At 54.6% G+C, this 55,162-nt stretch carries 55 protein-coding genes, 1 tRNA gene and 2 pseudogenes (1 of these 58 running past the window's edge); 24 read left to right on the top strand and 34 right to left on the bottom strand.

The features are described from left to right. Nucleotides 1-151: 151 nt before the first annotated feature. The 5 genes and pseudogenes from PFER_RS06810 (at nt 152) to PFER_RS06795 (ending at nt 5,830) form a co-directional block, all read left to right on the top strand. Nucleotides 152-1,021, top strand: coding sequence for a sulfide/dihydroorotate dehydrogenase-like FAD/NAD-binding protein (locus PFER_RS06810; RefSeq protein ID WP_048150222.1), 870 nt, complete (start codon nt 152-154; stop codon nt 1,019-1,021). After that, nucleotides 1,021-2,451: an NADPH-dependent glutamate synthase gene (gene gltA / locus PFER_RS06805; RefSeq protein ID WP_048150219.1), complete on the top strand. Its 1,431-nt coding sequence runs from the start codon at nt 1,021-1,023 to the stop codon at nt 2,449-2,451. Before PFER_RS06810 ends, gltA begins: the two co-directional genes overlap by 1 nt. A 133-nt stretch (nt 2,452-2,584) precedes the next feature. Beyond that, nucleotides 2,585-3,077 (top strand): annotated as a pseudogene (locus PFER_RS12005) (IS982 family transposase); the annotation flags it as partial. A gap of 161 nt (nt 3,078-3,238) precedes the next feature. Next, a complete protein-coding gene (locus tag PFER_RS06800) occupies nt 3,239-4,132 on the top strand; it encodes a hypothetical protein (protein ID WP_048150217.1) in 894 nt (297 codons plus the stop codon). Between the two features lie 9 nt (nt 4,133-4,141). After that, nucleotides 4,142-5,830: a prenyltransferase/squalene oxidase repeat-containing protein gene (locus tag PFER_RS06795; RefSeq protein WP_048150214.1), complete on the top strand. Its 1,689-nt coding sequence runs from the start codon at nt 4,142-4,144 to the stop codon at nt 5,828-5,830. A 34-nt stretch (nt 5,831-5,864) separates the two neighbouring features. Here PFER_RS06795 and gor read toward each other — a convergent pair whose 3' ends face one another. Beyond that, complete coding sequence (gene gor, locus PFER_RS06790; RefSeq protein ID WP_048150210.1) at nt 5,865-7,829, bottom strand: glyceraldehyde-3-phosphate:ferredoxin oxidoreductase; 1,965 nt, start codon at nt 7,827-7,829, stop codon at nt 5,865-5,867. 152 nt (nt 7,830-7,981) lie between these two features. Between gor and PFER_RS06785 the strand changes: the two genes are divergently transcribed. Both PFER_RS06785 and PFER_RS06780 read left to right on the top strand, forming a co-directional pair. Continuing rightward, nucleotides 7,982-8,956 (top strand): bifunctional N(6)-L-threonylcarbamoyladenine synthase/serine/threonine protein kinase, encoded by a 975-nt coding sequence (locus tag PFER_RS06785; RefSeq protein WP_048150207.1) that lies wholly within the window; start codon nt 7,982-7,984, stop codon nt 8,954-8,956. Then, nucleotides 8,956-9,714, top strand: coding sequence for a DUF835 domain-containing protein (locus tag PFER_RS06780; protein WP_048150204.1), 759 nt, complete (start codon nt 8,956-8,958; stop codon nt 9,712-9,714). The genes PFER_RS06785 and PFER_RS06780 overlap by 1 nt, the downstream gene beginning before the upstream one ends. Here the strand turns inward: PFER_RS06780 and PFER_RS06775 are convergent. From PFER_RS06775 to PFER_RS06760, 4 genes are read right to left on the bottom strand one after another with little or no spacing between them, the layout of a single operon-like run. Continuing rightward, nucleotides 9,711-10,544 (bottom strand): NAD(+) kinase, encoded by an 834-nt coding sequence (locus PFER_RS06775; protein WP_048150202.1) that lies wholly within the window; start codon nt 10,542-10,544, stop codon nt 9,711-9,713. The two genes, PFER_RS06780 and PFER_RS06775, sit on opposite strands and share 4 nt — an antisense overlap. Then, the gene (locus PFER_RS06770; RefSeq protein WP_048150200.1) at nt 10,513-11,547 is read right to left on the bottom strand and encodes a flippase-like domain-containing protein; all 1,035 of its coding nucleotides are present in this window, start codon (nt 11,545-11,547) and stop codon (nt 10,513-10,515) included. Before PFER_RS06770 ends, PFER_RS06775 begins: the two co-directional genes overlap by 32 nt. After that, on the bottom strand, nt 11,544-12,701 hold the full coding sequence (locus PFER_RS06765) for an RsmB/NOP family class I SAM-dependent RNA methyltransferase (RefSeq protein ID WP_048150199.1): 1,158 nt from the start codon (nt 12,699-12,701) through the stop codon (nt 11,544-11,546). Before PFER_RS06765 ends, PFER_RS06770 begins: the two co-directional genes overlap by 4 nt. A 9-nt stretch (nt 12,702-12,710) precedes the next feature. Beyond that, a complete protein-coding gene (locus tag PFER_RS06760; RefSeq protein WP_048150326.1) occupies nt 12,711-13,193 on the bottom strand; it encodes a DUF3201 domain-containing protein in 483 nt (160 codons plus the stop codon). Between the two features lie 210 nt (nt 13,194-13,403). Here PFER_RS06760 and arcC point away from each other — a divergent pair, with 210 nt between their 5' ends. From arcC to PFER_RS06735, 6 genes are all read left to right on the top strand, one after another. Beyond that, nucleotides 13,404-14,360 (top strand): carbamate kinase, encoded by a 957-nt coding sequence (arcC, locus tag PFER_RS06755; RefSeq protein WP_048150196.1) that lies wholly within the window; start codon nt 13,404-13,406, stop codon nt 14,358-14,360. A gap of 154 nt (nt 14,361-14,514) precedes the next feature. Next, on the top strand, nt 14,515-16,194 hold the full coding sequence (locus tag PFER_RS12345) for a hypothetical protein (RefSeq protein WP_157255134.1): 1,680 nt from the start codon (nt 14,515-14,517) through the stop codon (nt 16,192-16,194). Nucleotides 16,195-16,278: 84 nt separating this feature from the next. Continuing rightward, nucleotides 16,279-16,953, top strand: a complete 675-nt coding sequence (locus PFER_RS11845) for a hypothetical protein (protein ID WP_052696195.1) — start codon at nt 16,279-16,281, stop codon at nt 16,951-16,953. Beyond that, nucleotides 16,880-17,338, top strand: coding sequence for a hypothetical protein (locus PFER_RS06745; protein ID WP_157255132.1), 459 nt, complete (start codon nt 16,880-16,882; stop codon nt 17,336-17,338). Before PFER_RS11845 ends, PFER_RS06745 begins: the two co-directional genes overlap by 74 nt. After that, nucleotides 17,328-17,699, top strand: a complete 372-nt coding sequence (locus PFER_RS06740; RefSeq protein WP_048150193.1) for a PadR family transcriptional regulator — start codon at nt 17,328-17,330, stop codon at nt 17,697-17,699. The genes PFER_RS06745 and PFER_RS06740 overlap by 11 nt, the downstream gene beginning before the upstream one ends. Further along, nucleotides 17,686-18,501, top strand: a complete 816-nt coding sequence (locus PFER_RS06735; protein WP_048150191.1) for an SdpI family protein — start codon at nt 17,686-17,688, stop codon at nt 18,499-18,501. Before PFER_RS06740 ends, PFER_RS06735 begins: the two co-directional genes overlap by 14 nt. Here the strand turns inward: PFER_RS06735 and PFER_RS06730 are convergent. From PFER_RS06730 to PFER_RS06720, 3 genes are read right to left on the bottom strand one after another with little or no spacing between them, the layout of a single operon-like run. Continuing rightward, nucleotides 18,498-18,890: an RNA polymerase sigma factor sigma-70 region 4 domain-containing protein gene (locus PFER_RS06730; RefSeq protein ID WP_048150189.1), complete on the bottom strand. Its 393-nt coding sequence runs from the start codon at nt 18,888-18,890 to the stop codon at nt 18,498-18,500. The genes PFER_RS06735 and PFER_RS06730 overlap by 4 nt on opposite strands. Beyond that, nucleotides 18,874-19,575 carry a hypothetical protein gene (locus PFER_RS06725; RefSeq protein WP_048150187.1) on the bottom strand — a complete coding sequence of 234 codons (702 nt, stop codon included), beginning with the start codon at nt 19,573-19,575 and terminating at the stop codon, nt 18,874-18,876. Before PFER_RS06725 ends, PFER_RS06730 begins: the two co-directional genes overlap by 17 nt. After that, nucleotides 19,565-20,266 carry a hypothetical protein gene (locus PFER_RS06720; RefSeq protein ID WP_048150184.1) on the bottom strand — a complete coding sequence of 234 codons (702 nt, stop codon included), beginning with the start codon at nt 20,264-20,266 and terminating at the stop codon, nt 19,565-19,567. The genes PFER_RS06725 and PFER_RS06720 overlap by 11 nt, the downstream gene beginning before the upstream one ends. Nucleotides 20,267-20,522: 256 nt before the next feature. Here PFER_RS06720 and PFER_RS06715 point away from each other — a divergent pair, with 256 nt between their 5' ends. Then, nucleotides 20,523-21,332 (top strand): class I SAM-dependent methyltransferase, encoded by an 810-nt coding sequence (locus PFER_RS06715; RefSeq protein WP_048150181.1) that lies wholly within the window; start codon nt 20,523-20,525, stop codon nt 21,330-21,332. On the opposite strand, the gene PFER_RS06710 is transcribed toward PFER_RS06715, so the two are convergent. After that, complete coding sequence (locus PFER_RS06710) at nt 21,298-22,092, bottom strand: nitrilase (RefSeq protein ID WP_048150177.1); 795 nt, start codon at nt 22,090-22,092, stop codon at nt 21,298-21,300. The two genes, PFER_RS06715 and PFER_RS06710, sit on opposite strands and share 35 nt — an antisense overlap. A gap of 516 nt (nt 22,093-22,608) precedes the next feature. Here PFER_RS06710 and PFER_RS06700 point away from each other — a divergent pair. Beyond that, nucleotides 22,609-23,244 (top strand): metallophosphoesterase, encoded by a 636-nt coding sequence (locus PFER_RS06700; protein ID WP_048150174.1) that lies wholly within the window; start codon nt 22,609-22,611, stop codon nt 23,242-23,244. 82 nt (nt 23,245-23,326) lie between these two features. Further along, nucleotides 23,327-23,650: a helix-turn-helix domain-containing protein gene (locus PFER_RS06695; protein WP_084593924.1), complete on the top strand. Its 324-nt coding sequence runs from the start codon at nt 23,327-23,329 to the stop codon at nt 23,648-23,650. Here PFER_RS06695 and PFER_RS06690 read toward each other — a convergent pair whose 3' ends face one another. The 5 genes and pseudogenes from PFER_RS06690 to PFER_RS06670 all read right to left on the bottom strand — a co-directional run bounded on the left by PFER_RS06690 (nt 23,651) and on the right by PFER_RS06670 (nt 29,444). Then, nucleotides 23,651-25,321, bottom strand: a complete 1,671-nt coding sequence (locus PFER_RS06690) for a DUF4910 domain-containing protein (RefSeq protein ID WP_048150169.1) — start codon at nt 25,319-25,321, stop codon at nt 23,651-23,653. It abuts the gene before it with no gap. A gap of 39 nt (nt 25,322-25,360) precedes the next feature. Beyond that, nucleotides 25,361-27,160 (bottom strand): glycoside hydrolase, encoded by a 1,800-nt coding sequence (locus PFER_RS06685; RefSeq protein WP_048150166.1) that lies wholly within the window; start codon nt 27,158-27,160, stop codon nt 25,361-25,363. Beyond that, nucleotides 27,157-27,618: a hypothetical protein gene (locus tag PFER_RS06680; RefSeq protein ID WP_048150165.1), complete on the bottom strand. Its 462-nt coding sequence runs from the start codon at nt 27,616-27,618 to the stop codon at nt 27,157-27,159. The genes PFER_RS06685 and PFER_RS06680 overlap by 4 nt, the downstream gene beginning before the upstream one ends. A 10-nt stretch (nt 27,619-27,628) precedes the next feature. Beyond that, on the bottom strand, nt 27,629-28,342 hold the full coding sequence (locus PFER_RS06675) for an RAD55 family ATPase (RefSeq protein WP_048150162.1): 714 nt from the start codon (nt 28,340-28,342) through the stop codon (nt 27,629-27,631). Nucleotides 28,343-28,384: 42 nt separating this feature from the next. After that, nucleotides 28,385-29,444: pseudogene (locus PFER_RS06670) on the bottom strand (glycosyltransferase). Nucleotides 29,445-29,510: 66 nt separating this feature from the next. Here PFER_RS06670 and PFER_RS06665 point away from each other — a divergent pair. Beyond that, nucleotides 29,511-29,588 (top strand) — tRNA-Pro (locus PFER_RS06665). Nucleotides 29,589-29,690: 102 nt separating this feature from the next. On the opposite strand, the gene PFER_RS06660 is transcribed toward PFER_RS06665, so the two are convergent. Genes PFER_RS06660 through PFER_RS06650 form a run of 3 tightly spaced genes read right to left on the bottom strand, consistent with a single transcriptional unit; the run spans nt 29,691 to nt 31,276 of the window. Continuing rightward, complete coding sequence (locus PFER_RS06660) at nt 29,691-30,143, bottom strand: Lrp/AsnC family transcriptional regulator (RefSeq protein ID WP_048150160.1); 453 nt, start codon at nt 30,141-30,143, stop codon at nt 29,691-29,693. 58 nt (nt 30,144-30,201) lie between these two features. Beyond that, entirely contained in the window at nt 30,202-30,762 is a 561-nt protein-coding gene (locus PFER_RS06655; protein WP_048150157.1) for an XTP/dITP diphosphatase, read from the bottom strand. A gap of 25 nt (nt 30,763-30,787) precedes the next feature. Beyond that, nucleotides 30,788-31,276 (bottom strand): adenosine-specific kinase, encoded by a 489-nt coding sequence (locus tag PFER_RS06650; RefSeq protein ID WP_048150155.1) that lies wholly within the window; start codon nt 31,274-31,276, stop codon nt 30,788-30,790. Between the two features lie 59 nt (nt 31,277-31,335). Between PFER_RS06650 and PFER_RS06645 the strand changes: the two genes are divergently transcribed. Next, on the top strand, nt 31,336-32,259 hold the full coding sequence (locus PFER_RS06645) for an Lrp/AsnC family transcriptional regulator (RefSeq protein ID WP_048150153.1): 924 nt from the start codon (nt 31,336-31,338) through the stop codon (nt 32,257-32,259). Here the strand turns inward: PFER_RS06645 and PFER_RS06640 are convergent. From PFER_RS06640 to PFER_RS06600, 9 genes are all read right to left on the bottom strand, one after another. After that, complete coding sequence (locus tag PFER_RS06640) at nt 32,256-33,176, bottom strand: SPASM domain-containing protein (RefSeq protein WP_048150151.1); 921 nt, start codon at nt 33,174-33,176, stop codon at nt 32,256-32,258. The two genes, PFER_RS06645 and PFER_RS06640, sit on opposite strands and share 4 nt — an antisense overlap. A gap of 136 nt (nt 33,177-33,312) precedes the next feature. Continuing rightward, on the bottom strand, nt 33,313-34,155 hold the full coding sequence (locus PFER_RS06635; RefSeq protein WP_048150150.1) for a DMT family transporter: 843 nt from the start codon (nt 34,153-34,155) through the stop codon (nt 33,313-33,315). A gap of 9 nt (nt 34,156-34,164) precedes the next feature. Next, a complete protein-coding gene (locus tag PFER_RS06630; protein ID WP_048150148.1) occupies nt 34,165-34,920 on the bottom strand; it encodes an NAD+ synthase in 756 nt (251 codons plus the stop codon). Beyond that, the gene (locus PFER_RS06625) at nt 34,917-35,378 is read right to left on the bottom strand and encodes a hypothetical protein (protein ID WP_048150146.1); all 462 of its coding nucleotides are present in this window, start codon (nt 35,376-35,378) and stop codon (nt 34,917-34,919) included. The genes PFER_RS06630 and PFER_RS06625 overlap by 4 nt, the downstream gene beginning before the upstream one ends. Nucleotides 35,379-35,432: 54 nt before the next feature. Then, nucleotides 35,433-36,440 (bottom strand): ABC transporter ATP-binding protein, encoded by a 1,008-nt coding sequence (locus tag PFER_RS06620; RefSeq protein WP_048150144.1) that lies wholly within the window; start codon nt 36,438-36,440, stop codon nt 35,433-35,435. 10 nt (nt 36,441-36,450) lie between these two features. After that, nucleotides 36,451-37,410: an ABC transporter ATP-binding protein gene (locus PFER_RS06615; protein WP_048150142.1), complete on the bottom strand. Its 960-nt coding sequence runs from the start codon at nt 37,408-37,410 to the stop codon at nt 36,451-36,453. Between the two features lie 9 nt (nt 37,411-37,419). Beyond that, nucleotides 37,420-38,886, bottom strand: a complete 1,467-nt coding sequence (locus tag PFER_RS06610) for an ABC transporter permease (RefSeq protein ID WP_048150139.1) — start codon at nt 38,884-38,886, stop codon at nt 37,420-37,422. An 11-nt stretch (nt 38,887-38,897) separates the two neighbouring features. Further along, on the bottom strand, nt 38,898-39,953 hold the full coding sequence (locus PFER_RS06605; RefSeq protein WP_048150138.1) for an ABC transporter permease: 1,056 nt from the start codon (nt 39,951-39,953) through the stop codon (nt 38,898-38,900). Between the two features lie 201 nt (nt 39,954-40,154). Beyond that, nucleotides 40,155-42,596 (bottom strand): ABC transporter substrate-binding protein, encoded by a 2,442-nt coding sequence (locus PFER_RS06600; RefSeq protein WP_048150324.1) that lies wholly within the window; start codon nt 42,594-42,596, stop codon nt 40,155-40,157. A 383-nt stretch (nt 42,597-42,979) separates the two neighbouring features. Here PFER_RS06600 and PFER_RS06595 point away from each other — a divergent pair, with 383 nt between their 5' ends. The 5 genes from PFER_RS06595 to PFER_RS06575 all read left to right on the top strand — a co-directional run bounded on the left by PFER_RS06595 (nt 42,980) and on the right by PFER_RS06575 (nt 47,434). After that, nucleotides 42,980-44,209: a dihydroorotase gene (locus tag PFER_RS06595; protein WP_048150136.1), complete on the top strand. Its 1,230-nt coding sequence runs from the start codon at nt 42,980-42,982 to the stop codon at nt 44,207-44,209. After that, nucleotides 44,193-44,894, top strand: coding sequence for a dihydroorotate dehydrogenase electron transfer subunit (locus PFER_RS06590; protein WP_048150134.1), 702 nt, complete (start codon nt 44,193-44,195; stop codon nt 44,892-44,894). Before PFER_RS06595 ends, PFER_RS06590 begins: the two co-directional genes overlap by 17 nt. 58 nt (nt 44,895-44,952) lie before the next feature. Then, on the top strand, nt 44,953-45,852 hold the full coding sequence (locus PFER_RS06585) for a radical SAM protein (RefSeq protein ID WP_048150322.1): 900 nt from the start codon (nt 44,953-44,955) through the stop codon (nt 45,850-45,852). 101 nt (nt 45,853-45,953) lie between these two features. Further along, complete coding sequence (locus tag PFER_RS06580) at nt 45,954-46,652, top strand: hypothetical protein (RefSeq protein WP_052696193.1); 699 nt, start codon at nt 45,954-45,956, stop codon at nt 46,650-46,652. Then, nucleotides 46,604-47,434, top strand: a complete 831-nt coding sequence (locus PFER_RS06575) for an ATP-binding protein (protein WP_048150132.1) — start codon at nt 46,604-46,606, stop codon at nt 47,432-47,434. The genes PFER_RS06580 and PFER_RS06575 overlap by 49 nt, the downstream gene beginning before the upstream one ends. Before the next feature lies 1 nt (nt 47,435). Here the strand turns inward: PFER_RS06575 and PFER_RS06570 are convergent, their stop codons facing one another. The 8 genes from PFER_RS06570 to PFER_RS06535 all read right to left on the bottom strand — a co-directional run bounded on the left by PFER_RS06570 (nt 47,436) and on the right by PFER_RS06535 (nt 54,889). Further along, nucleotides 47,436-48,695 carry an ABC transporter permease subunit gene (locus PFER_RS06570; RefSeq protein ID WP_245612473.1) on the bottom strand — a complete coding sequence of 420 codons (1,260 nt, stop codon included), beginning with the start codon at nt 48,693-48,695 and terminating at the stop codon, nt 47,436-47,438. 2 nt (nt 48,696-48,697) lie between these two features. Continuing rightward, nucleotides 48,698-49,489, bottom strand: a complete 792-nt coding sequence (locus PFER_RS06565; protein ID WP_052696192.1) for an ABC transporter permease subunit — start codon at nt 49,487-49,489, stop codon at nt 48,698-48,700. Further along, nucleotides 49,486-49,758: a hypothetical protein gene (locus tag PFER_RS06560; protein WP_048150129.1), complete on the bottom strand. Its 273-nt coding sequence runs from the start codon at nt 49,756-49,758 to the stop codon at nt 49,486-49,488. Before PFER_RS06560 ends, PFER_RS06565 begins: the two co-directional genes overlap by 4 nt. A gap of 175 nt (nt 49,759-49,933) precedes the next feature. Continuing rightward, complete coding sequence (locus tag PFER_RS06555; protein ID WP_048150128.1) at nt 49,934-51,160, bottom strand: alanyl-tRNA editing protein; 1,227 nt, start codon at nt 51,158-51,160, stop codon at nt 49,934-49,936. A 50-nt stretch (nt 51,161-51,210) separates the two neighbouring features. Continuing rightward, on the bottom strand, nt 51,211-51,963 hold the full coding sequence (locus PFER_RS06550; protein WP_048150125.1) for a methyl-accepting chemotaxis protein: 753 nt from the start codon (nt 51,961-51,963) through the stop codon (nt 51,211-51,213). 5 nt (nt 51,964-51,968) lie between these two features. After that, entirely contained in the window at nt 51,969-52,751 is a 783-nt protein-coding gene (locus PFER_RS06545) for an oxygen-binding di-iron domain-containing protein (RefSeq protein WP_048150123.1), read from the bottom strand. Between the two features lie 229 nt (nt 52,752-52,980). Then, complete coding sequence (locus PFER_RS06540) at nt 52,981-53,652, bottom strand: TIGR00153 family protein (protein WP_048150121.1); 672 nt, start codon at nt 53,650-53,652, stop codon at nt 52,981-52,983. 4 nt (nt 53,653-53,656) lie between these two features. After that, nucleotides 53,657-54,889 carry an inorganic phosphate transporter gene (locus tag PFER_RS06535; RefSeq protein WP_245612483.1) on the bottom strand — a complete coding sequence of 411 codons (1,233 nt, stop codon included), beginning with the start codon at nt 54,887-54,889 and terminating at the stop codon, nt 53,657-53,659. A gap of 138 nt (nt 54,890-55,027) precedes the next feature. On the opposite strand from PFER_RS06535, the gene PFER_RS06530 reads away from it, so the two are divergent. After that, a protein-coding gene (locus PFER_RS06530; protein WP_245612471.1) for a hypothetical protein crosses the window boundary here: on the top strand, nt 55,028-55,162 show its beginning. It continues 204 nt past the right edge of the window; only the first 135 of its 339 coding nucleotides appear in the window; its start codon is at nt 55,028-55,030; its stop codon lies off the right edge, out of view.

The raw sequence follows: 55,162 nt of genomic DNA, 5'->3' as shown, positions 1-55,162 counted from the left end.
GTATCCTTTTTGGAAATTTTTTCGGTTGATGCCCTTTTTAGGCGGAGGCTTTTCGCCCTTCTGAACCAAAGGTTAACAACAGATTTATAAGTACTCTAGGTTTGAAACCTTTAGATGTCCATGTTTGGACCCCTGTACGGAGGTGTACATCATGCCTTACAAGATACTCGATAAAAAGGAGCTCGCCATGAACGAGGTATGGTATAAGGTGCACGCCCCTCACGTTGCCAAAAAGGTCCAGCCGGGCCAGTTCGTCATAGTCAGGGCATTCCCCAACGGCGAGAGGATTCCCCTCACCCCAATCACGTGGGACAGGGAGGAGGGATGGATAACCCTCGTCACCTTCATCCGCGGGAAGACCACCATGAGGATGGCCAACGAACTCAAACCCGGTGACGAACTTCTAAACGTCGCCGGTCCGCTCGGAAACCCCGCCCCAATGAAGAAGTACGGCAAAATCCTCGCCATAGGAATGATAACGGGAATAGTCGAGGTCTTTCCCATAGCCAAAGCCTGGCAGGATTTTGGAAACGACGTTACAACCCTCCACGTCTCCCCCAACCCGATGGTTCTCCTCAAGAAGGAGTTCGAGGAGGCCGTTTCGAGGCACATCGTTGAAGGCTTCGACCTTCAGCCCGGCTGGGGAATGCAGGAGATCGCCCAGGAACTCGTCAGGAGGGCCGTTGCGAAGGTCAAAGAGCTCCTTGAGAACGAGCACTTCGACATGGTACTAACCGTCGGCCCTGCCGGCGGCCAGAAGGCCATATTCAACGTCGTTAAGAAGTTTGGAATTCCCATGCACGCCGACCTTCACCCGATCATGGTTGACGCCACGGGAATGTGCGGGGCGTGCCGCGTCATGATCGGCGGTGAGGTCAAGTTCGCCTGTATAGACGGGCCGGGCTTCGACGCCTACAAAGTTGACTGGGATGAGCTGATACACAGGAGCGGCTTCTACGCCCCCATGGAAAGGCTCGCCCTCGAGCACTATATGAAGGCCCTTCAGGGAGGTGAGCAGTAATGCCGAGGAGGCAGCTTATCAAGGAGCGCGTTCCCACCCCGGAGAGGCCGGCGGAGGAGCGCGTTAAGGACTTCTTTGAGGTCAATCTCGGTTACACGTTTGAGCTGGCCGTCAAGGAGGCGGAAAGATGCCTTCAGTGCCCCTACAACTACGCGCCGTGTATCAAGGGCTGTCCCGTTCACATAAACATCCCCGGCTTCATAAGCAAGCTCGTGGAGTACCGCGACAACCCGGACAAGGCCGTCAAGGAGGCTCTCAACGTCATATGGGCCTGCAACTCACTCCCAGCAACAACCGGCCGTGTCTGCCCGCAGGAGGACCAGTGTGAGATGAACTGTGTCATGGGCAAGGTCGGCGACAAGATAAACATAGGCAAGCTGGAGAGGTTTGTGGCCGACTACGCGCGCGAGAGGGGCATAGACGAGGAGCTCCTCTCCGAGATAATGCCAAAGATCGAGAAGAAGGGAAAGCGCGTTGCAATCATTGGAGCGGGCCCGGCCGGTCTCACAGCTGCGGGAGAGCTCGCAAGGCTCGGCTACGACGTCACCATCTTCGAAGCCCTCCACGAGGCCGGTGGAGTCCTCATGTATGGCATTCCTGAGTTCAGGCTGCCGAAGAGCATTGTCGAGAAGGAGATTGATAAGCTCAGGAAGCTCGGCGTTAAAATACTCACCGACCACATCGTCGGGAGAACCGTGACCATAGAGGAACTCCTTGAGGAGTACGATGCGGTCTTCATTGGTTCCGGTGCCGGAACCCCGAGGCTCGTCAACGCCCCGGGAATCAACCTCAACGGAATCTACACCGCCAACGAGTTCCTCACCAGGGTCAACCTCATGAAGGCCTACCTCTTCCCAGAGTACGACACTCCCGTCTACGTCGGAAAGAAGGTGGTTGTAATCGGTGCCGGTAACACGGCCATGGACGCCGCGAGGAGCGCGAGGCGCTTTGGCGCCGAGGTTACCATAGCCTACCGCCGCGGCCCGGAGGACGTGAGCGCGAGGGTCGAGGAGGTTCACCACGCCAAGGAGGAGGGCATAAAGTTCGAGTACTTCATCAACCCGGTTGAGTTCATCGGCGACGAGAACGGCAAGGTCAAGGCCGTGAAGTTCGAGAAGATGAGGGCCCTCGAGGAGACCGACGGCAACGGCAAGAGGAGGATCGTCGGAACCGGTGAGTACGTTACGCTCGAAGCGGACACGGTCGTCATAGCCATCGGAAAGCACCCGAACAGGCTCATCGTCAACACCCCCGGCCTCAAGGTCGAGCGCGGAAGGATAGTCGTTGACGAGAACCTCATGACGAGCATCCCGGGGGTTTTTGCGGGTGGAGACGCCATAAGGGGAGAGGCGACGGTTATCCTCGCCATGGGAGACGGAAGGAAGGCCGCCAAGGCCATCCACGAGTACCTCACGAAGAAGAGGGAATAGCAGAACTCATGATTTCCACTTCTTTTTCCGTTTTTGTGGAGAATAAATTCATAACTAGCTCCCATCAGATACTGTCAAGATAACGGGGCATTACCTTCTGAAACCATTCGGTAATATTGCCCGGAGGACTACCAAACACACTTACAAGATTTTAATCGAGGAAATGAAACTGTTCCCCAAACTCAGGTACAACAAACTAACAGAACGCTTGAACCGGCACGAAAAACTCCGGTTACTTGGTTTGCTGTCTTTTGATCCGGCGGATAAGCATGATGTAGAGGTTGTCAGGGGAAAGTTCGGAGTGATTGTTGTAGAGTTTGATGGTTGTTTTCGGTTTATTGTATAAGGGGATGTTAGTAGGGATCTTGAGAGGAATCCCTGAAGTTTGCTGTTTTGTTTACACGCTGGTGAAGCGAGAGAATCAGATTAATAATCTGGGGAAAGGAGGTTTTACAGGCACTTGTATGATTTCCGGAGGAAGATTGAGACCATGTTTTTGAAGTTTTCTGAGTTTCTTCTGAGGCGAGCAGGAGTGTTAGTTTGAAGGGTTTGGCTGTTAAGATTTTGGGAACGATTCTGGCCGTGAACTAGATAGATTATACAATTTCACAGGTGGTGGAAACTAGAGTGAGTATATTTCCATTTATATAATTCTTGTTTCTAGTTTTATTAATAATGATTGTAAGCACTAAATTTAAAAACTTTATCATTATTTGTACTCTAAACCTTAATTATACCAAAAAAACTTATAAAATAATATTGTATAACTTAGTCACGAGGTGATACTATGGGGGATAGTGCAATAAAAAAGATAGTGGGTTGTTGTATCTTAAAGGGGAATATTATTAGTAAGCTTCTTTTGGTGTTTTTGCTCTTAAGTACTGTCTCGACTTTGACTACTGCAAGTGCATTCAACCAGTTTGATTCGCCGAAGAATTCCTCGATACAAACTGTAACTATTAAGGGAGCCACGGTTCCTATTTTGAGGTTAAAAAACGGAGAGATATTAATTGGGCGGACTCCATCCGTTGGAAGAGGAGAAATCTTAGAAGAGTTTAATAATTTGATGGTTAGACGTGTTTTGAATAAATATTCTTATGGTCTTGAAGTTAGTGATTATGAGTATAAGACATTTAGAAAATCCGACTATGATACAGCAACTACATACTTTAGAATTACTAGTGATAAGAAAGTAAAACTAGCTACTGGAGCAGCAATGTCTGCTGTTTTTAGTATAGGGTATTATGATCCCGTTGAGCGTATAACTGTTGATGCATACCACTATGCATATAGTACTCTTGTTTATATGTATCCTCCATACACTACTTACCAGTATAATTGCAGAAGCATTAAATTGTTAAATACTATCATATTCTCTGGAGAGCAGTATACAAGTGGCTGGAGCTTGGGGGGCACTATTTCTCTTGTTCCGGCAATTAATCTTGGAGTTTCGGGAGGGAGTACGTACATAACATTAAGTGGATCTTTTGGTGAGGATGTTGTTTATAATTATGATACTATCTCGGATGAGTACATTGGCACCTTAACAATATATGACTACAATAAAGTGAAGATATTTCATGTGGGTTCTACGGCTCTGGCAAAATTTGAAATTAAAAAGGGCACCATAATCTCTCCAAGTGCAAGTACATCTGTAGGCATAAGTTCCACTGTATTTTGAGGTGATTCCATGGAGGGGAAGGGATGGCTCTCGCTTCTCGTGGTTTTTATTATTTTGGCGGCGGCAATATGGGCCACCTCAAGGTCCGGACAGAACTTTCGTGAATCCATAATTGACGAAGGATGGGAAGAACAGACCGCCAAACGACTTACAATGGCACAGGACCCCGAAACGGGGGGATGGGGGGATGTTTCATTCACGCTGGTGCCAACCATCTACGCCACCTACCATGGAATTGCCGCCCTTAAAGCCATGGGAATGGAGCCGGATCAGAAGACAATAACGTTCGTAAGGAAATATGAGGAGGATATTCTAAGGAGCGGGAGAAGGGATTACGAGGCCTTCAACGGTGTTTATTACCTTCTTAAAATATTCAGGGAGCTCAACATAAGCCCCGTGGACAGAGGGACGTTTCGGGCCATAGTGGGGGCCGAGGTAAAACGCTCCAATGCCAGCTTTGAAAGCGTGGAGGCACTTGCAATGCTTGAGCCTTCCTCTGCCAGGGAGTACGCCCTTCGGTTGTGGTCTTCCCTCGGTGCCGAATCGGGGGATGAATTTCTGTGGGATTTCATGGTGTACCGTGAACTTCTTCGGGAGAGTGGTTTAAGGCTCTCAGAGATTCCTAATTACCAGGAAATGCACCGTCGGGCGATGGCCACTTTCTATGACCTTTCCCGTAGCCCCGATGAGCGCTGGTTCTATGGACTCATGACACTTTCAAGGTTCATTCACGAGGAGGGGATTGAGGGTCCCGCTTTAAGGGCGGAGCTGCTAAATGAGATTTCAGAGTACAAAATGGAGGATGGCTCCTATTCCGATGGCTCTGGGAGGAGGGAAAGGCTTTCAACGACGCATTGGGCGGTGGATATGGTGGTCTGGCTCGGTGGTAATGTGGGGAACGATACCGCCAGATACGTCCTCTCATTGGAGAGCCCAATTGGTGGTTTCCTCCACATCCATGACTTCATTGGGCCTGATCCTTTAACCACAGCTTTTTCAGTTAAGACATTGAAAATGATGAACTGGAGCGTTCCAAACGAGGAAAAGGTTAGGGAATACCTCCTTGGTTCGCTGTATAAGGAGACTTCACCGCCCGTGGTTTGGGCAGAGTACACTGCACTCCTCGATACAAGCTATCCACGGGATGAAGTACGGAAAATAGTTGAGCCAAAGGTGCTGGATTTTGTGGAGGGTTTTAACTTCTCCAGAATTTACACGAACCCCTACCTCCTCAAGGATACGTACTATGTCCTTTTGACAGCGAAGGATCTTGGAATTCCGCTCAATGAGAGCTGGAAAGGGGAACTTCTCCACCGGGTTCTTCCTCTTGAGGACGATGATGGGGGGTTCGGAGGGAGCATCACCAACGTTTCAATCCTGAGGTTTGAAGTGACCCTTTACGCGGTTCTTACGCTTCAGGAGCTCGGGTATGATAACATAGACGACAGAACCTGGGAGTTCATAGAGTCCTATAGGGGAAGCGATGGCATGTGGCCTTTCTTCCCCCTGACGAGGTACGCTTTGATTGCCCTGAAGAACTCGGGAAGGGACGTCAAGAAGGACAGGATACTGAGGGCCCTTGAGCTAAGAAAATGTCCCTACGGCTTCTTCTCCTACGCTCCCTGCGAACTTCCGGAGCAAGGGGACCCTATAGCGACTTACCTGGCTCTGGACATGCTTGCTCTGCTGGAGAAATAAGCTCCCTCTTCTTTTTAATGATAAAATGGAAGAATCAGAGGGTCCAGTCAACCCCGAGGGCGGAGCTGTACTCGTTGAGAACCCTCTTGAGGTACTCCTTGGCGGTGCCGACCTTGTCCCTCTTGAACCTCTCAGCCCAGTTTTCGTTCCCGAACTCCTCACTTCCCCTGGCCAGAAGGTCAATGACGCGCATGCTGTCCCAGAAAACGGGCATGTATCCGGCCTTCTTTGCGTAGTTTATGAGCTTCCTCAGCTGTTTCTTGGAGTGCTCCTCCATGTCGAAGCTCTCCCCGTAGGCCTCCATGAAGAGGGCCTTGAGGACCGGCTTCATCCAGCCGCGGTGGAAGCGGCACCACCCGATGTTGTCGTACCAGAACTCCCAGATGGCGCTTCCAAGGCTCTTCTGGGCGAGCTCCTCCGGCTCGAGGAACACCCCAAACTGGTAGAACGTCCAGTACCTTCCCTGAATCGGGTAGGGGATGTAGTTCCCGATGGCCCAGTACATCGTCGGCGTTATCTCACCGTCGTCACCTAGCGGCGTGAAGACACCGTAGTCCTTGAAGCTCTCCCCATAATTTAAGCGGTCTTTGAACTTCTCGTCCAGTATTTCGCTCGCCTTCCTCTTTCCGAGGCCGATGATCTTCGCTATCTCGCTCTCCCCGAAGGCAACCCTGTGGGCCAGCTCGGCGACGAGCTTCGCGTTCTTCTCGCTGGCCTCAACTGGCTTCTCAAGGAGGGCATCCTTCGTAAAGTCGGGCTTATCGCTTAATCCGACTTCCTCGGGCTTGAGTATTCCGCGGTGAACGAGCTCAAGAACCCACGCCGCGGTTCCGCCGAACTCTATGGCGTCGAAGCCCATCGCGTCAACGGCCGGGACGCTTATGTCGCTTGCGCGGAGGGTTATAACGCCGCTGAGCGGGCCGTTGGCTTCCCTCGGCTCGTACTCGATGTGGTGGCCGTTGGCGTACTTCTTACACACGACGGGGCACGGCTCACCGCAGTTCGTCCAGTTCTTGGTCTCTATCGCTTCCTTGTTGAAGGGCTCCCAGTAAAGCTTCATTATGTTCTCGTGGATTTTGATCCTCTCTTCCTTCTCGATGTAGGGCATTCCCCAGTTGAGGATCGGAACAAAATCGCCCTCGGCCGGGTAGTTTCCGCCGAAGGTTCCTCCGGTCTTGAGCTTGGGGTTGTACTTGTACTTGACGGTCTTCTCGGCTATGACGTCGTTGTAGGGCTTCTTGTGGATGCCTTCCACTATTCCCTTGGCGGTTCTGAAGGATGAGATGTCCTCGCCCGGGAAGGCCCTCTTCTTCGGCTTTCCTCCAAACATTATCCCCACGACGTTGTGGGCCCTGAGGAGGACGCTTCCGGAGCCGCCGCGGGCGGCCCAGTCCTCGCTTCCCTCAACGCGCTTGCCCTTCCTCAGCGTCTGGGAGAAGATGGCGCCGTAGTTGCTGTTAAGGGCGGCTGGACCAACCACGGCAATCCTGTACTCCATTCCCTTGAACTTGCTCCCGAGATGGTCTATCAGGTACTGGGTGAGTGCATAGACGCCTTCCTCGCCCTTGTAACCCCTCCATATTTCGATTACCCTTTCGAGCTCTATCTCGTGGAGTTCAACGCTCAGGTTCTCGCCGTCGTTGCGGAGTATTAGCACAACGGGCCTCTCCGCCTTCCCTTCGATGGTAACGAAGTCCACTCCCACGTTCTGGAACTGGTAGGCGGCACCACCCATCGCCGAAGGGAAAACACCTCCCCAGAGGGGGGAGCGGAAGACGAACATCAGTCTGTGCGCCCCGGGAAGAATTGAGCCTGCAAAGGGCCCCTTTCCGAACACGGTGACGTTCTTCGGGTCGTAGGGATCAAGCTCGTAAGTTCTGTGAACCTCATCGTGGAGGTAGAGGGCGTAGTCAATTATGCCGTATATCCCCTCTTTTGAGAATTCCTCGCTCTCCACACGCCCCTCGTCAAGGTTAATCTTGAGTGTTGTGAACTTCATACTTCTCCCTCCACATATCACTGCGAGTGTTATTGGGGCAAGGGATATTTAAGAATTGCCCTCTATACATTACGTTCCCGGAATATTTTAACCTTCTGGAGCTTCATCCCAGCGCCACTAACGTTTTAAACCGTGGGGTGGAGGGGTTTATCATGATAGCGCTGGGAATCGAAGGAACCGCGCACACGCTTGGCATCGGCGTTGTTACCGAAGAGAAGGTTCTCGCCAACGTATTCGATACCCTAACTACTGAGAAGGGTGGAATTCACCCGAAGGAGGCCGCAGAGCATCACGCTAAACTCTTAAAACCTCTCCTGAAAAAGGCCCTTGAGATCGCCGGGGTGAGCATGGAGGACGTTGATGTTATAGCCTTCTCCCAGGGGCCGGGGCTCGGGCCCGCCCTCAGGGTTGTTGCCACTGCTGCGAGGGCCCTCGCCATAAAACACAACAAGCCAATAGTGGGTGTGAACCACTGCATAGCCCACGTTGAGATAACGAAGATGTTCGGCGTTAAAGACCCCGTGGGATTGTACGTTAGCGGAGGAAACACGCAGGTTCTGGCTCTGGAAGGGGGCAGATACCGCGTCTTCGGCGAGACCCTTGACATAGGAATAGGGAACGCCATAGACACCTTCGCGAGGGAGCTCGGCATAGGCTTTCCGGGAGGCCCAAAGATAGAGAAGCTCGCCCTGAATGGTGAGCGGTACATAGAGCTTCCCTACGCTGTCAAGGGGATGGACCTTAGCTTCTCCGGTCTGCTCACCGAAGCGGTCAGGAAGTATCGCACGGGTAAATACAGAATTGAGGATGTGGCGTACTCCTTCCAGGAGACTGCCTTCGCCGCTCTGGTGGAGGTCACGGAAAGGGCCGTCGCCCACACCGGAAAGGATGAGGTGGTTCTCGTTGGAGGGGTTGCTGCCAACAACCGCCTCCGCGAGATGCTCAAAATCATGACGGAGGATCGCGGCGTGACTTTCTTCGTGCCCCCGTACGATCTGTGCCGGGACAACGGTGCGATGATAGCCTACACAGGACTTAGGATGTACCGTGGCGGCGTAAGGTTTAAAGTTGAGGACACAGTAGTGAAACAGAAGTTCCGCACCGACGAGATGGAGGTAACCTGGTGATGGAGCCACCCTACGCACCCATCTATGACACGATTCTTCTCGTGGCCGTGGGATACATATGGTGGTTCTTCCTCAAGCGGTGGAACCGTTACACCGCAGAGTTGAGGCCATTCATACAGCGGGCTTCAATCTTCCTATCTTTCGCGTTCATGGGCCGTCTTCTTGACCTGATATCCGATTTCTATCAGTTCCCATATACTAGGGAGACAATAACACTGCTCTACGGTGTTTCAATCGTTGGAATAGTATACACCATGATAGCCTACGTACAGGCCCTAGAGAAGTCCTACGTCCCTGTACCTAAACCTACCTCCCCTCAGATCAAGCATGAAATGGCGGGAGCCTATATCGTCTCCGGCTCAAAGGAGAAACTTACGGAGATAATGGCACTTCTCAAGGAGAGGAATTCCCCCTCGCTGATATTCACGCGTTCACCCACCTTCTACAGCGGCGCGGGCGAGTTCGCCACCACCATCTGGATTACACAGGCCACGGACGCGGGAATTCCCCCAACGAAGCTTCATGTAATACAGGAGAAGGCAATACAGTTCGCGAAGGAGTTTGACGGCTCTGTTATCGTGATAGACTGCATAGAGTACCTACTCATGTACAACGAGTTCCCGAGCGTCTTCAAGTTCCTGGTCAACCTCAAGGATCACCTTCTTATGCTCAACGCCTCCCTCATAGTGGCCGTTGACGAGAAGGCCATAGGGTCGAGGAACTACCGCCTTCTCCTCAACGAATTCGAGCCCCTCTAAAACTTCTTCTTTATTCTCAGCGTGTACTTGGGGTATATCTCCCGGGAGAAGCGTATGAACTTAGTTTTTCTGGGGGACTTTTTGACCACGACCTCCACATCCGGCTCAAGGGACTTGTAGAACTGCCCGTCTATGGAGAGAATGAATGGTCTGTCCTGGGTGAGCACCCTCACGTCAACCCTCGAGGTTCCGGGGACGACAAGGGGGCGCGCGTTCAGGGCTATGGGGGCAAGGGGGGCTATGATAACCGCGTCGAGCCTCGGGTCCAGAAAAGGTCCTCCAGCTGACATGGAATAACCAGTGGAGCCCGTTGGTGTTGATATTATCAAACCATCGGCCCTTATCTCGTCGGCCAGTCCGCTGTCCACGTAGTACTTGATGTGCACTATCTTCCCGGGGATTCCCGTGAGGAGGGCGACCTCGTTGAGGGCGTCTGGGAACCTCTCCCCCTCCACGTGGATGCGGAGCTTCATGCGCTCGTCTATATGGTAGTCCCCCTCGAGGACTTTGTTTATTGCAAAGAACGTCTCGCTCGGCTCCACCTCGGAGAGGAACCCGAGGGTGCCCATGTTTATCCCGAGGATCGGTATGTCCCGGGGGGTCATGTGCTCGACCCTTAGTATCGTCCCGTCACCGCCGATGGCCACGATTACGTCAACATCGAACTGGGACGGTGGAAAAACGTCCTCCTCCCCGAAGTGGGGGAAGTGTCTGTGGGTCTCCTCGTCAACTATGACCTCGTACCCGCTGACCTTGAGAAAGTCGTAAACGCGGTAGGCCAGCTTCAGGGCCTCCTCCCTATCGCGCCTCGCTATCACTCCGAACCTCATCACTACCATCCCTTGCGCTTAGGTAAAGGCTTATACCCCCGCCTACTATTGATGGGAGCCAGAAGGATATAAACCTATCCACGACGGTGGCGGTCACCGCGATGCTCTTCTCTATTGAGAGGCTCAGATAGAGGGCCGAGTTTATCCCCTCTGTTATGCCGAGGCCTCCGGGGATGACGCTTATCATGCCCATCGCTATGCCCGCCATCTGCACCATAACTATGCTTGAGAGCGGGAGGGGGTGGGAGATGCTCTCAAAGACGAAGTACGTCCTCAGAACCATAAATCCCCATAGGGCAAAGGAGTAGAAGAGCGTCTTGAAGAAAACCGCCGGGTCCTTGGATAGGTCAACGAGAGTCTCCCTGAACTCCATGACCGTGTTCCTTATCTTCTCCTCTATGTCCTCCTCGACCCTTGAGAACCTGCCGGGAAAGAGCCGCCTTATGAGGCCCAGGATTCTCTTCACGAGCCCTAGGGCGAGGCGTTCGTTGTAGGAAAAGAGGATCGTAAGGAGGAGCACCACCGCCAGGGCGAGGGTTGAGATTCCAAGGACAAGGAGGAGAAGTCTGTTTCCTCCGTCCAGCGCGTACTTAAATGCAATGAAGGTGAATGCCATGACGGGAATTACATCGAGTATCCTATCCGCCATGACCGTGGCAAAAACGGCCCCGTACCCGCTGTTGGTCCTTTTACCTATGAAGTATGTTCTCGCCGGCTCGCCGCCCGCCCTCGCCCCCGGGGTTATGTTGTTGACGAAGACCCCTATCATGACCGCCATCAGGAGGTCCTTCGTCCCCGGCCTTATACCCGCTTTGTTGAGGAACACGCGCCACCGAAGGGCCCATGCGAACGTGGCCAGAACCTGCGTGAGTATTGCTAGGACAAGGGGTCGGGGGGAAGCGCCCATGACGATTTTGAGGGTCTCTTCCACTCCAGCCCACACTATGAGCGCTATTATGAGTGCAACTCCCAGCGCCATCAGCAGGTACTTCCTCCCCCTCATGCCTGCACCTTCCTGAACCTCGCTATGAAAAAGCCCTGGGTTAGGTGCCTGTTGGGGTAGAACCTCTGGACGTCCTCAACCCCGATACCGTGGGAGCCTATAAAAACGCTCTGCTCTTCAAGCTTGAGGCCCTTTTCGAGGATGTACCTCACGTTGGCCTCGTTCTCTTCATAACTCAGCGTGCAGGTTGAGTAAACGAGAACGCCGCCCTTCCTGAGGGATTTTATGGCGGCGTTTATGAAGTGCCTCTGGTAGCGCGCGGTCGCCTCTATATCCTTCGGCGTCCTGCTCTCCCAGAGCTTGGGCCGTATTCCCAGGGCCGTGCAGGGTGCGTCGAGGAGTATTTTATCTGCCTCGATTCCGAGCTCCGGGAGCTTCCGTGAGTCCATGCGAATCAGCTTGACGTTCTTCACGCCGAGCCTCTCAAGCTCCTCCTCCATCTTCCTGAGCCTGTTCCTCGACTTGTCCATCGCTATTATCTCGCCCCTGTTCCCCATGAGCTGGGCGATGTGCGATGTCTTCCCGCCGGGAGCGGCAGCCATGTCAACGATAAGATCCTCCTCGCTCGGCTCTAGGACTCTCGAGGCTACCATCGAGGGCAAACTTTGAGCGTAGAAGAGGCCCTTCTTAAAGCTCTCCAGCTCGCTCAAACTCGGCAGCCTGAACTTTGGCAGGGTCACCTCTACGGCCAGCCCCCTCGTCGAGAGTATCATCTCCTTGGCGCTCATTCTCGCTATTCCGATTCCGACCAGAAGTCCCCGCGGGTCTTTTATTTCAACCTTGTCGCCGGGCTTTATCCTCTTGTCGGCCTGGAGCACTCCGGGCGCGTAGAGCATGGCCCCCTGGTAGACGCTCTCGCTCGCGAACTTGTTGGCTCTCACAACGGGCAGGCCGGGCTCGTAATCGTCGTCGAAGTTCGGGCCCTCCCTCTCGAAGTAGATTCCCTCCTTGAGGTAGGGGCTCCTCTTGGGCTTGAGACCCTCCTTCCTCAGGATATCCATCAGCTTTGAGCGGCTCGTCTTGAGGGTGTTCACCCTTATGTAGTACTTCTCCACCGGCGTTCTCAGCGAGGCCATTATCTCCTCCGCCTCTCTCCCGAAGAGTTTCGCGTAGTACTCCCGAAGTTCCGGTGGAAAGGCTTCCTCGTAGCCCATGGAGACACCTCAGATGTCGAAGATTTCAAAGCGCTTTCCGAGCTCTATGAGTTTGAATATCCCCTCGCGAAGTCCATCCGCGCTCCCGAAGTTGGCCTCGAACTGAAAGACCTTCTCCCCGCTCTCATTGATCTTCTCCAGGATCTCCGTAGGGGAGACCCTCTCGTCCCGCCTCCAGTTGTAAACATCGCTCAGGAAGTTCTCGCTCCCGTAGATGAAGCTCCTCGGGAAGAGCTCCAGGAACGCGGAAACGAACCCCTCGCTCACCTTCTCTCCGGGAACCGCGATAACGAAGTAGTAGCCATCCGGGGTCGCGCCAACCTCAATCCCGGGCTTTATCTCGAAGGCCGGGTGAGGGTAGAGCATCTGCTCCCAGCTCCCCTCTACGAATATGTAAGCTCCGAAAACCCCCTCAACATCCTCGACCTTGAAGCCCTCTTCCGGGAGCAGGGACTTCAGTTCCTCGTTGAGCCTGAAGATTTCGCCCCACATCTCGTTTAAAAACCGATGAATCTCTCTCGCGTTGTTCCCCACGCTTCTCACCCCCCTAAACTAAGCACCGTGGTTTTAAAACTTAACTCCCCGTCCCTTTACCTTCATAAACCGGTTCATTCAAAAACCCGAAATTTTTGCTGTGTAAATCATTTTACCGCTAAGAAAGCCTTTTATGCATCGAAGTTCAACTATGGACACTAGGGGGTGATGAGGGTGAAGAAACGGGTTGTGATAGCTCTTGGCGGGAACGCTATACTTCAGAGGGGCCAGAGGGGGACCTATGAGGAGCAGATGGAGAACGTGAGGAAGACCGCGAAGCAGATCGTTGACATAATCCTCGATAACGATTACGATGTCGTCATAACTCACGGCAACGGCCCGCAGGTTGGTGCCCTTCTCCTCCACATGGACGCCGGGCAGAGCGTCCACGGCATCCCGGCCCAGCCCATGGACGTCGCTGGAGCCATGACCCAGGGGCAGATCGGCTACATGATAGGGCAGGCCATCATAAACGAGCTGAGGAGGAGGGGAGTTGAGAGGCCCGTTGCAACCATTGTTACCCAGACTATCGTTGATAAGAACGATTCGGCCTTCCAGAACCCGAGCAAGCCCGTTGGCCCCTTCTACGACGAAGAGACGGCAAAGAAGCTCGCGAAGGAGAAGGGCTGGACTGTTATAGAGGACGCCGGAAGGGGATGGAGAAGGGTTGTTCCGAGTCCCGACCCGAAGGGCCACGTGGAGGCCCCGGTGATAGTTGACCTCGTGGAGAAGGACTTCATAGTCATAGCGAGTGGCGGTGGCGGCGTCCCCGTCATCGAGGAGAACGGAGAGCTTAAGGGTGTTGAGGCCGTTATAGACAAGGACCTTGCCGGAGAGAGGCTCGCGGAGGAAGTTAAGGCGGACATCTTCATGATACTGACGGACGTGAACGGAGCGGCAATAAACTACGGCAAACCCGATGAGAGGTGGCTCGGTAAGGTAACCGTCGAGGAGCTGAGGCGCTATTACGAAGAGGGGCACTTCAAGAAGGGAAGCATGGGGCCGAAGGTTCTGGCAGTGATAAGGTTCGTCGAGTGGGGCGGCGAGAGGGCGGTAATAGCGTCTCTGGATAAAGCCGTGGAAGCCCTCGAAGGGAAAACCGGAACGCAGGTTGTAAGGGAGTGAGGTTTTTCTGTCCTTTTCTAATCTTGTTCTTGGTATGTGGGATTCCACGCTCCAAATTTTGTTAACTGCTTGATTGTATGGTTTGACATTTATTTAAGGATTTTTTACTAAATTATTGGAAAACTTTTTATTTCGATATCCCTATTGATTATTGGTGGTGGTAATGAAGCGAAAGATCAAAGTCGTAGTGTTTATCCTCGCGCTTGGCGTTATTGCCCGGATGGGCTGGGCCATACTGCCGCCCCTCGATGAAAGGGAGTACCTTGGAACTGAGGTGGAGTACCAGTATAAATTCCCTCTTCTCGACCCCTCCATTGATATTAAGCCCCCTGAGAAGGGTTATGTTAGTGTTACCGTGTCGCTGCTCCTCCCTGGAGGGACTGTTGAACATCTGGGAACGTTCAATGGAAAGAATATGGTTAGAATAAATTATGGGCGGATACAAAGTGGAATGAAGTTGTGGGAGCAACATCTCAGGAAAGAAGGTGTGAAGCCAGATGCTGTTAATCCCGGGGTAATTCTCGTTGGCACCCTTAGAGACGAGGGTGGTAACGTCAAGTATTTTATGAAGGTGGTACCACTTAACGTGGGTAGAATACTGGAAAACAGAAACGTGAGAATAACGTTCTCCCCTCAATCTCTCGAAGTCCTTCATCGCGCTGAGGAGCTGTCGGAACTCAGAAGAAAGCGTGTAAACGACAATACTGCCCCTCCCACTTTTACTGAGCTCCCTACACCCTCTCCTGATCCGCCATCGTACTGCAATCAGCCCGGCATGATATGCCCTAAACCCAGTGAATACTTTGAGTGGCGTCCGGAGGAAGTCATAAGCGCAAGAAACAGGGCTTTCATACCCATGGTCATGGCGTACATTCACGGGGACATTGGAGAGGTTCAGGATGTGTTTATGAGGAGCCAGTATAAGTACAGGGACGCTGAGTCTCTGGAGATAGGCTTTTCGGCAGTTGGTGCACTTAAAAAGGGTGGAATGGACGGTTCAATAGATTCAATGGTTCTGGGTTTTTCCCACACCATCAAGAGTAGCAGTCTGGAGTTTTCAGGATATCCGGTTCGCTTTAGGGGAGAGGAGATAAAGGGCCCCTCCGTACTTGGGGTTGGCGTCAAGGGAAGCGTGCTGCTTGTCAAATACAGGAAGTATCACTGCGATGCGCTTAGCTCGATTCTTGGCTGTCAGAAAGGTGACACGGTCGCGTACGTGCTTGTGGCCCAGCCTTCTGATGATTCACTCAGACTTGAGAAGCGTCTTGAACCGGGCCCTCCCGCGGAGTCCTCAAAATATACGGGAGTCTTAAGGGGAACGATGTGGTACGTCCAGAGGTATTGGGAACCCTTTGAAACGAGGGCATCAAAGGATTTTATTGATGCCACGGACTTTGATATAGGGCGGTCCGCAGGCACTATTCCCCTCTTCAGTGCTTCGGCCGCGCTTCTTCCACAGCTGGCCGCTCCCCTTGGGGTAGAACTGACACCGGTTCTTCTGGGGGTTGGCATTGGGTTCAACACTGAGGAGTGGAACTATCACCTTGTTGAGCTACTTGTTGCGCTTGAACATAAGGACAGGACAGCGAGGGCGGTGTTCTATAAAAATCCCGTGAAGTTCAGGTACAACGGGAGATACTACGATTTAACAGCGCTCTACGCGGATGTGGAGGTTCATGCTCCCGACACACCCACCCCTGAGCCGTCCCCTATTCCCGGACCATCCCCTTCGCCCGATCCGGAGCCCACCCCATCGCCCACACCTGATCCGGAACCGGGCCCAGCGCCGTTCCCGCCATGCAACCCGCGGACGGGGATATGCCCCATGTCCTGACGATTCTCTTTTTCTTTCCCCTGCGTTAGCTTTTTATACTTTCACCGCGACAATACCTCGAAGTCCGAGGTATAGGTGAGTAATATGAAGGGAGTCATACCCCTCCTCGTGATTCTGCTCCTCCTGCCCTACGCGGTCTGCGAAGATCTCGGTGAGGTTCTCTTCGAGGCACTCTCGAGCGGAAACTACTCCGTGCTCAAGCCCCATCTCGACCCGACCATGGAGAAGGCCTTTGACGAGCGCTCCTTCAAATCCTTCCGCGATAAGCTGGCGGTTTACGGGGAGCTTAAAGGGTACCGGTTTGAAAGGGAAGGCTCCGCCGGAGGCTACACCTTGAAGTACTACGTTTTCGAGTTCGAGAAAGCGGAGGTAACCCTCCGCCTCGTGGTGGACTCCGAGGGGAGGTTATCAGGGATATGGATTGACGCCGTTGAGTCAAACGCCCCAAAAAGCTCGCTCTTCCTTGCTTTCCTCCTTCCCGCTCTGGGCGGAATCGCCGTGCTCCTCCTATTCAGGCTCGCCGGGTTTAAACCCCTCTGGGCCGAGCTCCTGCTGGGTGCCTTCCTCGTGCTCGTCACCCTCTTCGTTCAGCCTCTCTTCCAGCAGCTCCCTCTCATAGCGATGGGCATAAAGTCAAACGCAGATGTTATCGAGAGGGGGGGCATCCTTTGCCCTCGCGGTTTCCGTGTGGCTCGGCATTGTGGCCGGCCTCTTCCAGGAGGGCCTCAAGTACTTCTTTGTCCGCAGAAGAACCCTTAAAGAGGGCCTCTTCGTGGGGCTGGGCTTTGGCGTCGGCGAGGCCGTTATCATCCCCATCATCGGTATCGTGAACGCCGCCCTGATGTCCCTCCCGGCTGGAGTGAGCTACCTCCCCTTCGTGGAGCGCGCGCTGGCAACACTCTTCCACGCGGGGACGGGGCTAACGCTCGCTTATTTCTACAGGAAGGGGAGAGGCCTTCATGCACTAATAGTTATCTCCGCCATTCACGGTCTGATAGACACGTTCGCGGCCCACTACCAGCTCACGGCGAGCACAGCTGATCTCTGGATAAGCTACGCCCTTCTCGCGGCCTTCTCGCTCCTTTTGCTCCGCCCGCTTGGGGAGGCGAAGAGAGAGGTGGAGGAGAGGAAAGTTGTTTGGTAGTGGTAGGGAGAGGGCCCTGAAAAAGCTCAGGAAAGACCTCCGCTCCGGTCTCTACTCCTACCTGGTGCTCTCCCTCCTGCGGAGGCACGAGGAGATGCACGGCTACGCGATAAGAAAAAAACTCAGTGAGCTGAGTGGGGGGAGGCTCGTGCCGAGCGAGGGGACACTCTACGACCTCCTCAAGAGTCTCGAGAGGTACGGCCTCGTGGAGGGCGTATGGGCTGAGGTAAGTGGGAGGCCGAGGAAGTACTACCGCATCACCAGGCTCGGGATGGAGGTCCTTGAGGAGCTTGAAGCGGAGGTGGGGCTCATAAACGAGACCCTGAGGGCGCTTGGGGGTGAAACCTATGGCTGGGACTGAGCTGTTCGAGGTGGTCTTTGGGTCCGTGATCTCGGCCGTTATCTTCGTGGCAGGTCTGCTCACGTACCTCTTTCGGAACAGGCCGAATCTCGCAGTGGGGTTCCGTATCGGCTACACCTTCGCGTCGGAGGAGGCGTGGAGAAAAGCCAATTCCTTCAGTGGAAAGGCCTTCATGGCCCTTGGCGTGCTCCTCTTCGCGCTCAGCTTGGGTGTTCGCGACCTTCTCGTGGTAACCGTCGTGATGCTCGCCGGAATACTCGCGATATTCGTTGTGGGCTACCGCATCGCCAGGAGGGTGGTGGAGCTGGAGGGCATGAGGGAGCCAGCCGAGGGGACGCCCAAACCCATCGAGGGCCTGGACATAACGCCATACCTCGCGGTTCAGGTTGGCCTTGTCGTGGCCTACCTGGTTCTCCTCTGGACTGGCTGGCGCAAGCTTCCCGAAAACGTTGCGATACACTTCAATGTAGAGGGGGAGCCCGACAATTTCGCCTCTAAATCTATGGGTGCGTTCCTTCTCCCGCTGGCATTGTCAATACTTCCGGCGGCGCTCACCTACCTTTCTAGGGACCCGATGCTCCTCGGCAGAGTTCCCAACATGGGCAAAAAGGGCGTGAAGGTTCTGGTTGAGATCATGACGCTCGTCCAGTTCCTTATCGTTGGGAGTTCCGCCTACGTGGTTCTCTACAACGCCTACGGCCTTCACTCCGGCCTCGTGCTCTCCGCGATGGTCCTCGGGGCGGTGGCCCTCCTGCTTGTGGAAACCTTCAGGCTCATCCTGGCCCTTGGAGAGGGGGATTAACCCTCGAGGGCCCTGATAACCTCATTTTTATCCAGCCTTTTGGTTATGCCAACCTCGACCGCGTGCTGGAGGATGTAATCGGGGATGTCATCTCCGAAGAAGGCCCTAACCCCCTTTCCAGGCAGGTAGAAGGCGTAGACCCTAATTCTCCTCTCCCCAACCTTCCCGGCGAAGACTGCGAACCCCTTCTCGGCGTTGACTCTCACAACATCCCATGAGAACGTCCCGGCTATGGCGAAGAAGGCCTCGAAGAGTTTCACCCTCGCATCTTTTAAGGCCTTGTTCACAGCCTGCCGCGAGATTCCTAGAGTTTCGGCTATCTCCACCTCGCGCATGCCCCTGGCCCTCATTAGCCAGACCCTCTCCATCCCCTCAGGGAGCTTGAGCATTGGCGGCCCTCCTGAGCAGGTTTAGGAACTCATTCCCATCCCTGTAGGCCAGCAGGTACGACTTTCCATCGGCCACCAGCAGTATCAGTTCCTCCCTCTGAAAAGTTCTCACGGCCCACAAAATGAATAGACCGAACACGAGGCCCGGGACAAGGGTTTCTGGGCCGATGGTAACGAGGGGGTAGAGGAGTAAAAAGGCCAGGGCAAGGACGGCCGAGAGATAAATTGGCCCTTTCCGCTTCATCGGTAGGGTCAGAATCATGAAGAGGAGTGTGTACATGGAGATTACAAGGGGGGCGAAGTAAGCTCCGATGGGGTTCTCCTCGCCGGGCAGAAGGAGATAAGCCATCGAGAGGACCACCGCAGTAACCCACACGGAGGTATAGGCCTTGAAGTGTCTCGCCACGGTGCCGTACTCGAGGCGGGAGAGAATCGAGACTTCCTCAATGGAATCTAGCGGGATTCTCTCCTTTATTAGGCCGAGACCGTGGAGGAGAACGAGCTCCTTTCCATTGAGCTCCGCGCCCAGCGGGGCGGAGAAAACCAGGAGGTAGGGGAAGAACCACGCGAAGTTCCACCCGTTGGATGCCTGAAGGAGAACCCCAAAGGCACCGCCAATGAGCGATATTGCGAGGAAGAACAGTGGGGCACCTCTAACGGGGAAGGCGGAGAGCTTAAGCCTCACCGGGAACACCTCCAATTATGGACTTTAGTAACACCTCAGGCTTTTGGGCCATAAGGGGGTACTTTCCCCTTTGGGCTGTTATCACAACGTAGTCCTTACGGTAATACTCGGCAACAAAAAGGAGACCTAATACACCCCAGATCAAAACAGATACGGGATCAACATAACCCATTTTCAGCTTCATAAGAAGTGTCGCAAAGAACAGATCAAGAACTCCAAAGAGGAAGGCGATGTTAATCCTATTGAACGGCAGGGACATAACCGCGAGGTAAAGAACGCCGAAGAATATCAGGCCTATGTCGCCAAAGTAGTACCCCTCCAAAAGCCCGCTGGGAAGGAGCAAAAGGTCAAGGAAGACGAACAGCGCACTGGCAGTGATTAAAACGTACAATTCCGGAAATTCCCTTATCATGACTGCTCTCTCAAGCTTGCTCACTACTTTAACGTCTTCTATTTCGGAGAGAGGAACGTTAATCGTTAGTTTGCCAAAGGCGTACTTGAGCCTCAATGTTTCCCCTTCCACCTCAACCGATGTTCCCCATGAAGCCGCGAGGAAGAGCCAGCCTACGAGCGAGATGTACCACCAATCCTTGGCAAGTCTTGGAACTCCGATTATCAGGAGGAATGAGAACCCCAATAGAATAAGTGGAAGTCCTGAGAAGTTAGCCGGTTTTGTGCCTTCAACTCTCATTGGCACCACCAAGATGGGACATTAAGGCAGTATCCCCTTCCTTGACGAGTAGTTGAGCGTGTAAACCCCCTTTTCGGTTACGAGGATTAGTATGCTCCTCTCCAAGAGGTCTCCGTCCCACATGAGGCCGCCACCATAACACCCTCGGCGGGCCGGCCTTCATACCACCACCTTGTCAACCTAAGTAAGTTGACGAAATATTTAATCCTTTCGATAGGCTTAAATTATCCCTCTCACTCTCTAGTGTGGTGATGCCATGTCCCTCGAGGAGCTCTACCGCCACATAAACTGGCGGATGAACCCGGCGGACGAGAGGGCGAGGGAGAGGTTTGAGAGGATAGCGGAGTTTTTCGAGTCAATATCGGATAGCCTTCCAAAGGGAGGCAGAGTCCTCGACGTCTGCGCCGGAACGGGCATAGCCGGAGTCGCCCTCGCGAAGGCGACCGGTGCGAGGCTTCTCACGGTTTTAGACGCCCGAATGGAAGACCTTGAAAAAGCGGAAGAGTGGCTTGGAATAGCGGGAATAAGCCCCGAGCTCAAACTCGTCCAGGGCGACGCGAGGGAGGCAGCGAGACTCGTGGGCGAGCACGATGTTGCGGTTCTCTGGGGCTACACGATGCCGCACTTCGACCCCTTCGACGCGGTAAAGCTCTTCGCGAACGTGGCATCCATCCTAAGCGACGACGGCGTTTTCCTCATAGAGGACATGGACAGGGTTTACTGGATTCTCTACCGCGCCGGTTACAGGGAGTTCCTCATCGAGGGGCGGAGGGAGAACTACACCATAGCCTCGATGCACGAGGGCTACGACTTCGTGAGGGGGACGTTTAAGAGGGGCTACTACGTCCTTCCGGGGTTCAAAAAGATAAGCGATGTTGACTTCCACTACTGGGATTTAGCCACGCAGCTTGCGATAGGGAGCGTCTTCTTCAGGGAGTACGGGTTGATAACGATGGAGGAGCACGGGATGGAAGGGGTTGGGAACGTCATCCTCTTCAAAAAACCGGAGAAGAGGGTGGCGGAGCTGAAGCTCAGAGGGAGTAGTGCTCCGGCCGGCGGTCCTTGAAGACGTCATTCATTTCGTTTATCCTCTTGTTTCTCGCCAGCGAGAGGTCTATCTCGACCACCCCAACCTCTTCCTCCTCTTCGCTCCCCATGGCCAGAACTTCCGCCTTTGGAGAGGCTATCGTGCTCTTACCTATGAACCTGAGGCCCCTCTCCTCACCGACCCTGTTGGCGGTTACCGTGTAAACACGGTTCTCGAGTGCCCTTATCGGCATGGCCCTCGGCGCGTAGGGCATCACGAGGTTGCTGGGGTGGGCTATTATCTCGGCGCCCTTGAAGGCGAGCGTTCTCGCGCTCTCGGGGAAGAACCAGTCGAAGCATACCATGACCCCCACCTTCGCTGTGCCGATGTTGAAGACGCGAAAGCCCAGGTCGCCGGGCTCGAAGAAGAGCTTCTCGCGGTAGAAGAGGTGCACCTTGCGGTACTTCCCTATGTAGCCGCTCCCTATCGGGCCAGTTATCACCGCGGAGTTGTAGAGCCTCCCCCTCTCGTCCTTTTCGGCGGTTCCGGCCACTATGAAAACTCCCAGCTCTCTCGAGAGCTCCATTAAGAACTCCGTCGTCGGACCGTCGGGTATCTGGCCCGCTACGCTCTCGACCTCTTCCCTGCTCTTGAAGTTGTAGCCCGTATCGAAGAGCTCCGGAAGGACTATAAGCTTTGCACCCTTGTCCGCGGCCACCCTTATGAGCTCCTCGGCCCTCGAATAGTTGAGTTCCGGCTCGAGGAGAACAGGTCTCATCTGGACGTAGGCTACCTTCATACCACCACCGTTTCCTCTACGCTCCCATCCCTTTTTGGGTTTTTGATTTGTGTTGTGAACGTCCGGTTGTTGGAAACTTCGCTGTGGGTCCTTTTTGGATGGAGAAGGTAATCAAAAACCCTCAACAATGCCTTCGCAATAATTAAAAGATTGCGATGGGGGTTTGGACTAATTCTATGGTTGATGGGCTGAAAAGGACCACCAAAAATCATTGTTGCACTGTCCTCTGGGGGGAAGTTTAAACGTCCGTTTGGTGGGTGAGAAAGCCTTAGAATGGAGGTTGGCGAAAACCGATTATTTTCAGGCCCGTGGGGAAAAGTTTAAAAGGCACCCCAAGAAAGCCAAGCTTGGACGATTACAGGGGTGATGCTCATGAAGAGGAGACCAAGGAAGTGGAAGAAGAAGGGAAGGATGAGGTGGAAGTGGATCAAGAAGAGGATACGCAGGCTCAAGAGGCAGCACAGGAAAGAGAGAGGTCTGATCTGACCTCGACTCCCTTTTCTCTTTGGTGGGGACATGTTCGAGCGGCTGAGTCTTGAACTGGAAACCTCCGTCGGAAGGGTGCTTCTCATAGCCGATCCTCACATAGCCTTTGAGCTCCCCCGCGGGCTCCGAATCAGAACGGGGTTTGAGCTGAGACTGTCTGATTTCGTGGTTGAGAAAGACCCCGACCTTCTCGTTATCCTCGGCGACGTCAAGGAACCCCTCTCGATGAAGCCCTTCACGAGGAAGCTCCTCACGGAGTTCTTCTCCACCCTGGGCGACGTTGAGGTCTGGATCGCCAAGGGAAACCACGACGGCCAGATCGAGCTCCTCGAGAGGGACTTTCCCAACCTCAGGGTTTCGGACCATTTCGTCCTGGACGGAAACCTGTTCCTCCACGGGCACACGTCCCTGCCCGATGTTGAGTTTGAGAGGGCCTTCCTTGGCCACATACATCCCGCGGTGAGCGTGAACGTTGGAAGCGCCGTTAGAAAGACTAAATGCTACCTAAAGGTCGGCCGCTTCTTCATCCTGCCCACAATCAACCCCTACATCGAGGGCTTCGACGTGAGGAGGGGCATAAAGATGGTGCCTTTCCTGAAGAATGCAAAGGTTGGTGAGGTTTACCTTCCGAACTGGACGTACATCGGTGAAATTATGTTCGAATAAAATCGCGTTCATGGGAAAATCCTTCGGAACCGCAAGCTTTATGAACATGAAGTATGAACTTAAGTTTGCATAGGTGGGAAACATGAACGACAAGGTAGTGGCACTCCTCAGATCCCTCGGGGTTAAGAAGAGCGAGATTCGCATATACCTGACGTTGCTCGAGAAGAAGACCCCCATGCGTGTCACCGAGATACAGCGAGAGGTGGGGCTCAGCGAGCGCTCCGTGAGGGAGCACGTTCTAAACCTCTACAGGAGGGGCTTCCTCAGGAGAAAGCTCATAGAGGAAGGCTGGCTGGGCTACACGTACACGGCTGTATCCCCTCACGAGCTCCTCGAGAAGATAAAGGAGAACCTCCTGAAAAAGATAAACGAGCTGGAGAGGGAACTCCAGGAACGTGGTGAGTGATTAGCTTATCTCCTCAACTATTCCGGCCTTTTTGAGTATATCAACCCCCTCCTTCAGCTTCTCTTCGTTGATTTCTCTGTACTCCTCGCGGAGTGCTCTGAACGCCTCCTTCTCCGGAAGAATCTCCGAGAGCATCACGAGCTCGTGAAGGTGGACGAGCAGCTTCCTGTCCCTTGTGAGTTTCCTGAAGCGCCTGGCCAGTTCCTCGTCGGCCATCGCTATTGCCTCCCTGCTTATCCTGCCCCTCTTCACCCAGCGGAGCCAGCCGCTTCCCTCAAAGGCATGACCAACGTCAATGCCGAGGAAGCGGGCGTCCCTCGCGAGACCCTTCATAACGAGCCTTTCGCTCACGTCCGTCTCTCCCTCCATTCCAAGCTCTCCCAGGTATTTCATGGCGTAGGCTCTGGCAAAGCGCCGGAGCTCCTCATCCTCCGCCCTAGCCAGCGCGAGGGCGGTGGCAAGGACGGCCCTCCCTATAATCCCCACGCTCTCCCTGCTGAGCTTTTCAACCGTATCGGCGCTCGAGTGGTAGTGTCTGTCCGGCCACGTTATTGCCATCACGGAGGGTACCCCAAAGAAGTTGAAGACGTCGTGGTCGCTGCCCATCTCGTAGGGGGAGCCCTTGAGTCTCAGGCGCGGCATTGGGCTCCCCGAAAAGCTGCTGCCGGAGACGTTGGCCCTATCGAGGAAGTACTCCAGAAGACCGGAAACCACGGAAAAGCGTGATAAGGGGGTTCTAATGGCCATTATCGTTGATCCCGACCTGTCCTGGCTCCCCGCCACCATGTCGAGGTTTATCACCGCGTAGTACTTACTAATGTCAATCTCCTCCACGAAGGCCTGGGTGCCGTAGTACTCCGGAACCCAGAGGAATGCGAAGCCGAAGCGGAATGAGTCATTGTGAAGGGTGCTTAGGATTCTCGCCAGCTCTATCAGCATCGCGCTCCCGCTCGCGTTGTCGTTGGCGCCGGGCCTTGGGTGGCACAGGTGGGCTGTGAAGAGTACGAACGGTGCGCTCCCGACCTCTGCGTAGACTATGGGAAGAACCTCCCGCTCCTTGATCTCCACCTCAAGCCTGCCTTTAGCGGTGATATCCTTTGAGAATGCCTCCTTCGCCCATGTCTCGGGAACCGCGAAGGCGGGAATCTTCGCCCACTCGAGGTCTTTCCCGGTGAGGAAAAGACCTATGTAGGGAACCGCCGTTCCTGTCCCTTCCCTGTAGGCGATAAAGGCCGCCGCACCCTTCTCGTTCGCCCTCCTGTAGGCCTCACGCCAGTCCCTCCCGACAAGAACCGCCTTGCCCTCCACCCTCTCCCAATCCTCCTCGGTGCGGGGTATGAAAACCTCCCCTTCGAAGCTTCCTCCGGGGGAGTGGGCCATTGCCACTAGGGGCGTCTCAGCTGAGGTGAGCCTCTTTTCCCCGAACTCGAGTTCGCCGTGGAGCAGGTTCCAGGCTATCGGGCTCCTAAGCGTCAGGTACTGGCTTTCTCCATCGTAACTCTTCTCGATTATCTCGGCCCTTACCCCGAAGAGGTCGAGCTTCTCCTTCACGTATCTGGCGGCTTCAACGAGCTCCCTCGAGCCCTGAATCCTGTGGAATCTGCTTATGTCTCCTATGAATTCCATCACGTTGTCAACTGAAAGGACGGCCTCACCAAGAAAACGCCTCATGGAACCACCGGGGAGAATAGGGAGGGAAAGGATAAAAGGTTAGTCCTTCCCCCTGTGCTCGCACCACTCCGTATTCCCCCACTTTCCGTGGAGCTCCCCGGGGATGTGACCGGTATCTGGAACCGCCTGCTTGAAATCAAAGAGAGCCTCGAGGGCAGAGGCTATGTCCCTCGGGAAGTCCCTCTGGGCCACGTACAGCGCCGCCCTGGTTATCACGTTGTAGGTCGAGTTGGGCACGAGGCTTCTCAGCGAGTCGAACCACGCCGCCTCGCTCGATTCCCATCCGTTGAGTCCCTCTATGCGGAAGAACTCGTAGTCGTAGTAGAGCTGCGGGAAGGATAGGAGCTTCATGTACTCGAGGAAGAGGTACTGGGCCCTTTCTTCCCTTCCCTCCTCGAGGTAGAGGTCTATGAGCTCGCTGAGGGCCTTGCTCAGTGCCACCACGTTGCCGAAGGTCACGCGCGTGTCAATGTGCTCCCAGAAGCGCGGGCACGAGTGGTTTCCGAGGAGGGCGAGGTAGTATATCCTCCCGAGCTTGAGGCTTATGGAGGGGTCAACCTCCTTAACTGGTTCCGTCACGTAGTCCACGCTGGTGTCCATCTCGAAGTACTCATAGTGCTCGCGGAAGAAAATCCTGGCGTACCTCACGAGGAACTCCTTGAAGCCCTCGAGGGTCAGGTTCTTCTCGTAGGCCTTGAGAAGGTCGAAGGTTCCGTAGCGAATGCTTCTGTTTAGCTCGCGTGAGAGTTTTGTAAAAGCGAGCTTCCAGAGCTGAGAGTACTCCTTTCCGCGGTACTGCCTGGAGTATGCCTTGTTGTCATCCCTCCGCACCCCAAGCCACCGCGTGTCGCTCGTAGTTCCGTCAATGCTCAGGTCGAAGTAGTCGCTCCAGCTGGAGTAGTCCTTCACCTTTATCTCGAACTTCTCCGTGCATTCGCCTTCAAGGCACTTGTATTCCCCGCTCCTCTTTCTCCTTATGAACTCGGGCGCGTTTATTAGCTCGGTTCCCCTCTCCCTGAGGCCGTTGAGCCACTTCATGAACTTGTCAAGCTGGGTCGGGTTGCTTACGAGAGCCTCCAGGTCGCTCGCCAGGTAGACGAGGTAGGGGATTTTCTGGGACTCCTTGAACATGTCGAGCCTCCCCTCGGCCACGGCCCTCACCAGGCCCTCCGCATCGAGCTGGTTGAAGGCGAAGGCATCGCTCAGCTGATGGTCCCTCCCGAAGACGTAGGCGTAGTGCCCGTCAGTTTTGAAGGTGTTGCACGAGAACTTCGCCTGCAGGAAGTGGAGGTCTTTGAACTGCCTCTCGTCCAGCAGGAAAACCAGGTCCGTCGGCGAGGCTTCCCTCACTATGCGGGCGCTGTCGCGGGCTATCACTCCCTCGGGGAGCCAGTAGCCGAGGACGTCCTTTCCCGTTATGAATGGTGAGTAGAAGTCGAAGGAAACTCTCGCGAGCACCTCCTGCGTGAACTTGCTGAGGTGCGGCATTATGGGGTGGAAGGGGGTCGTGGGGACGGCTTCAACGTACTCCCCGAGGAGGGACGCGATGTGGCCGTATATCTTGGGCTTGTAGCGAAGCACGAGGTAGAGGGTGAAGGGCTCTATGTCAACGCTCACAGCCCCCCTCTCCAGCCTCATGAGAGTCTCGTCCACGTAGTCGTAGGCCTTTATCATGGCCCGCGTCCAGTTGCGTCCCTTAACCTCCTCGTCCCTTATCCTCAGGGCGACGGGGCTGAGCCTTTCCGAGAACTTTATGGGGTCCCAGCCGGTTCCGTCGTGGATGTAGATTATATCGCCCGGCTGGTAGGCGTGAAAGTGGTAGGCGAACTTCTGCATCATTCCTCCTCCCCCCTCTGGCCGAGCATTCCTGGGAGCTTCATAAAGCCGGGCTCACCAACGACCTTCATCATGGAGAGTATCTCGGGGGGTTCGATTATGCGCGGACTCGCGAGGAAGCTCTTGAACTCCTCCTCCATCCCCTCCTCTTCAGTGATGGGCCTGGCCTCAACCTTCACCCTTGGTTTCTCCTCTTCCTCCACGGCGCGGCCCGTCTCGGCTACCCCGCGGTTTATGTCATCAATCCTCTGCCTCTCACCATCAATCCTTCCGCGTCTGAAGGCGTCCCTCACGAGGGGGTATACCTCGAGCTCCTTTGCCCGTTCGTAGATCTCCTCCTTCTTCTCGCTGACCCAGCCAACCCACTCCGTGTGACCGTGGTAGCCGATGAAGTATCCGAAGCGGTAGGCCTCGCGTATAAGCTCACGCTTCCTGATTTTAATCTCCTCGTCCTTCTTCATTTTACTCCCCTCAGAAAGGCCCTTCGTTGTAAACCCTTACCCCGTTCGTGGTGAAGCGGACGCGTTTCATGTTGCTGTCGTGGGACGTTCCGCGCATCTTGAGTATCTGGAGGGCGCGTATCATCGAGTAGTTTCTCATGAAGTGGTGCATGACTATAACGCCGCTCGCCAGGTAGTACTCGTCGGTGTACTCCTCTGACCTCATCATCTCGGATATCATTAGTACGGTAACACCCATCTCCTCCATTGCCCTAACGAAGTAGCCAAGCTCCCTCCTCTTGTTCTCTGGATCAGCCACCAGCTTCTCCATGGAAGTGAAGGAGTCTATGACGACGCGCTTGGGTTTTTCGGCCGCTATGGCCTCCTTCATCTTTCTGAAGAGTTCCCTCCACGTCAGGCGCTCCTCCATGCGGAGGAGATTGTAGCCTATGTCGTAGAACACTATCTTTCTCGCCTTCGTGTGCATGAGCAGGCTGAAGTTGTACTTGCTCATGTCCTGCAGGATGACCTTTGGATCATCAACGAGAGATATGTAGAGTCCCTTCTCGTTGTCCTCCGCACCCTTAATGAGGAACTGGATTCCTATGGTTGTTTTTCCGCTTCCAGGCGGTCCCGTGAGTAGGTAGAGTCTCCCTGGGATTAGTCCTCCACCTATGAGCTCATCCAGCCCCTCAACGCCTGTTGAAACTCTCTCCATGCTCTTGAGAAGTTCACCCACGTACATAACCCATCCCTGAAAAATGAATGGGGTTTGAAGTTTATATCTTTAGCCCCACGTTACATGGCGGTTGAAGAGGAAGCGCACTATGAACGACAGGAGTATTCCTATGAAGTTGGCCACGAGGTAGGGCACCCCGAGGGCTTTGAGCGTGAAGTAGACCGCCACCTGCACCAAGAAGCCGCTCGCCGCCGCCACGTGGAAGTTGAAGAGCCGTCTGATGAAGGAACCTCTCTTCAAATCCCTGAACGTCCAGAGGTCGTTCCACATGAAGTTGTTGAGTATCGAGAGCTCCGTGGCGGGGAAGACCGCGCTGTTCTCGCCGAGGGTGCCCGATTCGACAAGGAGGTAGAGCGCCCCCTCGTTGACCACTATCCCCGTTAGACCCACTATGCTGAATTTGATGAGCCTGTCGAGCTCGCCCTCCCACTTCATGAGCCTGTAAACGTGGCGGAGGTAGTTGATAATCTGTTTCTGGCCGAGCTTGCTCTCCCCCGCGTTCCTGAGGCCGAAGGTGAAGGGAACCTCCACGACCTTCTCGTAATTCCCCTTCACGAGGATTTCCATGAGTATCTTGAACCCCACGGGGTTAAGCCTCGCCCCCTCCACGACCTCCCTCCTGAGGGCGAAGAAGCCGCTTACGGGGTCCTTTACATCCCTTATCTTGGGGAGGGCCACCCTGCCTATCATTATGGCCCCCCCTGGAGATGAGCTTCCTCCACCAGTACCAGTTCTCGACCCTCCCCCCCTCAACGTACCGGCTCGCTATGGCCACGTCGGCACCCTTTTCAATAGCCTCAATGAGGTGGGGAATCACCTCGGGCGGGTGCTGAAGGTCGGCGTCCATCACCACGAAAACGTCCCCATTGGCTATCTCAAAACCCCTGATCACCGCGGAGGAGAGCCCCCTCTCATCCGTGCGCCTCAGTACTCTCACGGGGTACTCCTTTGAGAGCTCCTCCGCCCTCTCCCACGTTCGGTCGGAAGAATCGTCGTCCACAACTATTATCTCGTAGTCCCTTCCATCCATGGCGGAGCTTATGCGCCTGAAAAGTTCCTCGAGGTTGTCCCGCTCATTGTATGTTGGTACTATGATTGAAACCCTCATCCCACTCCCCCTCTGAATGGAACCGTAAGATTTATAACCGTTTCCCGAACATGAGAGTGTGGGCACGGGGCCGTGGGGTAGCTTGGCCCATCCTGCCGGCTTCGGGAGCCGGTGACCCGAGTTCAAATCTCGGCGGCCCCACCAGAATCCACTTCTCCCGGATTTAAAAATTCGAGAAAAGAAGGAGAAAGAGGCTCATCTTTCCTCGCATCATCACCGCTCAGGAAGGAGAACGCCAATCATCGCCTAAATGTCCTCTTTTACCGTTACGAAGGAAACCATTGTGACGGTCTGACCCAGCCCCTTGACCTCACGGAGCCTGTCAACGACGATTTTTCCAACGTCCTCGGCTGAATGGGCGCGGACTTTGATCAGGAGGTCCCACTCACCCGCGATTATGTGGACCTCGTAAACGCCCTCGACCTGGGCCACCCTGTTCGCGACCTCCTTCTGGGTGAGACCGCTGGAGGGGTCGTAGCGGGCCAGTATGAAAGCGGTCGTCCCGAGGTTGAGCTTCTTGTAGTTGGGCTTTATCGTGAACTTCTCTATTATGCCCTCCTCAAGAAGCTTTTTTATCCTGTAGTGAACAGTGGTCCTTGGAACACCGAGTTTCTTGCTGAGGGAAGCTATGTTCTCCCTCGCGTTCTCTTTCAGCTCGTCCAGAAGTTTTTGGTCAACCCTATCGAGAACGTCTACCATTTTTACCGCCCACCACATCCTGTCATTTAGACAATATAAATCTATCGGATTTGGACGTTCACCCAATTTTTAGCTTGTCCCTTAGCCAGTTTGAAAAAGCCTCAAAGGCCCGGCCCCTGTGGGATATCCTGTTTTTTTCCTCCGTTGTCATCTCGGCGAAAGTTCTCCCGTACCCCTCGGGTATGAATATGGGGTCGAAGCCAAAGCCACCCGAGCCTCTCCTCTCGAGGCCTATTCTCCCGTGGACTGTTCCTGTGAAGATGTGAACCTCCCCATCCCAGTACGCTACGACGCTCTTGAAGTACGCCCTCCTGTCCTCAACGCCCTCCATTAGCTTCAGTATCCCGTCTATACCCAGCGTTTTGAAGACGTAGGCGGAGTAAACTCCCGGAAACCCCTGAAGGGCCTCTATGAAGAGGCCGGAATCGTCGAGGAAGAAGGGTCCATCAATCCGCTCGGAGAGCCACTCCACACCGTAGGCCGCTACCTCCTCAAGGGTATCGGCCTGTATCTCCGGGTATGGAAACTTCAACCCTTGGACCTCAACACCAAGGGGGGTTAAATAGGCCATCGCCTCCCTCAGCTTGCCCGGATTGGAAGTTATGAACGTTATCCTCATGAAATCACCCGAAGAAGGAAAAGGGTCAGTCTATGGTGTAGCCTATCTTCTCCACGAGCTCCCTGCGCTCCCTCTTGAGCTCGTCGTCCTCTATTCTGTTAGCGGCTTTCCCGTCAACTATGCCGAGCACACTCCTTCCGAGCTCAGTCTCAGCCACTATAACCTGCAGAGGGTTTTCACTGGCCCCGTAGACCATGGCAACGGCGGGGTGGTTCTTGACGGTGTTGAGGACGTTTATGGGGAAGGCGTTCTTCATGAGTATCACGAACACGTGCCCGGCACCAATGTTGAGGGCGTTTTTGGCGGCTAGCCTCTCGAGCTCCTTATCGTTCCCTGTAAAGCGCGTCAGCTGGGGCTTTGCCTCGTTCATGGCTATTCCAAACTTTATGCCCGGAACCGCCGTGAGAAGCGCCCTGGCGAGGTCATCCACCGTGAATATCGAGAAGTTTCCCTGGCCGATGATGCACTCAACTCCTTCCGGCTTCTCTATGTCCACCACGTCTATCTTCACCATTACTCACCACCGAAAATATATAAAAGTCCCAGAAGATAAAACTTTTTCCGTGAGGTGGAATGGGCGGAGATGAAATAAACCTGTCCGAAATTGATTTTCTTGTTGATGTGCTCAATAAACACCCGAGGGAGAGCCTTAGGAAGATAGCCGAGCTGGAGGGAATAGACTACTCGAGGCTCAGAAGGCTTTACGAGAAGTACTACGGCCCGGACAAGTACGTAAGCGTTTATTCGCTCTTCAACATGACCCGTCTGGGGTTTAAGAGTTACATCGCCTACCTGAGCGTCCCCAAGTCCGAGATGAATATTGTGGCCCGCCGGATGCTCCGGAACCCCTTTGTGGCCACGGTTCACCCGACCTTCGGGTTCAAGATAGGCCTCAAGTCCATCCTCCACATCCCAAAGGAGCAGACGATATACATTGACGATCTCCTCTCCAGGTACAGCGACGACTACGAGTACTACAGGGTGGCCCCCTATCCTCACGTTAAGATGGAGCCCGGGGAATGGGATTTGAGTTATGACTACGCCAGGCTCATTGACATAATCAAGGTTGACGCCAGGACACCGGTATCGGAGATAGCCCGCGCCCTGGGAAAGAGCAGGGCCACCGTCAACTACATGATAAAGCGCCTCGAGGAGCTGGGGATACTCGTGGGCTACGCGGCTATACACGATGATAAGGCCACGGACAGGGTCTTCAACGGCATCGCCTACGACCTCGATGAGGGCCTCATAGAGGAGTGGATGGAGAAGTACAACATGCTCGTGGGGCAAATCCTTCCCGAGGGATATTACCTTGAATGGTACTTCAACTCCAAACGTGTTGACGTCGGGGAGATGATATACAAGTTCGGCCAGTACGTTCAGAAGTTCACGATTGACTACCTTGCGGGCTTTGAGTGGGAGAACAGGCTCGACTACTTTGCCAAGAGGGTTAGAGAGGACGGAGGCGGCTACCGCTCCATCCTCGAAGACTTCTAAGGCTCCAGGGGGCAGTATTCAACCCCGTAGGGGTCTCCCGAAGCTTGGAACTCAAGGGCCCTGCAGTCGTGGCACACGTACTTGAAGGGGCATGCGGAGCAGGGCTCTATCCTGTCCTTTGTTATCTTCCACATGTTCTTTAGTCTCGTTTTTCTGGCGAGCTTTGAGATGCCCTCTTTCTTCGCGTCCCCCACCACGAAGTTCCGGAGGAGCGGGCAGGGGAGGGCGTAACCATCCGCGGTTATTGCAAGGGTCCCCCCCATACACGGGTGGTAGCGTTGAGTGCTCCCGCTGTCTATTCTCCTGAGGTTCAGGATGTTGAAGTTAACGCCCCTCATACTCGGCGGATGGATGACATCAACGTAAACGTCCCCGGGGAAGGGCACGTCCTCGAGGGGGTACTCGTCCGCCTCCACCATGAGCAGGACCCCGTCGGCAAATCCGAGGGAGTTGAGCTTCTCCCAGTTCTCGGGGGAATTCCTCATCTCCACGACTATCCTGACGCCCTCTATAGGGTGCATTTTTTCAGCGTCCTCAATCCTGACGACCGCGTAGACCTCATCTATCCCCAGCCTACCCGCGTACTCCGCCAGTTCGATGAGCTCCTCCACCTCATCGTAGTTCGTCAGGTAAAGTTCGCGCCCTCCTTTCAGCTGGAACTCCCGTATTAGCTGCTTTTTTCTGTCCGTGGAGAGCTTCTCCCTGCGGAGTATGAAGCGATTGTTTCCCATGCACCCGATTGACCTTGGGATGCCGGTTATCTCCGAAAATTCGCCCTTTCCAGCCCCTAGCTGCAAAATAAGCCTCTCCAGCTTCCCATCATGTGTTTTTTCTGTCCAGGGGGGCTTTCCGACGCTCCTGACGCTGCTTCCTTTCTCTCTTTCGATGGTGAGCATCTCAACCTTAACCTCTGCCATATTCCACACCCACACTCCCCTACGCGGAACTTCTTTATTAACTTTTTCTAGTCATATTTTTATTACAACTTTATAACGTTACAAAAAAGTGAAGAGTAAACATAACATGAAATCGTAAATAAACATGAAAACAAAATTATTTACTCCTATACTCCTCGTACTGGAGGAGCAGGGCCCCCAGGATTATCATGCCCGCCCCGACCAGTTGCCTTGGAGTGAGGGTTTCGCCGAAGATCAGGTAAGCCAGAACGAGCGCCACCACTGGCTCTATCGTGGCCACTATCGAGGCCCTGCTGGCCTCGACCTCCCTCAACGCGTGGTTGTAGAGGAGGTAGCCTAGGAAGGTTGGAAAAAATGCGAGGGACAGTAGATAGGGCGTGGCCCCGAGTGGTACCCTCGGGTGGACAAAGGGTATCATGAACAGGAACCCGAATCCCAGCGTGTACATGAGCGCCTTCTCCGGCCTGTCCGTGCGCATTGCTATCTTTCCCAGGATTCCGTACAGGGCGTAGGTGAACCCCGAGAGCAGCCCGAGTGCTACTCCAAGAGGTCTGACGTTCCCGTCGAGCTTCGTAACGAAGAGTACGCCTATTATGACCGCTAGCAGGGAGAGCAGCTTGGCGGGGGTTATGTCCTCGCCGAAGAGGATGTAGCCCATTATCGTGGAGTATATGGGAGCCGTGTAGAGGAGCAGGACCGCCAGGGAAACCGAGGAGTACTTGACAGCGTAGAAGTAGAGGGCGTAGAATAAAAAGACGCTGAAGAAGCCGTAGAACGCGTAGAATTTCAGGCGCTCCCTTCCTATGCCCAGTCCGGACGTTAGACCGTTGTAGGCGAGAAGGAGCGCGAAGGCTATCCCCGCTCGGTAGAACACTATGGTGAAGGGGTCGAGGTTAAACCTGTAGAGCAGTTTGGCGAAGATTCCAAGGGTTCCCCACATGCTGGCGGCCAGAAAAACGAAGAGATAGCCCCTCTTCATCGGCTCACCTCAGAATTCGGGACCGAGAGGGAGTCTTCTTTTGTGCTCGCTTCCTTTCACGAGCCCCTCGACGTATTCAACCCGCTCAACGCTTATCCCAAGCTCCTCCGCTATCTTATCCTTCGGCATCTTGAGGTCAACCAGCCGCCAGAGTATCTCGTCCAGCAGGCGGTAGCTTATCCCGAGCTCGTCCTCGTCGGTTTGCCCCTCCCAGAGGCCTGCCGTTGGTTTCTTCTCGATTATCCTCTTCGGAACGCCGAGGAGTTTCGCTACCTCCCAGACCTCCGTTTTGTAGAGGTTTATGAGCGGTGCGTAGTCGCTCGCTCCGTCGCCCCACTTTGTGAAATAACCGGTGAGAAACTCGCTCCTGTTGCTGGTCCCTAGGACGAGGCGGTTGAGCTGGTTGGCGTGGGCGTAGAGGAGGACCATCCTAGTCCTGGCCATTATGTTGCCGAGGCTCTTACGGTCCGGCTCAAAGCCGAGGGAGGAAACGAAGGCGTCAACTATTGACCTGATGTTTATGACCCTGTACTCTATCCCGAGGCTCTCGCAGACGAGCTTGGCGTCCTCAACGTCGCGGTTCTCGTAGTAGGGCATTATCAAGCCCAGAACCTTCTCTTTCCCGAGGGCCTTTGCCGCGAGGTAAGCAACGGTGGCGCTGTCTATTCCACCGCTGATGCCGACTACCGCCCCCATACCTCCCGCCCTCTCTCGGACGAAGGCCTCGAGGGTTTTCACAACATCCCCATAGTTCAGATCCCTCATTTCTTTCCCCCCAGATCGCCCATTATCCTGGAGTAACCTATGAACGCGAGCACTATCCCCACGAGCATCGTGACGAAGGAGACGTAAGCGAGAACAGAGAACGGATGCCTCTCACCCACAGCCCTGACGGTGTAGTCCACGCTCCCGTTCTCTACCTTCAGGGTGGGGAGGGTCTTGAGTTCGAGGGAGTATTCCCCCCTTACCTCCACCGTACCCGTTGTTAGGGATGTGTAGTTGACCACCGCGTAGTTTGAAGTGAGCGTTAGGTTGACGCTCTCGGCGTAGAAGCCGGGCCTGTTGAAATCAACGACGTCGCCAGCGGTGAGGTGACCGCTCTCCTGGAAGGAAGCAGAGCTCCCGTACATTGAAAGGCCCGAAAGGACGAGCGTTAACAGAAGGAGCAGGAAACCGACTTTGAACGTACCGTATGAGAATGCAAGTTTCAGTTCATCTCGCATTGGGCATCCCTTCAGAAATGTAGAAAAGTAGCTTAAAAATGTTGGGGGGAAGGATCAAATCTTCCCCGCGAGGTGGCACTCCACCCAGTGCCCGTGCTCGTACTCGATGAGCTGCGGGTGTTTGGCGTCGCAGAGTCCTTTCTGGAAGTAGATACACCTCGGGTGGAAGCGGCATCCGGGCGGGATGTTGGCCGCGTTGGGAACCTCACCCTTGATGGGGAGCTCCTTGATTATCTCCCTCCTCTCTGGGATGGGCTCCGGAACCGCCGCCAGCAGCGCCCTGGTGTACGGGTGTATCGGGTTGTCAATGACCTCCGTTGCCTTACCCATCTCGACGATCCTTCCGAGGTACATCACGGCTATGTAGTCGGCGAAGTACCTGGCCGTTGAGAGGTCGTGGGTGATGTAGAGGTAGGTAACACCCATCTTCTCCTTGAGGTTCTTCATGAGCTCGAGGACCTCTGCACGGATCGAGACGTCGAGCATCGAGACGGGCTCGTCCGCGACTATGAAGGTCGGGTTGAGCATGAGGGCCCTTGCTATGGCCACACGCTGCCTCTGACCACCGGAGAGCATATGAGGGTGCCTTCCAACGTAGTCCTCTGGGGGTGTTATCCTCACCATCTCGAGGGCCTTGTAGATGAGCTCCTCGCGCTCCGCCCTTGTTTCTCCTATCCCGTGGATGAGGAGGGGCTCTTCGAGGACATCGTATATCCTGAACCTCGGGTTCATTGAGGCGAAGGGGTCCTGGAATATCATCTGGACCTTCCTGCGGTAGGCCTTGATCTCCTCCGTGGTCTTGTGCTCGGTGACGTCCTGTCCCTCGAGGTATATCCTGCCGTCGGTTGGCTCGAGGAGTTTCATGACGAGCTTTCCTGTGGTGGATTTACCACAGCCGCTCTCACCGACGAGGGCGAAGACTTCCTGCTTCTCGATTTCGAAGCTTATTCCGTCAACTGCCTTGACGAACCTCTGGGGCCTGCCCTTTATGACGTCGCCAAGTCCCCTCTTGATAGGGAAGTACTTCTTAAGGTTCTCAACTTTAAGTACCGGCTCACTCATGGCTCATCCCTCACAGCAACCAGCATGCGGCGTAGTGGTCCTTATCAACTTCCTTCAGCTGCGGTATCTGCTCCCTGCACACTTCCATTGCGTAGGGGCACCTCGGGTGGAAGCGGCATCCGGCGGGTGGGCTTATGAGGTTTGGTGGCTGTCCCGGGATGAATTCGAGCTTTTCAACGTCCTCGTGAAGCCTCGGTATGGCGGCGAGGAGTTTCTGGGTGTACGGGTGGGCAGGCTCGTAGTAAATCTTCTTGCTGTCCCCTATCTCCACGAGCTTTCCTGCGTACATGATGGCAACGCGGTCGCTTATCTCGGCGAGGATGCTCAGGTCGTGGGTGATGAATATCATCGAGAGCCCGAGTTCCTTCTTGAGCTTCTTCATGAGGTTGATGATCTGGGCCTGAACGACGACGTCAAGGGCCGTGGTCGGCTCGTCCGCAATGACGACCTCCGGCTCGAGGAGGAGGGCCATGGCTATGACGACACGCTGCTTCATTCCACCGCTGAGCTCGTGGGGGTAGCGGTCAACGATTTCCGGGGGAAGGCCGACGAGCTCGAGGTACTTCTGGGCCCTGTCTATGGCCTCCTCTCTCTCCATTCCCTTGTGGTAGAGGAGGGGCTCTATCATCTGGTAGCCTATGGTGTAGACCGGGTTGAGGGCGTTCATGGCACCCTGGAATATCATGGCTATCTTCTGCCACCTTATCTCCTTCCTGAGCACGTCCTCGGGGAGGCCGACGATTTCCCTTCCGTCCACTTTAACGCTGCCGCCTACGATCTTTCCGGGGGGCGTGGGCATTCCCATAAGGGTAAAACCAAGGGAGGACTTGCCGCATCCGCTCTCTCCGGCAAGTCCGAGCACTTCTCCCTTGTGAAGGTCAAAGCTGATGTTGTCAACGGCCTTGACGACACCCCTCGAGGCGAAGTAGTACATCTTAAGATCCTTAACTTCAAGGACTTTCTTTGCCATGTTCTCACCTCACAGTCTCTTAAGCCTCGGGTTGAGTATCTTATCCAGTGACAGGCCTATGAGGACGAAAGTAAGGCCGACCAGAGCGATTCCGATTCCGGGCGGAATCACCCACCACCAGTAGCCTTTGAGCGTGGCAGCCTGCGTCTGGGCCGCGTTGAGTATCTGTCCCCACGTTACCTGGGTCGGGTCACCGAGACCAAGGAAGCTCAGTGAAGCCTCCGCGATAACGGCTCCCGGAACACCGAGGGCCATGGATGCGAAGGCGTACGGCAGGAGCTGGGGCACGATGTGCTTGAAGATGATCCTTCCGTTGCCGGCTCCAAGTGCCCTCGCCGCCTCAACGTAGACCTGCTCCTTTATCTGGAATGCCATACTCCTGGCAACCCTCGCAACCCCGACCCATCCGAAGAGGACGAGCATTCCCACGATGATCCAGAGGGTTATGTGTCCCTTGAGGCTTGCTCCGAGGAGGATGAGTATCGGAAGGCTCGGGATGGATGAGAATATCTCGTTGATTCTCATCATGAGCTCGTCCACGTTTCCGCCGAGGTACGCGCTCGTGACTCCGTAGATTATTCCAACTAGCGTACTGATGACCGACACGAGGATACCTATTACGAGTGAGACCCTGCTTCCCCATACGAGGCCTGCCCAGAGGTCCCTTCCGAGGTAGTCCGTACCCATGGCTCCGTAGACCCTACCCTGGAAGACTATCTTGAGGTTCTCGAAGTTGATCTGATCCTCAGGGTAGCGCTTCTTGAACGTGAGCTTGAGCGTGTAGGTTCCATGGAGGGGCTCGGGGTTTGAGAGTATATCGTCGGGGTTCATTCCGCTCTCGACCTTCGCGAAGAGCGGGAACACCATGTCCGAGGTGAGAACCTTGTCTATGGGTATGTCCATGTCGCTTATCTCCTGGCCCGTGGTCTCCTTGTAGAGCCACTTGTACACTTCCTTGGATATCTCACCGTCTCCACCGATGTTTATGGTGGTGCTTGAGCTCACGGACTTCCTCGTGACAATAGTGACCTCCTTTCCGTCGGGCCTTACCCACGTAACGTCAACCTTTACGGGCTTTCTCCTGCTCTTCACGGTGGTGTTGAAGCCCGAGACGAGTATGCCCTTCGGCGGGTAGTAGTACTTATCGTCGAAGGTGTAGGTCACCTCGAGGAGCACGGTCTTCTCATCGAGCTGGGTTATCTTCACGTTATCACTGTTGATATCGTACACGCTGTGCTCTGAGAGCTTCTTTGACGTGAACATGTCGAACCACGTGGGAGGCACGGCCTGTGGGTTTCCGAACCATGCCTGCGAGTTCGTCCACTTATCGGGGATGTTCGGCTCGGTTATGTAGGGTGCGAACACCGCCGTCGCGACGAGGAGCAACAGGAGGAATACTCCGAGCATACCGCTCTTCTCTTTTTTATACTCGTAGACGAACTCGACGATGCTCTCTTTAAGGTCTGACCATCTCATTGCGTCTCACCTCACATCTTGGCTGACCTACCGACCTTGACCCTCGGGTCGAGGTAACCGTACGCCATGTCCGCTATTATGACCGAAGCCAGGAAGAGTATTGTGAAGAAGTACGTGAGTCCTATGAGGAGGTTGGTCTCGTTCTGCTGGAGGGCGGTCCAGTAAAGCCTTCCCATTCCCGGCCAGTTGAAAACGCTCTCCGTAATGATGGCACCTCCGAGGGAACCGAGGAGCGAGAATATGGTCATTGTGACTATCGGCGGGGCTGCCGCCCTGAGGGCGTGACCGTAGATGATCTTCCTCTCGGGAACACCCTTGGCCCTCGCCGCCATGATGAAGTCCTCCTGGAGGGTTCCTATCATGATGTTCCTCGTCGTCCAGGCCCATCCACCGAAGGCGACGAAGACGTACGTGAGCACCGGGAGGGCAAGCCTGTAGGCCAAATCTCTAACGTGGGCCATGCCCGTGAGGTTGGGGTCTGGCATTGATGATAGCGGGAAGAGTGAGAGCTTGTATGCGAAGATGAGGAGCATTAGCATTCCGGTCCACCACATGGGCAGACTGTAGGTTAGAAGCGCGAATATTGAGAGTCCCCTGTCGAACACGCTTCCCGCGTCCCTTGCGGCTTTAACACCGAGGAGAAGACCGATGAGGATAACTATCAACGTTCCGGTGGTGAAGAGGAGTATAGTTCTTGGAAGGGCCTGACCGATGATGCTCTTAACGTTGTTGGTTCCGAATATGGGCATACTAGTCTTTCCAAAGTCAAGTTTCAGCGTACGCACGGATTTTGTTATGACCTTCTGCCAGTAGGGCTTGTCGAGCTCGTATCTCTTTCTGAGCTCTGCCTCTTTACCTTTCTTGGCCTGTTCAAAGGCTTCCATACCCTGGGTTTGCTTTATCCTGTTACCTTCCGCCTTCTCCCATTGGAGAAGTTCTTCCAGCATTTTCGCCTGATTGCTTTCCTCGGCTGCTTTGACGAAAAGCGCCGAGATGAGGAAGGTAACGATTATCAACACCACAATGGCGTTTACAATTCTGAATGCGAGGTACCGTCCGTATCCCATTCCCGTCACCTCCGAAGCTAAAGCTGCTTCAACGACCAACTTTGGACATTATCTTTTTCAGCTTTGTAAAACTTGCTTTATATACCTTATTTTAGACGAAGGTCTAAACGCTAAAACTAGTTGAAGATTCTGTTGACGTTAAAACGGTGAAGAACAGTTTGTCAAGGACAAAATTAAACAAGAGAAAGTAGAGGGGAGTTTTCACTCCCTCTTCTTCCTGAGCGCCAGGAGCGGCAGGAGGGCGAAGAGGCCTATGGCAGCCGGACCGCAGACGCCGCCCTGGGCGGTCTCGGTGACGGTGGTGGTCTGGGTTATCGTCTCGGTGTTGGTCTTGGTAACGGTCTCCTTGACGGTCTCGGTGACTGTCACGGTCTTCTCACCGCTGGGCTGCTCGGTGGTCGTGGTGGTCTGGGTGGTCGTGGTCTGGGTCGGGGTCGGGGTCTCGCCGCTGATTGGGGCGGGAACCGGGTTGTTGGCCTCGAGCTGCTTCATGACGGTGACGAGGTCATCCACGTGCTCCTTGGTGAGGAGGTCGAGCCAGTTGACGCCCTCTCCACTGCTGCTGAAGGAGTAGACCTTGTCAATACCGTAAGCGTTCGCGTTGGCCACGAGCTCGCCCATGGCGTAGTAGATCTCCCACGGGAGGCTCGGGTAGAACACGTAGAATCCGGCGGTGATATCGTCGGCAATCGGGTGCTTGTAGGTACCGTAGGCGACGTAACCGTCGTCGGTGAACTCGAAACCGAGGATGTTCTGGAGTGAGGCGGCGGTACCTGAGAGACCCTCATCGTAGTACTTGTCGTCCGGACCGTCCTGGTAAGCCCAGGTGTAGAGGAACGCGATGTAGTACTTGAGGTCGTCTATGCTCATCTTCATGCCGTTGTGCCACTCGGTGAAGTCGCAGGTGACCTTGACCTTAACGGGTGCGGTCTCGCCGGCGTTGGCGGCAACCCAACCCTCTGTCTGGTTGTAGATAACAGCGCTCTCAGGAACGGTGAACTCGCCCTTCTCAAGCTCCCACTTGCACCTGTAGGGCGTGTAGACACCGTCGAAGTTGTTGGTTCCTCCAAAGTCGTGGACAAGGTTCCATATCCTGACGCTGTAAACGTCGCTAAGACCGCCGACCGGCTGGAAGGCGCTCATGAAGAGGGCACCGGTTGAGGCGAACTGGGCGATCTTAAGGGTCTTGTCCGGGGTCTCGGCGCTCATAACGCTCCAGCGCTGGCCGATACCGACGTTCGGGTCTGAGAGTATCTTGCTTATCCTCTGCTTGTTAGCCGGGTAGAACTCCCACTGCTCGACGATGAAGACCCTGGCGCTCTCCATGATACCGATACCCATTGAAATCTTCTGGAGGTCCCAGTACTGATCGGCGTTGTCGAGAGTGTAGGTCTTGCCGTTGATCTCGACGTTGAAGAGCGTGAGGAGCTGGGTGAGTTCCTCCTCGGTCCACTGGAGCATGTCGCCGAGGTCGGAAGCGCTCTTGTAGTAGGTCGCTCCTATGGCCTGGAGTCCGGCGTCGGCATCGCCATCGCCGACCTCCTCGAGGAAGTCCTGAACGGTAACGGTGTTCTTGTGCTTGGGCTCGACGGCACCTGGGACGTAGCCGTACCAGGCGGCGTAGAACCAGGCGGTGTAGTCGTCAATCCAGACGCTCGGGAGACCGCTGGTACCCCAACCACCGGTGTAGATGTTCCACTTGTAGTTGCTCGGCGGCTCGGCGAAGACGACACCACCTGCCTTCTGCCTGTCCCAGAGGAGCTCGTTAACCTTGAATCCGGCCTTCTGGAGCTGCTTTGAGACGTAGAGACCAATGTCCTTCCTCTCGTCCTCTATACGGATGATGAAGTTGATCTCGATAGGCTTGCCGTCGAAGGTCCAGTAGCCGCCCTCGAGCTTAAGCTCGTGACCGTACTGGGCGACCTTGTCCTTGGCGGCCTCCATGGCCTCGGTAATCATCTCAATACCGAGCTGTTCGTCACCCTCGGGGGTGAGGCCAAGGGCGTCGTAGACGGGCTCGAAGTACTTGTCAGCCGGGTGAGAGGGCCTTATACAGCCGAGCATTGGGGCACCGCTACCCTGGTAGATGTTCTGGACGATGTACTCCCTGTTGACGAGCCAGTTCATGGCGAACCTGACTTCTCTAATGGCGAAGGGGTTGAAGTAAACCTGGTCACCAACGGTGACGATGGGAGCGTCCTTATCAGGGTCGTGGTAGGTGTTAAACGAGAGCTCGTTGTATGAGCTGGCGCTCTTGAAGAGGTTGAGGTTGCTGGTTATGTCCTCGCCGAGACCGCTGTAGGTTCCGGCGGAGAAGGCGAACATACCCATGTCGAACTCGCCCTTGGCGATCTGGAGAATAACGTTCTCCTGACCCTGGACACCCTGGTACTCAATAACGTCAGCATAACCGTCGTGCGGAAGGGTATCGGTGAAGACGTTCCTCTCCCCGTTGAACTTGACGAGCTTGAGGTAGAGGTTCTCTGGAACATACTTGTCAAGAATGTACGGACCATTGCTTATCACGAGGTGGCCACGCTCGTTTGCCCAGGCAATGTCGGCCTCATACCTGGCCTTGGCGTCATCTGCAGTGGCTGCGGCCACTGGTCTTAGCATAGGGGCAGCGAAAATGCTAAACAGCATCAAAGCCGCTACCAACACACTTATTGTCCTTCTCATTTTCCGTATCCCCCGTTTTGCTATTTTTTATCAACAATGCCGTGTTTAGGGTATAATGGCATATCATTATACACTGAATGCCCTATTTAAGACTTACGTTCTTTTTCATGTCTGTAAAAGTTGTGCCACCATTCGCCGCCCCTCTGGCGAAATGGAACCTCTTAACGGAATTTTCCCGTTTTTGCTATAAGTTATTGGCTTGGTGGGGTAGTAGGAAGGTGGAGTGTTCCCCATAATAAAATATTGGCATGTAAAACTCCGTAGAAACCTCTTAAAACCTTGTGGGACCTGTTTGGACTTCAAAATAAAGCTTAAAAACAGACCCTCCCAACTCGGTGTGGGCGCTCGTGTTTGAAATGGTACTCTACGGTAAGGTCGCCTTTAGGGGAAGAATACTCACTGGAAGCATCGGGGTTGAGAAGGGGAGGATAGCCAGAATCGCCCTCGGGGAACTGAAGGGGGAGGAGACGCTGAGGTTGCCCCGCGGGCAGGTTCTTCTACCGGGTCTCGTGGACGTTCACGTCCACCTCAGGGACTTCGAGCAGGCGAACAAGGAAACCATCGAAAGCGGCACGAAGGCGGCCCTTCACGGAGGAATAACGGTAGTTTTTGACATGCCCAACACGAAGCCGCCCGTAATGGACGCGCGGACTTTCCGGATGAGGGAACTGCTCTTCAGAGGGAAATCGTACGCGGACTACGCCATTGGCTTTCTCGTGAGCAGGAACTGCGGGGAGGCGAAGAGCGTTAACGCCGACTTCTACAAAGTTTTCATGGGGGCCTCAACGGGGGGCATATTTTCGGAGGACTTCGAGGGTGATTACTCCTGCGCCCCGGGCGTTGTTAGCGTTCACGCTGAGGACGCGGAGATCATCGGCAAAAATCCCCAGCGGCCGCCTGAGGCCGAAATCAGGGCTATAGAAAAGGCATTAAACGCGGCAGAAAAACTGAGGAAGCCCCTCAACATATGCCACGTATCAACCGCCGGTGGGATAAGGGCAGTACTTGAGAAAGCTCTCCCGTGGGTGAGCTTCGAGGTTACCCCTCACCACCTCTTCCTGACCAAGGAAGACTTCGAGAAGAACCCGCTGCTCAAGGTCTATCCGCCCTTGAGGGGGGAAAGAGATAGAAGGGCCCTCTGGGAAAACCTCTCCCGAATTCCAATAATAGCGAGCGACCACGCGCCCCACACGCTCGAGGACAAGGGAGCGGGAGCCGCTGGAATTCCGGGGCTGGAGACGGAGGTTGCCCTTCTTTTGGATGCCGTAAACAGGGGGCTCATGAGCCTCCACGACATAGTCGAGAAGATGCACTCGAACCCGATTCGGATATTCAATATAATGAATAAGGGGTTTGACGTCGGGAGGGACGCGGATTTCACGGTCGTTGACCTAAGGAGGGAGTGGGTGGTGAAACCTGAGGAGTTCTACACCAAGGCCAAATGGAGTCCCTGGGAGGGACGGAAGCTGAGAGGGAAGGTCGTTAAGACGTTCATCCGTGGGGAGCTCCTTATGGAGGAGGATGATATCTTTGGAAAACCCGCTGGAAGGAGGGTGGAAGTTGCTGCGAAGGGTTGAACTTTTGGAAACGTGGGAAGTGGCGAAGGACGTTAAAGCCTTCAGGTTCGATGAAAAGTTAGAGTTCAGGGCGGGGCAGTTCATAATGGCGTGGCTTCCCGGTGTGGGTGAAAAGCCGTTCAGCCTCGCGTGGGAAGACTTCATAGTCGTCAAGCGCGTCGGGTCATTCACCACAAAGCTGTTCGAGCTCGGGGAGGGTGATTACCTCTGGATTAGGGGGCCCTACGGGAGGGGCTTTGACCCGAGGGGAGAAAGGCTGGCCCTCGTTGGCGGCGGCATAGGGATTCCTCCGCTATATGCGTTCGCGAGGCAGAATAAAGGAAAGTTTGAGCATCTCACGCTTATCTACGGCGCCCGTTCGAGGGAGGAGCTCGCGCTGATGGACGTTGAGAACTACGTGGACGAGGTTGTAATAACCACGGACGACGGCTCTGCGGGGAGGGAGGGCTTTCCAACGGAAGTACTCGCCGAGGAAAAGGGGAAGTTCGACCAGGTCTACGCCTGCGGGCCGGAGGCAATGCTCAAGGCCGTGCTGAAGGTTATGGACTACAAAAACGTCCAAATCTCGGCTGAGAGGTACATGAAGTGTGGTATAGGCGTCTGCGGCTCCTGCAACCTTGGAAAGTACCTCGTGTGTAGGGACGGGCCTGTCTTTGATGGGGAACTCTTGAGGGGAACCCTCTGACCGACCCCTTTTTAAACCCTTTTTCTCAGCCATCTTTAGGTGAGAGCCCGTGAAGAAAATGAGCTGGGAGGAGTTCGCGAGGAGTATGGGGGTCGAGCCCCGTATCCTTGAGAACAAAGAGGCGAGACTTTTAAAGGAGTTCGTGATGGATTTGAAGTTCCCCACCCACTGTCAGGGCTGTCAGGGCCTTGATTTGAGCAATCCCAACCCCGTCCACCACCCGAGCTACGAGCTCACACCTGCGTGCAACCACGACTGCATATTCTGCTACTCGAACGTAGCGGTGAAACTCGGAAAGGCGCCGAAACCGGGCTATTACGGCTGGGAAAGGCCCTATGCCATAACCGTCTCCCAGTACGGGGAGCCCCTCATGAGCAGGAGGATAGTTGAGGTCAACAGGATGCTCCGCGAGCGCTTCCCGGATGCGAGGCTCGACCTCCAGACCAACGGCTCCCTCCTGACGGAGGAGCTTTGGGCGAAGCTCGACTTCGACCTCGTCATGATAAGCCTCGACGCGGCGAGCAGGGAAAGGCACCTAAAGATCACCAACGCCAACACCTTTGAAAACGTTGTGAACGCCCTCAAAATCGTTGGGGAAGACAAGTCAGTCCGCTCTGTCGTGAGGACGATCTTCATGCCCGGCATAAACGATGAGGACATACCGAGGATAGCGGAGCTTGCCGCTTCCCTCGGTGTTGATGAGATGATGCTTCAACCTCTCACCATCCACGAACTGAACGTTGAGCGGTTGAAGAAAGCGGGCCTTGACTTTGAGAGGGCCGAAAGTGTCGCGGAGTTCCTCAAGGCGGCCATGGAGGCCAAAAAATTCATTGATGTGCGCATAAGCGGCTGCCAGCTCGCCATCTACAGGACTATGGATGCCATAACCCTCTTCGGCGCGAGGAGGGTTGCGCGCGATGTGGTGCCCATAGTGAAGAGGGAGCGGGAGGGCCTGTGAGCCGCTCCTTTCCCTCTCGGCGTCGTTGGCACTAAACTATTCCACGGTACGGAGGGGAAAAGTTTTATTGTGTTCCCTCCCATACATACCGCGGTGGGGGCATGATAGGGGCTATCTTATCCCTTTGTCTCCTCCTCGCGTTTGTTTCCATCAACGTTGCGATGCTGTTCCTCGGCTTCTTTAGGAAAGGAACATCTGCATTTCTGAGAAACATCGGTGGTATGAAGGTCCCTGAAAACGAGAAGAAAGAATGGGAAAAGCTTTACACCCTTGCATGGCTCACCGTTGGTCTCTGGGCCCTCTGGGAACTGAGGGGGCAAACCCTCCTGGGAGTGATGTTTAGCTTTCTTGCCTTCAGGAGCGGGGCGAACGTTGGAAGGTTGATGGTCTATCACCACCACGATGCCAGGCTCATTGAGAGGACTGGAGGCGGCCGATTGCTCGGAATGCTCTCGAAGGTTGTGAAGCTTCTTCTCCTCCTAGAGGGAAGTTTCCTGGCGGCCTTCGCCCTATCGTACAAGGTCCTTTCCGTGCCTCTCAGGGGCGGCGGGACCGTTGGGGGATTCCTCCTCGCGCTCTGGGTTGGAGGGTTTATCTTCGGCCTCATCTTCGGCGTGCTTATCTCAAGGAACAACCGTGGCGTTCTCCTTAGGGACAACGTGCTCACCCTCGCCTTCTTCACGGTGAGGGACGCCTCAACCCCGCGAGGATTGAGGGACACCTTTTTAAACCACTCCCCGGAGGGTTGGTCATGCTTAAGTGTTCACTCTGCATCCACGACGAGAGGACGGCGAAGATAGACATCGTTGATGGGAAGCCCCTATGCAGGGAGTGCAGGGACTTCCTAGCCCATCCGCCCGACAGGGAGAGGATTAGGAGAGAACTTGATGAGCTTATGAAGGACGTTGATAAAGCTATTCTCGCATTCTCCGGCGGGAAGGACAGCGTCGTTGCCCTCTACCTGGCCAAAGAAGTTTACAGGGTGCCGGAGCTTGAGGCGGTGATGGTTGACCACGGCTTCATGGCGGAGGAGGCCATAGCGAACGCCGAGAGGATAGCCTCTTCCCTCGGGGTTCCCTTCACCGTTCTCCGCCACGACTATTCGGATATCTTCAGGGAGGCCCTCTCCAAGGGCGATTCCCCGTGCAGGGCCTGCTCGAGGAGGACGATGGGCATCCTGAAGGCCCACGCCAAAAGGAGGGGCTACCGCTACATCATAACCGGCCATGAGCTCCCCTTCGGGCACAGGGCTTACAGGGTCATGAGCGGAGGGATAGTCCAGATAAGGCTTTTAACCCTCATGAGCGAGGAGGAGCGCTTTGAGATTTTGAAGAAGCTTCCCTTCGAGTTTCCCGAGCTGCCCGGCTACACCACGAACTGCCTCGTCCTCGGGCCCGCTCTCGAGCTTTACTGGAAGAAGAGGGGCTACGGCTTTGAGCACCGCAGGCTGGCCGCCCTCGTGAGGTACGGGCTCATGGATAGGGAGAGGGCCGAGCGCGAAGCTTCCCCTCCCCGGGTTCCCGAGGAGCAGCGGGAACTCGTCCTCAAAAGGCTCAGGATATGGCCGAAAGAGAATGGGTGAACTAATAGAACACCTCCATGAACCTCTTTTCCATTTCTCTGTTTATCAGCACGAAGGCAAAGGCAAAAAATGCCAGGGCGAACCCTATTGGGAGGACGAGCCACCAGGCCCCGCTGTAGAGCTGGTTCTCGTTTATCACCATGGCCAGCATCGTGCCCCAGTTAAAACCCGGTGCGGCCGAGAAGAACCCGAGGAGCGATATAAGGGCAACTATTTTCGGGATTAGGAGGGAAAGCTGATAGATTGAGTAGGGCAGAACGACACGGGAGATGTGGTGCTTGAGAATCCACCACGTGCTGCCCCCCACGGCCCGGGCGGACTTAACGTAGTCCTTTGAAAGCTCAACGTCAACTATGGCCTTGACGTTTCTGGAGACCTTCCCCATGAGGGCCAGCGCTATGGCCGTGGAGAACCAGAATGTGGACATCTCGAGCCTCCCACCAACTGAAACTTCGCCCATAACCGGTACGAGGGCTATCATGAGGGGCACCACGGGGAGGAGGGCGGAGAACTTTGCGAGGCTGTCACCAAGCCATCCCAGCTTGCCGGTCATTGAGCTAACGAGCCCGAAGAGGGAACCAAGGAAAACCGCTATTGTCCCGGTCAAAAGGACCATCCAAACGGTCTCCCTGAGTCCCCAAAGGAAGCCCGACCATATGTTCCTCCCCATCACGTCTGTACCCATGAGCCCATAGGTCCTTCCCAGAACCTTGACCCCAACCTCCCCGGAGGCGTTTACGGTGATTCTATACCTCCCTTTCTCGGGAGCAACCTTATCGCCCTCTTTTACAAAAAATACGGGGAGGAGGGAGTCTCCGAAGAGGATGTCGGTCTCGGTGGTGTTAAGCCCCTTGTCTTTGGCTATCTCCATCAGCCTTACGACCTGCCGGCTTATCAGAATCTTTTTCATTGGGTAGCCTTTGTAGAGCGTGTACCTCTTACCTGAGGGCGTTTCAATGGTTATGGAGACTCTTTTTGAGTCTGAGTTGTTGATGAAGATAACCATGTCCTTTGGCGCCCGGGAGTAGTGGAAGTCGTACTCAAAGGTTCTGCCATCTTTGGTCTTCAATTTCTCTCCCCTGGGAAGGCCCTTATTGAAGAATGAAACCCATTCGGGAGGGGCCAGCTTCGGATTGTCAAGCCAGTACTCCTTTGAATCCCAGTTCTCTATGTCCCTCTCATCAACAAGATGGGGAGTAACCAGCGCCCCAATCAGGTACAGTGCGATTATCGCTCCCGCAACGGTGAGTCGGTTAACCATCCTCACTCCCTCCCGACCCTGGGGTCGAGTCTTATGTAAAGACTCTCCATGATAACCGCGTTCACAAAGTAGAGGAGCATCATGAGTATTGAGATGAAATATATTCCGCCCGCATAATAAACGAAATTCACACCGCTTACGTCCTTGAGCACCCTAAAGGACCACCACAGAAGCTTGCCAATGCCGTTCACATCGAATATAACCTCAACGACGAGGACGCTTGTGAGTATCTCGAGGAAGTTGTACGTTGTGTACGTTAAAAAGCTTGGAAGGGCCGTCCTCAGGAGCTTCCTCATTATCCTCCTGTCCGGTAGGCCCCTTGCCCTGTCGTAGAGCACGTGCTCGCTCTGGCTCTCGTACCTGACGAGGTTGCGGACGTTGAAAGCGTACTCCCATATCATGGCCACTACAAGGGTTAAAACGGGGAGCAGAAGACCAACGAGGTATGCACGGGGTACGCTACCTCCTTCGAGCCGTACGTCCATTATGTACCTCTCAAAGTCCAGGGGAAGAAAAGAGGACTTCCATGCGAAAAAGAACAGGAAAAGGATCGCTATGAACCATGAGGGTATGGCGGAAAAAATCGGAGCAAGGCCGGAGACAGCCCTATCAAGAAGCCCTCCGTTGTAGCCTGCCCTGAGGCCCAGGTAGAGGCCTGCGGTGAGGATAAAGAGCTCCGTTAGAGCCAGGATTATCAAACTTTTAACGATGAACATGTAGCCGGGCTGGGCATGTCCCCACTCGTCCCCGAGATGTTCGACGATGTCCCCCACCTCTTCAAAAAGCCTCTTCATGTTTTGTCTGAAATCGTCAATCCCCAGCTCCTTTTTGGTGAGGTACTCGGCGTATTCCCTGGAGTCATCCTAAGCTCGGAGGCCTGCCTTAGATGGTCGAGGGAGCTGAGAACTATGCGGTAGTTCCTGTCAAAAACATCGGAGTTGTTGTAAAAGGTCGTTTTTTCATACCCCTTGACTACAACCGCACCAAAAATCAGAACCGCTATTACAAAAATGAGGATGTTCTTGATGAGCACCTTGGCGTATAAATGCCACCTTCTGGCCATCCCACCACCGTACTTTTACATTGGAGTAAATCTTTAAAAAGTTTTAGGGTTAATCGTAAGCCGATGATGCACCCCAATAGTTAGAATGCCCGGACGGGTGGAGGGAATTTAGGGGCCGTGGAAGTACTCAATGTTTCTTAAAAAGCTTCAAAAAAAGAACAGATAGAACAGAACGTCACGAACCCCCTATTCTCCCCTTCAAAACATCAACCGCGACCTTAATAACCTCCTCGGGGGGAACATTAAAGCCCCCTCCCTTGGCGAGGTTGTCGCTTCCGCCTCCACCGCCTCCCGTCTTTGAGAGCATTTCCTTCAGGACTTCCCTCATCGAGAGCCCCTCAAGTTCCTCGTTCTTAGCGAGGAGCACGTAGTTCTCCCCGGTCAGAACGGCCACCGTGCCGGGGTTGTTCTCCACGAGATGGATTGCGAACGCCTGGGCATCCTTCATCGAGGCGCTCTCCAGATGGGTTACCACCCTGACGCCCCCAACCTCCTCGGCATCTCTAATAAGGTTCCGTTCCTTCCACTCCCACAGCTCTAAACGGAGGGCCTTCTTCTCCTCCTCAAGCGCCTCCATCTCTCCCTTCAGCTCCCTCACCCTCTCCACGAGGGGCCTGTTTTTGTTGGGCATCTCGTCTAAACTCTCCCAGTAGTCCCTGAGGAGCTTTTCGAGGGCTATCAATGCTCTATAACCCGTGGCAAACTCTATGCGCCAGAGCTTGCTGCTCTTCCTGTAGAAGTTGAGCACCTTTATGAGGCCAATCTCACCGGTTCTTCTCACGTGGGTGCCTCCGCAGGGGGTTGCATCCACACCGGGAATTTTCACTATCCTTATCTTGCTCCTCACGTTGGGGACGTGCTTCCTGAGTATCCCTGCCAGCTCCTCGGGGAGGTACTCGTACTCCTCGACCTCAACGGGCAGGTTGTTCCACACAACCTCGTTGGCCTCGAGCTCCGCCCCGAGTATGTGCTCCCACCTGAGCTCGCCCTCGAAGTTAATCTCTATCTTGCAGTAGTCCTCAAAAATCTGGAAGCCGGTCGTATCGCTCCCGTACATCTCCTTTAGAACCGCGGAGAGGATGTGCTGCCCCGTGTGGGCCCTCATGTTCTCGTAGCGCCACGCCCAGTCGAGCTCCATCATCACCTCCTCGCCCTCCTCGGGAGCCCTTCCCTTGAGCCTGCCCACGTGCCATACCTCGTCCTTTCCCTCCACGCGCTCCACCTCGATGTGGAAGCCCTCGCCGTATATGGTGCCTCTGTCGGAGGGTTGGCCCCCTCCTTCTGGATAGAATATCGTCCTGTCGAGCTTGACGCGCACCCTGTCCTCATTAACTTCAATCTTCTCAACCCTCGCGCTCTCCTCCTTGAGGTACGGGTCCTCGTAGAACAGCTTTACCGTCATAACACCACCGTCCAAGATGTGGGATGAAAATTAAATAAACCTGCCGGGCCTCACTTCCTTCTGCCCTCGCGTCCGTACTCGCCTGCCAGCTCAATTAGAAGGGTGCTTAGGTCTCTGTTGAACTTCTCCTGCATCTCTGTGAGCTTTTCAAGCGCTATCGAGAGTCCGCTGAGACCCTTTATGTCGTGGACCATCTCCCTCTGCTCCTTTGACATGTTCTCGAGAACTTTGCTTATCTCTACTATCTCGTTGATGTCCCTGCCCAGTATCTCCGTCCCCTCCTTTATCCGGTCCATAACGTCGAGAACGTCCCTCAACGATTCGAGCTCTCCCATGACCCGGGAGTTGAAGTCCTTTATCTCGTTCGTAAGGTTCATGGTCTGTACCGCCATTTTCCTTATCTCCTCCGCGACCACGGCAAAGCCCCTTCCCTGCTCCCCGGCCCTCGCCGCCTCTATGGATGCGTTCAAAGCAACGAGGTTTGTCTGCTTTGCCACCTTCCCTATGGAGTCGCTTATTCCGGAGATATACTCGAGGTTCTGCACGAGCTTGTTGAACTCCTTGGCAAACTCCTCAAACCTCTGGAAAAAGGGAAGGAACTCCTGCCTGAACATCTCCAGCTCCTCTATTATGCGGGAGAGCTTTTCGATGTTCTCAAGGATTACCGCGTTGCTCTCGATGAACCTGCCGCTTATCTGCTCCGCCAGCCCCTCGATTATCCTGGACGTCTCCTTGTTCGCAGCCTGTATCCTAACGGCGTTCGATAGGACCTCCGAAGCGCTGACTATGCTCCTTATCTCCATGCGGCTCACCTCATGGAGTCGAGCCCGCAGCTCAGGCCATCTAGGAAGTCAAAGAACTTTTTCACGTGCTGTTTTGGGATTATGGCCCCGTGCTGGGGCAGTATTGCCTCGATGTCGAGGTCTCTCACCCTCCTTAGCCACAGCTTCAGTGCCTTGTTGGTGGGCATGAGACGCTCGTGGATTGGCTTCATGGCCTGGATGTGCCTGCTCATGTTGTCAACAACTAAGTAGGGCTCGTCCAGGAGCGCGATTCCTATGTCGCCTGTGAAGAGGAACTTGCTCCTCCTGTCGTAAACGGTGAAGTGGCCGGGGCTGTGGAGGAAGTGCGCTGGTATGAACTCCAGCGTCGTGGAGCCGAAGTTGAGAACCTCTCCCTCGTCCTCCAGGGGGTGGGCAACGCTCTCAACGTCCTCAAACCCGAAGTGGGGCAGGAATCTGACCCAGAGCCAGCTTATGATAAGCTTGGCGTTCGTTATCTCCCTCCATAGGGGGATGCTCCCGGCAACGTCCGGATCCTGGTGGCACATGTATATGTACTGAATGTTCCTTGGGTCTATGTATTTGGATATGTTTGAAAGCACCCGCGGAAATATCTTGTATCCTCCCGGATCGAGGAGAATCCCTTTGTTCCGGTTCACTATCAAATAGGCGTTCACGTCCACGTCCCCGTAGCCCCTTGCGCTCGCCCCGGAGGCGGTTCCGAGGTAGACCACCATGTGGTCGCCGTCCCTGTAGAGGACGTGGTCTCTGGTGGGGTCAAGGTCAGGATTGAGGTTGTACTCTCCCATACTATCCCCTCCCCGCTCGCTATTCCCTAGAACTCCTCCGTTTTTTGTTATCTACTCCAAAATATTTAAGCGTTCGCCTACATAGCTACCTACACAACCTCCCGGGCTGGGAGGCATTGGGAGTATATAAAAAACCTTAAGAGTGCCCCGGCGTACCCTTAAGGGAGCTATGATGATTGATGGGCGAACTGAATGGTGAAGAAGGAAAGGTGATCGCTGAGCTCCGCCCTCACTTGTTCATCATGAGCCTTATTCTCTCCGCTGCATCCTTCGCCTTGTCCGAGATGTTGCTCAGCGTTCTGGCCACGTTGAGCAGGTAGAAGCCCGTGCTCCAGTGGATGTCCTCCATTGACAGCACTGCCCTCATGATGTCGGTGTCTATTCCATCTATCTTGCTCTCGACGCTCTCTATCTCCTTGATTATTTCGTACTCCTTCTCTATCTCCGCCTCACTGAAGCCGCTCTCGAGAACCCTGTCGAGCTGCACTATGGCGTCGTAAACGAGTTTGGCCGCTTTAATGCTCTCCTTGGCCATCTTCAGTATCTGGCCCTTGAGCTCGGGCGGGAGCTCCCCGGGTTCCTTGACGAGGAGCCACTTGGCGGTGTCCTCGGCGGCATCGGCCACCTTGTCCTGCATGTGGAGGTACACTATTATGTCGCCCCTGTTGACCGGCATGAAGAGCTTTGAACTCAGGCTGTTCCTTATCTCCTCCTTTATCCTGTCGGCTATGTCCTCGAGGCGGTCAACCTCTATCGCCTTCTTCCTCATCTCCTCGAAGTTGCCCTCGTCCCACAGCTGAACTGCCTTCTCCAGCTCCTCCACAGTCTGGAGCACAACTTCAGCGTGCTTTATGAGGGGCTTGAAGGGGCTCTTCGCAAAGAGCTTTGTCCACACCTGCATGCTATCACCCCATCATCATAAGCGCCTTGAATATCAGCCCGGAAATCACCGCGGCCACGGGCACGGTAACGAACCACGAGATAACTATATCCCTAACGATGTCCTTGTTTATGGCCTTTACTCCCCTGGCGAGGCCCACTCCAATGACCGCTCCCACGACGGTGTGAGTTGTTGAGATTGGAAGCCCGAGCCAGCTGGCTATAAGAACCACGGTGGCCGCTGAAAAATCTATTGAGAAGCCCCTAGTGTTGGTGAGCTCCGTTATCCTCTTACCGACGGTCTCCATAACCCTGTACCCGTAGGTGGCAACGCCTATCGCTATTCCAAGGCCACCCATGGCGAGTATCCACCTCGGCACGGGCACCTTCATTCCGGCCATGCCCATGGTGGCCACGGCATAGACGGCAGCAACAGGCCCTATCGCGTTGGCAACATCGTTTGCACCGTGCGCTAAAGCCACGTAGCCGGAGGTGATGACCTGAACCTTTTTGAACACGCTCTCAACGCCTATGTACGGGTCGTTGCTCGGGAAGCGAACCTTCAGGATGAGGTACATTATGATGAACACGATTACGCCGAGGGGAATGCCGTAGTTCGTTATGGCCACCCTCAAGTCCTTCCCGTGGAGCACCTTGATGTAGAACATGGCCCCTATGATTACGAAGGCCAGACCTATCCACACGGGTGAGAACCTGCGGGCTGCCTTCACGGGGTCTTTAGCCTGGAGCGTGCTCCTGGCGAGGGCTTTAAACACCACAAATGCCACTATCGCCCCAACTATGGGTGAGAGAATCCAGCTGAGAACTACTTGAGTCATCTTGCCCCAGTTGACTATGGCGGCTCCGGCGTAGACCATACCGTACCCCGCTATGCCGCCTATGATGGAGTGGGTCGTCGAGACGGGAAGGCCGAACTTCGTCGCTATAATGAGCCATAGCGTCGCCGCAAGGAGTGCCGCGATGGAGCCGTAAACGAGCACGTTTGGGTCGGTTATCATCGTTGGGTCGAGTATTCCCTTTCTCACCGTTTCTGTAACGCTCTTTCCGAAGAAATAAGCTCCGGTGAACTCAAGCACTCCGGCTATGACCACGGCCTGCTTCGGCGTTATTGCCCCTGCGCCAACCGCGGTGCTCATCGAGTTGGCGGCGTCGTTTGCACCTATTGCCCACGCCATGAACAGTCCCACAACCACGGTAATCAGGAACCAAGGGTCGCCAAATACCTCTATCATTTCCATCCCCACTCGGGTGGACATGTGTACAATATAAATACCTTTCCGCAGTAGAATATATTGGGGCAATAGTAACAAATAGACTATATAGAGAACCCTTATAAATGGAAAGTGTTTTAAGGGCTTTAAGTTAACCAACTCCAGGTGGTGCTGGTGAATCTGAATAACAAGATAATGCTCATGATGTACGGTATGGGTGCCCTTGCGGGGGTTCTCAGCGGACTCACCGGAGACAACGCCCCCCTTGGGGCTCTCATTGGGCTCACGGTTTTCATACTC

The organism is Palaeococcus ferrophilus DSM 13482 (genome assembly GCF_000966265.1).
Lineage (GTDB): Archaea > Methanobacteriota_B > Thermococci > Thermococcales > Thermococcaceae > Palaeococcus > Palaeococcus ferrophilus.
Note: the sequence above shows the minus strand (reverse complement) of the source record. Positions and strands in the feature narration are given on the sequence as shown.

Bases quoted from the DNA above. Each gene is read 5' to 3' on its own strand.
- PFER_RS06535 (WP_245612483.1), bottom strand. From the start codon at position 54,889: ATGGAAATGATAGAGGTATTTGGCGACCCTTGGTTCCTGATTACCGTG.
- PFER_RS06685 (WP_048150166.1), bottom strand. From the start codon at position 27,160: ATGATGCAGAAGTTCGCCTACCACTTTCACGCCTACCAGCCGGGCGAT.
- PFER_RS06775 (WP_048150202.1), bottom strand. From the start codon at position 10,544: ATGAGGTTCGGAGTGATAGCGAGGCGCGATAGGGAGGAGGCCCTGAAG.
- PFER_RS06645 (WP_048150153.1), top strand. From the start codon at position 31,336: ATGGGCGGAGATGAAATAAACCTGTCCGAAATTGATTTTCTTGTTGAT.
- PFER_RS06585 (WP_048150322.1), top strand. From the start codon at position 44,953: ATGAGCTGGGAGGAGTTCGCGAGGAGTATGGGGGTCGAGCCCCGTATC.
- PFER_RS06700 (WP_048150174.1), top strand. From the start codon at position 22,609: ATGTTCGAGCGGCTGAGTCTTGAACTGGAAACCTCCGTCGGAAGGGTG.
- PFER_RS06630 (WP_048150148.1), bottom strand. From the start codon at position 34,920: ATGAGGGATCTGAACTATGGGGATGTTGTGAAAACCCTCGAGGCCTTC.
- PFER_RS06715 (WP_048150181.1), top strand. From the start codon at position 20,523: ATGTCCCTCGAGGAGCTCTACCGCCACATAAACTGGCGGATGAACCCG.
- PFER_RS06810 (WP_048150222.1), top strand. From the start codon at position 152: ATGCCTTACAAGATACTCGATAAAAAGGAGCTCGCCATGAACGAGGTA.
- PFER_RS06555 (WP_048150128.1), bottom strand. From the start codon at position 51,160: ATGACGGTAAAGCTGTTCTACGAGGACCCGTACCTCAAGGAGGAGAGC.
- PFER_RS06795 (WP_048150214.1), top strand. From the start codon at position 4,142: ATGGAGGGGAAGGGATGGCTCTCGCTTCTCGTGGTTTTTATTATTTTG.
- PFER_RS06570 (WP_245612473.1), bottom strand. From the start codon at position 48,695: ATGGTTAACCGACTCACCGTTGCGGGAGCGATAATCGCACTGTACCTG.
- PFER_RS06770 (WP_048150200.1), bottom strand. From the start codon at position 11,547: ATGAGGGGGAGGAAGTACCTGCTGATGGCGCTGGGAGTTGCACTCATA.
- PFER_RS06540 (WP_048150121.1), bottom strand. From the start codon at position 53,652: ATGCAGGTGTGGACAAAGCTCTTTGCGAAGAGCCCCTTCAAGCCCCTC.
- PFER_RS06565 (WP_052696192.1), bottom strand. From the start codon at position 49,489: ATGAAGAGGCTTTTTGAAGAGGTGGGGGACATCGTCGAACATCTCGGG.
- arcC (WP_048150196.1), top strand. From the start codon at position 13,404: ATGAGGGTGAAGAAACGGGTTGTGATAGCTCTTGGCGGGAACGCTATA.
- PFER_RS11845 (WP_052696195.1), top strand. From the start codon at position 16,279: ATGAAGGGAGTCATACCCCTCCTCGTGATTCTGCTCCTCCTGCCCTAC.
- PFER_RS06780 (WP_048150204.1), top strand. From the start codon at position 8,956: ATGGAGCCACCCTACGCACCCATCTATGACACGATTCTTCTCGTGGCC.
- PFER_RS06730 (WP_048150189.1), bottom strand. From the start codon at position 18,890: ATGCTCAAGCTCCCTGAGGGGATGGAGAGGGTCTGGCTAATGAGGGCC.
- PFER_RS06560 (WP_048150129.1), bottom strand. From the start codon at position 49,758: ATGGCCAGAAGGTGGCATTTATACGCCAAGGTGCTCATCAAGAACATC.
- PFER_RS06800 (WP_048150217.1), top strand. From the start codon at position 3,239: ATGGGGGATAGTGCAATAAAAAAGATAGTGGGTTGTTGTATCTTAAAG.
- gor (WP_048150210.1), bottom strand. From the start codon at position 7,829: ATGAAGTTCACAACACTCAAGATTAACCTTGACGAGGGGCGTGTGGAG.
- PFER_RS06760 (WP_048150326.1), bottom strand. From the start codon at position 13,193: ATGTGGGGCGAAATCTTCAGGCTCAACGAGGAACTGAAGTCCCTGCTC.
- PFER_RS06690 (WP_048150169.1), bottom strand. From the start codon at position 25,321: ATGAGGCGTTTTCTTGGTGAGGCCGTCCTTTCAGTTGACAACGTGATG.
- PFER_RS06695 (WP_084593924.1), top strand. From the start codon at position 23,327: ATGAACGACAAGGTAGTGGCACTCCTCAGATCCCTCGGGGTTAAGAAG.
- PFER_RS06680 (WP_048150165.1), bottom strand. From the start codon at position 27,618: ATGAAGAAGGACGAGGAGATTAAAATCAGGAAGCGTGAGCTTATACGC.
- PFER_RS06610 (WP_048150139.1), bottom strand. From the start codon at position 38,886: ATGAGATGGTCAGACCTTAAAGAGAGCATCGTCGAGTTCGTCTACGAG.
- PFER_RS06785 (WP_048150207.1), top strand. From the start codon at position 7,982: ATGATAGCGCTGGGAATCGAAGGAACCGCGCACACGCTTGGCATCGGC.
- PFER_RS06765 (WP_048150199.1), bottom strand. From the start codon at position 12,701: ATGGGCTACGAGGAAGCCTTTCCACCGGAACTTCGGGAGTACTACGCG.
- PFER_RS06710 (WP_048150177.1), bottom strand. From the start codon at position 22,092: ATGAAGGTAGCCTACGTCCAGATGAGACCTGTTCTCCTCGAGCCGGAA.
- PFER_RS06635 (WP_048150150.1), bottom strand. From the start codon at position 34,155: ATGAAGAGGGGCTATCTCTTCGTTTTTCTGGCCGCCAGCATGTGGGGA.
- PFER_RS06625 (WP_048150146.1), bottom strand. From the start codon at position 35,378: ATGCGAGATGAACTGAAACTTGCATTCTCATACGGTACGTTCAAAGTC.
- PFER_RS06675 (WP_048150162.1), bottom strand. From the start codon at position 28,342: ATGTACGTGGGTGAACTTCTCAAGAGCATGGAGAGAGTTTCAACAGGC.
- PFER_RS06615 (WP_048150142.1), bottom strand. From the start codon at position 37,410: ATGGCAAAGAAAGTCCTTGAAGTTAAGGATCTTAAGATGTACTACTTC.
- PFER_RS06660 (WP_048150160.1), bottom strand. From the start codon at position 30,143: ATGGTAGACGTTCTCGATAGGGTTGACCAAAAACTTCTGGACGAGCTG.
- PFER_RS06545 (WP_048150123.1), bottom strand. From the start codon at position 52,751: ATGGGAGAGTACAACCTCAATCCTGACCTTGACCCCACCAGAGACCAC.
- PFER_RS06605 (WP_048150138.1), bottom strand. From the start codon at position 39,953: ATGGGATACGGACGGTACCTCGCATTCAGAATTGTAAACGCCATTGTG.
- PFER_RS06735 (WP_048150191.1), top strand. From the start codon at position 17,686: ATGGCTGGGACTGAGCTGTTCGAGGTGGTCTTTGGGTCCGTGATCTCG.
- PFER_RS06600 (WP_048150324.1), bottom strand. From the start codon at position 42,596: ATGCTGTTTAGCATTTTCGCTGCCCCTATGCTAAGACCAGTGGCCGCA.
- PFER_RS06650 (WP_048150155.1), bottom strand. From the start codon at position 31,276: ATGGTGAAGATAGACGTGGTGGACATAGAGAAGCCGGAAGGAGTTGAG.
- PFER_RS06620 (WP_048150144.1), bottom strand. From the start codon at position 36,440: ATGAGTGAGCCGGTACTTAAAGTTGAGAACCTTAAGAAGTACTTCCCT.
- PFER_RS06580 (WP_052696193.1), top strand. From the start codon at position 45,954: ATGATAGGGGCTATCTTATCCCTTTGTCTCCTCCTCGCGTTTGTTTCC.
- PFER_RS06550 (WP_048150125.1), bottom strand. From the start codon at position 51,963: ATGGAGATAAGGAGCATAGTCAGCGCTTCGGAGGTCCTATCGAACGCC.
- PFER_RS06655 (WP_048150157.1), bottom strand. From the start codon at position 30,762: ATGAGGATAACGTTCATAACTTCCAATCCGGGCAAGCTGAGGGAGGCG.
- PFER_RS06640 (WP_048150151.1), bottom strand. From the start codon at position 33,176: ATGGCAGAGGTTAAGGTTGAGATGCTCACCATCGAAAGAGAGAAAGGA.
- gltA (WP_048150219.1), top strand. From the start codon at position 1,021: ATGCCGAGGAGGCAGCTTATCAAGGAGCGCGTTCCCACCCCGGAGAGG.
- PFER_RS06575 (WP_048150132.1), top strand. From the start codon at position 46,604: ATGCTTAAGTGTTCACTCTGCATCCACGACGAGAGGACGGCGAAGATA.
- PFER_RS06720 (WP_048150184.1), bottom strand. From the start codon at position 20,266: ATGAGAGTTGAAGGCACAAAACCGGCTAACTTCTCAGGACTTCCACTT.